The following is a 57,671-nucleotide window of genomic DNA, read 5'->3' as shown; positions in this document are numbered from 1 at the left end:
TAAAGAAACGAGGGAACGAATATGAAAACTTTGGTGCTAGTATCACATCCTGAATATGATAATTCAATGACCGAAGCATTCTTAAAACAATGTCAGTATGACATTGAAAATGTTGATTGGGTCGTTTTAGATAAAATCCAAACTAATTTTATTTTTGACAAAGAACGTGAACAAAATAGATTGACACAATATGATCGAATCCTATTTCAATTCCCAATGTATTGGTACAGTGCTCCAGCATTGATGAAAAAGTATGAAGATGATGTCTTTACCAAGAATTTTATTGCTTATGAACAAGAGGGAGCATTAAAGGGAAAAGAAATGGGCATAATCACTACTTTAGGTGATCCAATTAAGGACTACCAAGTTGGTGGCAGGGAAGGTTTTAGTATCTCAGAACTATTAAAACCTTTTCAAGCAATTGCTCAACGTGGTCAAATGAAGTTTTTGAAACCTTTTGTGATTTCACAATTCGCATATATGACTGATGTGCAAAAACAAAAACTCCTAATTGATTATCGTAGTTATTTAACTAATGATAACTTTGATAGTTTTAGTAGTTTGCAAAAATGGTACATTGACCAATTAATTGGTTTAAAGAAATCGCTAACTAATGATAAACAGGATAGAATGGATATTTTAATTGATTATCTTCAATCTAATTATGATCAACTAGATGAATTGAAATGGGAAATTAATTTGATTAAGAAGGAGGATGATGAATAATGGCTAGTCAAAACGAATGGTTGAACCAGCAAATCGATGATTTGAAAAAGGATGAAACTAGTTTTAAATTATTATCCTTTCTAGATGGTATTAAAAGAATTAATAAAGAACAGCAAAAAAGACTCCAACAAGCCCAAGACGAATTGGACGGTAGAATGTGGAGCCCGGATAAGTGGTAATAAAAAAGACCCGCCTATGCGAGTCTTTTTTTATTATTTTGCCCAGTGGTTAATTGGACCAAATTTGTGAGCAACTGAAATTTCATTCTTAATTGCTTTGTCGACATAGTCGTCAGCAATTCTGATAGCATCGGCGATGGAAGTGCCTTTAGCAATTTCAGATGTAATGGCTGCTGATAGAGAATCACCAGTACCATTCTTATGTTCTGTATGATAGTAAGGTCCTTCAATCCAGAAGTCCTCTCCGGATTCTAATAGGACGTAATCCTTAACGACGTCTGTTTCACCAGCGACGTGTTTACCTTTAATAATAACGTTTTTAGCGCCTAAGTCACGAAGCTTTTTGGCGGCAACCTTGGTGTCTTCATCTGAGTTAATTTCCATATCAGCTAACTTTTGAGCTTCGTAGAAATTAGGTGTTAAGACTGTAGCTAAAGGAATTAATTCTTCCTTCAAAGTGTCGTATGCGGCTTGTTCAAGTAACATAGCACCGTGTTTAGTCATGATAACAGGATCTACGACTAATGGTCCAAAATCGTATTTTTTGTAGTTTTCAACTACGGTACGAATAAGTTCGGCATCGGCTAACATTCCTGTTTTTGATGCTAAAATCTTAAAATCATCAGCTAAGTCTTTGAATTCTTGGTTGATGAATGAAACTGGCATAGAGACACTGTCATGAATACCAAATGAGTTACCTGCAACGCACGCTGTAATTACGGAAGCTCCGTAAGTATGGTGCATAAAGAAAGTATGTAAATCGGCTTGCATTCCTGCACTTCCATCACTATCTGAACCTGCAATGGTTAAAACTTGGGGAAAATCATTTGTCATAAAATTGCCACCTCTTATTATTAAATTGAGGTTATTTTAACACAAACTTGTAAATTGTAAACAATATCGATATAATAATGAGTGAATAATTCTAATTTGCGTTAGGTACCGTCTTTATATTATAATGGTACTAATTAATTTATAGTTAACAGGAAGGGGTGTCTCTAGTGAGAATTTGTCATCCAAATGGTGTTCAAGGACGTCGTCCAATCAACAACAACAAGCGTAACAAGAAACAAAAAGAAGTTGCTGACTTACAAAAATTCTTGAAGTCAAAGCCTGCTAAATAATCTTTTGGACTCAGATTTTCTGAGTCTTTTTTTGTACAAAAAAGGAGAAAAAAGATGGCTAGTAAATTTTATGCAGTAAGAAAAGGAAAAAAGCCCGGTATCTATAACACTTGGGACGAATGTAAGAATCAAGTGAACGGTTTTCCCGGAGCTGAATATAAAAGCTTTAAGACCCAATCAGAAGCAAAGGCCTACATGGGATTAAAAAAGACAGTTAAGAAGGCTGCACCCAAGATGAGTAGAAATGGTTCAATTAAACTTTATAGTGACGGTGGTTCCCGTAACCATGGAAACAAGCTTGGTCAACACGTTAAGGATGACGACAAGGCTGCTTGGGCATATCTAATTATCCGCAATGGAAAGAAATACTATGATTCTGATGGTGAATTCGGTGCTACAAACAATAAAATGGAAGTATTAGGGCTAGTTAACGCATTGAGATACATCATTAAGCAGGGATGGCAAAACGAGTCTATTGACGCTATATTGGACTCCAAATACGTTTTAGATTCAATCACTAAGGGATGGATAAACTCATGGCGTCGTCGTGGTTGGAAGAAAAGCGATGGATCTGTAATTAAAAACAAAAATGAATTCATACAATTATCATCATTACTAGGCCAATTTAAGCACTTAAACTTTAAATGGACTAAGGGACATGCTGATAACGAAGGAAACAATTTTGTTGATAAACTTTTGAACGATACAATGGATGGTATGAAATTAAATCAACCAAAGAATACAATTGTTCACTCTACATTTGAAGACGTAAAAAACAAAACAGAAGAACCGCAGGAAGTAGTTAAATTATTTGCACATGGTAAGCATATTAATGCCTCTGGGTTGAATCAATATGTTGCTTCCAATGGACCATCGGTTTGGGCTTACTGTGTCGATTTTGATAATGAGCTAACATCAGATAGTGGTGGCATACTTGGCGTTAGTAATTCCAAGATGCAATTATTGTCAGTCATTAATGGCTTAAAGAAGCTAGTTGAAATGGATTTAAATCAACAACAAGTAGAAGTGATTACACCTTCCTTATACATTTCACAAACTATCAATGATGGTAAGTTAGCATATGCCAAAAATCATGAATGGCAGAGCTTTAATGGTGAAATCATCACTAACGTTGAAGAAATTAAGCAGTTGGCTGCTGTTTTGGATGAATTTAAAACCATCAAATTTGTTAATACTAGTCTCGATAATGAAGACAGGATAATTACTATAGTTCAAAAGTTGTTAGAAGATGAGGTTAGAAAGATTGATCCAAATTTAGCTAAGCAGATTGATTCTCCGCAAATGATTGAACAATCAAAGCCTAAAAGAAAAGAATCTGAAAAAACAACGGAATATATTGATAAGGATAAATCAGTATCAGATATTGAAAAGAGTCTTCGCGACTTAGGGTTCTTTGATAAATAATTTCATATGATACAATAATGATTGAATAAGTTATGAAAGCTGGCAAAATATGAAAACAGAACGTGAAAAAATGACGGCAGGAGAACCTTATCAACAATACGACGAAGAGTTACAACAAAGACGTAGTGTTGTTAGAAAAGAGTTAAACGCCATTAATTCACTATCAAATAATAAAGAACAAAACCAACGACTAGCCAAATTACTTGGCAATAGTGGTAAGAATCTATGGATTGAAACTGGTGTTCAATTCGACTATGGATATAACATTCATGTTGGAGATGACTTTTACGCTAACTACCACTTAACATTGTTGGACACATGTCCAATCACAATTGGAAATCATTGTTACTTTGGACCGGATGTTGGATTGTACACACCGGTACATCCACTTGATCCAGACCAAAGAAAGGCCGATGTGGAAATGGGAAAACCAATTACAATCGGCGATAATTGCTGGTTCGGAGGACATGTGACTGTATTACCAGGTGTTACATTGGGAGAAAATGTTGTTGTTGGTGCTGGATCAGTTGTTACTAAATCGTTTGGTGACAATGTGGTCATTGTTGGTAATCCAGCTCGTGTTATTAAAACAGTCAAATAAGAATTAAAAAGTGCTTTTCAAACGCCCATGTGGACACATTTTACATAAATTGTTATTTGTGTATAATATAATTGAAATGCAAAAATAATTCGAATTTAATTTGTATAACCTTAGAAAAGCTGTGCAGATGGTCATTCGTTATATACGAATCACTTATTTGTGCAGCTTTTTGTGTTTAATCTCAGAGGAGGATTATTATTTTTAAAAGTAAAAATATCGACAAGCTCGTCTTTATTCCTACTGTCGTATTATTTTTAGGGGTTTCAGTATTTTTGATAATTGGTGGTTCTTCACTTCAAGGACTTCTGAACAACATATTGAACTGGGTAACCAGCAATATGGGTTGGGGTTACATGTGGATTTATATCATCAATTTCTTGTTTTTTGTATATTTGATGTTATCAAAGTATGGCAATATTCGTTTAGGTGAACCTACGGATAAGCCGGCGTACAAAAACTTTCAATGGGGTTCAATGGTCTTTGCGACCGCCATCGATGCAAGTATTTTAATGCTTAGCATGGTGGATCCATTGAGATATGTTCAACATCCAGAAGGATCTGTTAAACCATATTCAGTGACGGCTTACAATTTAGCTCACATGTATGGTCAATATGATTGGGGTCCAATGGCTTGGTTGATGTTTGCGGCGCCCACGATTGCTATTGGTTATATGATGTATAACAAGAAACGCAAAATTCAGTCTCTAAGTGATGCGATTACCATCTTAGATGGTGAAAAACTCTGGCAAAACATTGCCAGAAAAATCGTCAACCTATTAGTAGTATTTGGAATCATGGGAGGGGTAGGAGCCTCCGTAGGTTTGGAAATCCCAATCATTTCTAAAGTACTAAGTTCCTTAACCGGAATTCCTGACAACCTAAATATGAAACTAGGATTATTCTTGGTATTATTTATTATCTTTGCACTCACCGTCTTTAAGGGACTAAACGGTGGAATTGATAAATTAAGTAATGCCCACATCTGGACCGCCATTATTTTTCTAGCAATTGTCTTACTAGTCGGTCCAACTGTATACATTCTAAATTCAGAAACAAATAGTGTCGGATTATTGATTCAAAAATTCATTCCAATGAGTATGAATACCGTGCCAAATGGTCGTCCAGGAATTGCTCAACAAGAAACCATTTTCTATTGGGGCTGGTGGCTTTCATACATGCCATTTATGGGACTATTCATTGCTAAGATTTCCAGGGGACGCACAATCAGACAAATCGTCATGGGGATGCTTACCTATGGTGCATTGGGTTGTATGAGTTTTTATGCTGTCTTTGGTGGTTACTCACTATGGCTACAAAAGACAGGTGCATTGAATTTAACACATATTTTAAATACGCAAGGTCAAGCCGCTGTGATTTCAGCTGTTCTTGGAACTTTACCAATGAAGTATGTCATGTTTGCATTTTACTTTATTTCCTGTTTCATCTTCTTAGCAACGACAATTTCGTCGTCGGCGTTCGTGCTTTCTTCATTTACTAGTCTGCCACTTGGCCCTGGTAAAGAACCTAGCCGTGTCAATAGAATGACCTGGGTAGTTGTATTTATTCTATTTTCATTCAGTTTGGTTGTCGTTGGAGGATTCGAGACAGTTCAAACGTTCTGTACTCTAGCAGGTTTCCCATTGATGTTCGTTTGCATCTTGATCATTATGTCAGTCTTTAAGATGATTAAAAATGACCCTACGGTAATTAGAAACCCAAGATGGACACCACGTCGTGGGAAGAAACCAGTTACTGTTGAACGAAAAAGTGCTATTAAAGGTAAATTAATCTTATGGCCAAAAAATACAATTAATAAACATTAGAGTAATTAAAAGCCACTATATGGATATAAAAATCCATGTAGTGGCTTTTTTTGTGATAGTATTTATATGTTATAAAAAATTAGGAGTTGAAGAGAAAATGGATAAAAAAGTAATCATTCCTAAAGAATTCGCTCATTATTTAGGTGAACCACTTAGGGATTATGGTTTTGAAGTAGTGGAATTAGAAGATCAATATGCAGAAACACTACTTCAACATAAAGATGCAGATGGCATGGTGCTTAATGCAACTCCATTGAGCAATGATACTATCGACCAAATGCCCAATCTAAAGGTGATTGCGCGTTTTGGTGTGGGATACGATAATGTTGATTTAAACCACTGTAAAGAACGCGGAATTTATGTTACCAATACACCAGGTGGAAATGAAGTAGCAGTTGCTGAATGTGCCGTTACTGATATCTTAATTTTATCTAAGAATCTATACACAGTTTCTCAAAAAATGCATGAAGGTGATGATTCATACGCATTCCATCATCCATCACATGATATTAAGGGTAAGACAATTGGAATTGTTGGTTATGGAAATATTGGTCAACAAGCTGCCAAGATGCTTTCAGGTTTCGGAGTTAATACACTAATCTGGAACAGAAGTCCTAAGACTTCAGAATATGGTGAATTTGTTGAATGGGATGAATTATTCAAACGTTCCGATTTTGTTTCACTACATCTACCAGCAGTGAAGGGAACTATAGGTTCTGTTAATAAGGAAACATTCAAGATGATGAAGAATTCAGCATTTATCGTTAACTTCGCCAGAGGTGCAGTGATTAACGAACAAGATATGATTGAAGCTTTGAAGTCTGGTGAAATTGCCGGGGCTGGTCTAGATGTGTTTGAACAAGAACCACTTCCAATGGATAGTGAACTAAGAAAATTACCAAACGTCTTCATGACACCACATAACTCAGGATTCTCAGTAGAATCATTTACTAAGATTTCTAACATGGCAAGTAGTGAAGTAAATCTTGTGTTGAAGGGTAAAGAACCTGAACACTGTGTAAATGGTTTGGTATAAATCAAATAAAAAAAGACTCGTAAGATAATTCTTACGAGTCTTTTTTATTTCTTATAGTTTGTACTTTTCATCGATTTCGTCACCTTGAGAGGTTAAAATCTTTGGACCATCTTTGGTGATGGCAATTGTGTGTTCGTATTGAGCTGAGTTAGTACCATCTGATGATACGTAGTAAGTCCAGTCGTCCTTAGCGTCGTATCTGTCAGTGATTTCCCAAGTCCCTAGGTTAACCATTGGTTCAATGGTAATAGTCATACCTTCTTTTAGACGAAGGCCTTTACCAGGTTCGCCGTAAGCAGGAACGTTTGGTTGTTCATGCATGGTAGGCTGAATTCCGTGTCCGATTAATTCACGAACGTCTCCCATGTGGTTTTGGTTTTCGATGAAGTCTTGGCAAGCAAAACCAATATCACCTAAGCGGTTGCCGACAACGGCTTGGTCGATACCACGGTATAAAGCTTCCTTACATACGTCCATTAGCTTTTGATTTTCTTCTGAAATGTTTCCAACTGCATAAGTCCAGCAAGAATCGCTTTCAAAACCATCTTTGTTAACAGTCATATCGACCTTAACAATGTCACCATCTTTGAGTTTTAGACCTTTACGAGGGATTCCATGAGCCACTTCGTCATTAACAGATACACAAGTAGCAAATTTGTATCCTTCAAATCCTTTTTCTGATGCTTTGGCACCATGTTCTTTAATGTATTTGTCTGCAAATTCTTCGATTTCCCAAGTATCTAAACCTGGTTTGATCATGTCACGTAAGCCAAGGTGAACGCCAGCTAAGACTTCTCCAGATTTGGCCATCATTTCGATTTCGCGTGGTGATTTAAGTGTAATCAAAATAAATTCTCCTTTATTCGTTCATATTTAGTTTATAGTTATAATCTACTACAAATTACTAGATTTGGCTAATTAATACACGCAATTAAGGATGTAAATTTTATGATTTTCTAGTATGATAGAGGTTAGAAGAAAAGAGAGGAGAATCATCTTGAGTAAAACAGCTAAGACCAATATTATTTTGATTATCGTGACTTTAATTGTTGCGTTTTTCGCAGTCTTCTTTGCGATTAGAAGTGACAACCTATTAATGTCTCGATCATCTGGAGGTGGTCAAAACACACCAACATTGTATGTCCACGGGTTGGGTGGATCTAGAAGATCTACTAACCACTTGGCAACGATTGCATCACGTGATGGAGGTAATCGTTCATTAGTAATTTTAGTGGATAAGGACGGTAATATTGATTATAAAGGAAAACTTCAATTAGATACCAGAAAGCCAATTATTCAAGTTATTTTCCAAAAGAAGTTTACACCAGTGGACAAACAAGTAAGCTGGCTACATGAAATTCTATTGAGACTAAGAGATCACTATGGATTTAAGTACTACAACGCTGTTGGGCACTCTACTGGAGCCGTTACTATCTTAGATACAGCTGCTAAGTACGATAAAGATGAAGATATGCCAAAACTACAGAAGTTTATTTCAATTGCCGGACCATATGATGGTGTTATCAAACTAAGCAGTATGGGGACAGATAACTATGTTGATTCACAAGGTAAACCAATGATTTACTCAGAATCAAATAAGTGGTTCCCATCATATCAAACACTATTAAACGACTGTAAGGACTTTCCTAAGGATGTTTCCGTATTGAATATTTATGGAAATGATAATTCAAAACAAGATTCAGATGGAGTTGTTTCAGTTGCTTCAGCTAAATCATTGAAGTATTTGATTGGAAAACGTGTTAAGAACTACGAAGAAATTCCGGTCAATGGGGTAAATGGTCAACATAGTCGTTTGCATCATAACATTTTTGTTGATCACATCATTGCTAGGTTCTTGTTCGATGAAAATTAAGTAAAGCAAAATAGTTTACTTATTAAACCTAAATCGATAAAATAGAAAAAGTATTAATTTATAATCATTCTAAATTAGGAGATGAAGGTTTTGAAGAATTACGATTTAAGTGGAAAACCCTACAATCGTTTTTTGTTCGTCATTGTATTACTATTAGGTAGTTTTACAATGTCAATGAGCCAATCATCAATTTCAACCGCTTATCCTACGTTAATGAGCTCATTTGGAATTGATGCCTCAACTGTTCAATGGTTAACTACTGGATTCATGCTAATCATGTGTGTCATGATGCCAGTTAGTCCATGGTTACTTAACAATGTTAAGTTTAAGCAATTATTCTTATTGATTTTAGCAATTTTTGATATTGGAACTTTAATTGTTGTAGTTGCACCTAACTTTCCAGTAATGATGTTAGGTCGTGCAATGGAAGCAATTGCTGTTGGTATTTTGTTTCCATCATATCAATCAGTATTGTTATACATTACGCCTGAAGAAAAAAGGGGGACTACCATGGGATTTGCTGGTCTAATCATGGGGTCAGCACTTGCTTGTGGTCCAATTCTTTCAGCAATTGTCCTACACTTCTCAGCTTGGCGTGGATTATTCATTGTCTTTGCTGTCATCATTTCAGCTCTATTTGTAATTTCACTATTCGCCATTAAGAACGTGATGCCACAAAAGGAAAGTCACCTAGATTTCCCATCAGTCATCCTATCAGTAGGTTTGATTGGTATCCTATATGTGGTTAATATGATTGGTAAAACCAACATTGATTTGACTGAAGCTATTATTATTTTAGTCGTAAGTATCTTAATGGTTGCTATGTTTGCAATTCGTCAATTCAAGATGGATCAACCACTACTACAATTAAGAGTTTTGAAAGACTTTAACTACGACTTATCAGTCGGTTTAACTGGTGCTTCATACATTGCGTTGATTGTTGTTACAATCATTTTTCCACTTTACTACCAAGATGTATTAGGAGTAAGTAAGACAGTTTCTGGTCTAGCACTGGCTCCTGGTGCTATCGTTTTGAGTTTATTAAATCCATTAACTGGTAAATTAGCAGATAAGATTGGTTTTAAGTCAACTATGCTAACAGGAATGTTCATGATTCTAGCTGGATGGTTAGTATTGAGCATCACCGGTGCTACACTTGGTTTAGTTCCAATGATGATAATTGCAGCTATTATTGAAGGTGGAAATGCCTTTGTGATGATGCCTGCAGTCACAATGGGTGCTAACTCTTTACCAAATGATTTAATCTCAGATGGTACAGCGGTTATTTCAACATTTAGACAAATTCTGGGATCAACTGGTGTATTAGTTGCTACCTTGATTTTATCTAACGTGATGAATAACAATATTGCTAAAGGAATGAGCCATGCAATTGCCCAAATGGGTGGTTTCCATGTTGTATTTATTACTTTCTTTGTAATCGAACTATTCGGTTTAGCAATGGCATTAATGCTTAAGAACACTAAGAAATAAAACAAAAATAAAAAGGCCTGACGTTTGTCAGGTCTTTTTTATTACCAAATATTTACTCGTTTATCTTCATCCAAGTACATTCCATCACCGGGTTGAACGTCGAAGGTCTTGTAGAAGTCTTCTAGATTCTTAACTTGGATTTGTGCTCTAAGTTCGCTTGGAGCGTGCACGTCGATTGATAGTAGTAATTGTTTGTATTGTTCAGTTGATTTGGTACGCCAGATAGTGGCCCAGTTGATGAAAAAGTCACGTAAACTTACGTCTGGTTCACCTTTAGCAGCTTCTAGTGCACAACTTAAACCACCAGCATCAGCAATGTTTTCTGAAACAGTCAACTTACCATTGACCTTTTGACCGGCAAATTCCAAACCATCAAATTCCTTGATCATATTTTCGGCTAATGAATCGAAATGTTCATGATCTTCTTTAGTCCACCAGTTATTTAGGTTACCATATTGGTCAAATTGACAACCGTTATTATCAAAAGCGTGAGAAATCTCATGTGCAATTACGGCACCGATACCACCAAAGTTTTGACTTGATGATTGATCTAGACTATAGAAAGGTGCCTGCAAGATGGCAGCTGGAAAGACAATGACATTTTCTAATGGTGAGTAGTAAGCATTAACTGTATTAGCGCTCATGTCCCAAATGCTTTTATCAACAGGTTGATTCCATTTACTGAACTTATCCTTAGTAATAATTTTATCGATATTTTCAACGTTAGTGTATAAGTCGCCGCCTTCTTCTTTACCTTTTACTTTGAATTGGTGGTAAAGTGGGTTAATTGCATCAGGATAACCAACATGGATAGCTAATGCTTTTAGTTTAGTAATGGCCATTTTCTTTGTATCTTCACTTAACCAATCATTTTCTGATAAGCGTTTTTCATAAACATTAATCATCTTAACGACCATGTCGTGGACGTCTTGTTTGGCTTTCTCACCAAAATATTTATGGCCATAGTAGTCTCCAACCACTTGATCAAATAGACCAGATGCTAGATAAAAAGCAGCTTTTTTGGGTTTAGTAGCTTCTTTTTTTCCAGATAGAGTTCGGGAGAATGTACCACCGATTTGACGGAATTCTTCTGATAATAGACCAGCAGAACCCTTAACAACCTTAACAATCATCCAATTCTTCATCTTGGTGAAGGTATCGTCATTGACGATTTCATTGAATGCCTTGAAGTAGTCTGGTTCAGTCACGATAACTTGATCAGGGACTTGGCCAATTAGACCAGTTACGTAGTTATCCATATCGAACTTGTCAATTTGACTTGCTAAGTCAATGTAGTTCATTGGGTTGTACATCTTGGTGAAGTCAGCATTTTCTTCGGCTGATTTAACGTGTGGTGCGATGGTTCTATCGAACTCTTCGGCAGCATCAACAATGTTTTTGGATTGTTGTTCATCATAGCCAACCATCGTTAATAGTTTTTTCATCATGTCACGGAAAACTGGCATTAGTTTGGCACCAGCCGGGTTTTGTTTGTCATAGTAAGTCTTATCCGGTAGGAAGGTTGAAGCACCACTTGCATATAATGCGTTGTACTTGGCGTTCTTCATGTCTGCTTCAATGCCGAAACCAAAAGGTAGGGGTAAACCGGATAGAGTCCAATCAGCTAGTTGCTGGTTTAAATCTTCGAATGATTTAACGTCTTCAATTCTTTGAAGGGTGGCTTTAAGTGGTTTGGCACCATCTTGTTCACGCTTATCAAAGTCCATTGCTAAATCGTATAACTTCTTGAATTCTTGCATATCGTCATTTGATGGTTGCATTGATCCATCAAGTAGGGCGTCAAAGTCATTCATTAAAGTTTTATCGATATTATCGACTAGGTCCATGAAACCACCGGTTGAAGAGTGGTCCGATGGAATGGTTGCATTCTTAACCCATTCACCGTTAACGGCTTGATAGAAGTCGTCTTTGATTAGTGATTCGTTAATCTTGTCATTACTCATTTTGACACCTCATTTACGTTTATTTTTTTGCTATATCCCTAGTATATAAAAAAGCTATTCTAAAGTTAATAGAATAGCTTTTCTTTATTATTATTATTTGTTGATTAAATCTTCGATTGAATTGATGTTCTTCATGTACTTAGGAACAGCTAAACCAACTTTAGCACCATTCAAGTTTGGACCAACATCGTCGATTTTATCCTTGTATTGTTTCAAGTATAAACCGGCAGTGTTAGGTAACCAAGCTGATAGTGAAGCATCGGCAGCGTTAGTTGCGATTGATGCCCACATTGGTTGCATTTCAAGTGCTTGGATAGTTGCCTTGTAACCCATCTTGTTTAGAACTTCAGCCATCACATTAGTTGATGCGATTTCTGAATCCCAAGCAACGTAAGTTAACTTAACTGCTTTACCATTACCTTTAGCAGCACCCTTAGTCCATTCTTGGTATAACTTAGGGTTCTTCTTGATAAAGTTGTCAGCAGCGACCTTAGGGTCAACACCAGCATTAGTTTGTAGCATTACGTCTGACATTTGAGATGGAGTCCAGTGGAATTGCTTTAGAATCTTGTAAGCACCAGGATTATCCTTGGCGAGACCCTTTCTAGCAATTGTGTGGATTTGTTCTGAAGAACCATAAACATTCTTAGGATCCTTTAGGAACTTAAGAGGGAACTTCTTGAACATCCAATGTGGTTGCCATCCGGTAACTACGATTGGTTGTTTGTACTTAATTGCTTTAGCTAATGTAGAAGTCATTGCAGCAGTTGAACTAGTTTGTAGTTGCCACTTGTTTTGTGCTAAAGGATATTCCTTTAACGCATTTTGTGTAGAAGCCATAATACCAGCCCCGGCATCAATACCAGTGATGGTGTAATTGATTTGAGGACCTAACTTCTTATGAGGATTGTATGGAGAAGTTAAACTACTACAAGCAGTTAGAACTGTTGCCATAAGAAACATGGTTAATGTTGCTAAAACATATCTAGTTTTCTTTCTCATTTAAATCCTCCTAATTAGTGTTTTTTGTTCTTATTAAAGGCTTGTGTAACACGGTCTAGGATAATTGCTAGAATTACGATTGCAAAACCAGCAGTGAAACCTGAACCAGCGTTATTTCTACCAACGGCGAAGTAAACTTCTGAACCAAGACCAACGGCACCAATCATTGAAGCGATAACTACCATTGATAAAGCAAGCATCATACCTTGATTAACACCAGACATTAATGTGTTCTTAGCAATTGGTAATTCAACCTTGATTAGCTTTTGCCAACCAGTTGAACCGAATGAATCAGCAGCTTCAATTAGATCAGTAGGAACTTGTTCAATTCCTAAGTTAGTCATTCTAACTACTGGAGGTAGTGAGAAAATAACAGAAGCAATAACTCCGGGTACCATTCCAATACCGAATAAAGCAACGGCAGGAATTAGGTAAACGAAAGCAGGCATTGTTTGCATAAAGTCTAGAATTGGTTTAACGATTACCTTAACGGTGTGGCTCTTTGCCATCCAGATTCCCAGAGGAATACCGATAACAACGATAATTAAACTAGAAGTAAGAACTAGTGTTAATGTTTGAGTCATATCTCTCCAGTAACCTTGGTTGTAAATTAATACAAGACCGATAAGTTCAAAAATCATTAGTCCCCAGTGCTTGCTGTCATGCAATGCCCAGTAAGTAATACCTAAGACTAATACGATGAATAACCAAACAGGTAGTAAATCAAATACCCATTGGAATGAGTTAACGATGGCACCAATAAAATCAGTGATACCGTTGAAGAAACCAACAAATTGAGTTAACCAGTTAACAAACTTGTTAATCCAATCTGCGAATGGAATTGGTTGCATAGTTAAAGAAAATAAATTAGCCATTATTTTGCACCTCGTTTCCAGAAATTGCGCCTAATACGGAACTTCTAATGATAATTCCTAGTAGTCGATCATTGTCATCCAATACCGCAAAAGGTACTGAAGTCTTGGAAATGTCGTTTAATAGTGACTTAATAGGTGTATCAGGTGTGGTTGTTGGAACATCTGTTTTAAGAATTGATTGAAGGTCACGTTTGTCATCTTCGATTTGCTTGATAACATCCTTAGCATCAATTAGTCCCTTGAAGTGATGTTCTGAATCAACAACGTAAACACTTGAGTTGTGGTTGTCCTTCATTAATCTTAGAGCGGTTCTTGGACCGTCTTTTTCGATGTTAATAACATCTGGTCTAATCATAACGCGGCTAGCAGTAAGAATCTTGGTTCTGTCCACGCCTTCAATGAATTTTTCAACATAATCATTCTTAGGGTGTTGTAAGATATCTTCTGGTGAACCGATTTGAACAATTTCACCATCACGCATAATCATAATACGATCACCAATACGTAGGGATTCGTTTAAGTCATGTGAGATGAAGATGATAGTCTTCTTTAAGTGTGATTGTAAATCTAGCAATTCGTCTTGCATTTCTTTTCTATTAAGTGGATCTAATGCTGAGAATGCTTCATCCATCAATAGAATTTCTGGATCATTAGCTAAACCACGAGCTAATCCAACACGTTGTTGTTGTCCACCAGATAATTCGTTAGGGTATCTATCATCGTATCCGTGTAAGCCAACTAGTTCTAGACATTCATGTGCTTTTTGATGTCTAGTTTCTTTATCGACTCCTTGGATTTCCAAACCGTAAGCGGTGTTTTCGATAATGGTTCTGTTAGGGAATAGAGCAAAGTTTTGGAATACCATACTCATTTTCTTACGTCTAAAATCACGTAATTCTTTCTTATCGAATTTAGTAATGCTTTCTCCGTCTAATAGAATTTCACCATCAGTTGGTTCATATAAACGGTTTAACATTCTAATTAAAGTAGACTTACCACTTCCGGAAAGTCCCATGATAACAAAGATTTCATTTTCGTTAACATCGAAGTTGGCATCGTGAACACCAACAACGCTGTTAGTTTTAGCTAAAATTTCATCTTTGGATTTTCCTTCGTTGATCATTTCTTTAGCACGACCAACATGACGACCGAAAATCTTGGTTAGATGTTTAACTTCAACTTTTTTGGTCATGATCTTCCTCCTTGAAATTGTAGTTTATTTAAAGCATAGATACTATTATTACAAAGAAAAATGTTATGTGTCAAATAAGTTACATGCGCAAAATGCCGATTTGCCGGTTTTAAACGGCATAAGCTTGCATGATGGAGCCATTTAAGATTTATTTAATTAAAGTGTGTTAAAATGACTAAAAATGGAAATTTTAGGTTCAAAATTTGATAATTAAGAAGGAATTATTTTGGGTAATTTATTGAAAAAATTCCCCATCAAAATGGTGGGGATTTTTGCATTAATTGGAGTGGCTTTAATGTTTTTTGTTAGTCATGATGACTTTTTATATACTCAACCAATTATGCAGATTCAAAAAGTAGAAGAACTTAGTAAGAATAAGGAGATTGATACTTTTCAAAATGTTGATCACAGTTATGTACAAAAACTTAGTGGAGTAATCACCAATGGAAAGCATAAGGGTGAACACATTACTTTAAACAATACATATACAGACTCTAAGGCGATGGATAAGAAGTATAAAGTCGGCCAAAAAGCCTTTGTGGTCTTACACGGACAAGGTGAAAGCACGATTAGAGATGCCAAGCGAGATACACCCGTGGTCTTTTTAATCTATTTAGCAATTGCCTTGATGTTTATCTTCCTTAAAATGGCGGGAATCACGGCCATCGGAAGTATTATTATTAATACCATCTTGTTCATGGTGGCACTATACTTTGACGGATTTAATAACGGATCTAACGTTTTATGGATTTTTTCGATTCTGGCAGTACTTTTTTCCGCGATTACGCTTTGGTTAGTAATTGGTTGGAATCGTCAAATGTTTGTGACACTTGCTTCGACTGTGGCATGTACTTTTCTTTCGATTATTATCAGCTTAATCGTTTTTAAATTTACACATGAAAAGGGAATTTTCTATGAATCGATGCAATATGTTACTCAGCCTCCACGACCATTGTTTTTAGCTGAGACCATCATCGGATCATTAGGTGCAGTTATGGATGAATCAACCGATATCATTTCTTCATTATTCGCGTTGAAAATGGAACGACCTGACGTTTCAAGAAAACAACTTTTCTTGTCAGGTCGAAACATTGGTAAATCAATCATGGGACCATTAATTAACGTTTTATTCTTCATTTTTATGGGAGAAACTTTGTCGATGACACTTCTATTCTTAAAAAACGGAAACAGTTGGGGATACTCATTTTCAATGAACATGTCATTGGGGATGGTGCAAAGTCTAATCAGTGGTATTGGAATTGTGTTAGCAGTTCCCGTTGCCAGTGGATTAACCAGTTTTTTTGCAGAAAAGAGGCGTAAATAATGAGTGCAATTATTGTTTTAGGTCTTGTGCTACTAGTGCTAATGGTATTAGTAGGGGGAAAACAAGGATTTCAATCATTCCTAAGTTTATTGCTTAACTTTGGCTTCTTATTCTTTGCAATTGTCTTGATGGCATTTCACTTTCCACCAATTGTTGTTACATTGATTGCTGGAGTAATTCTTCTTGCCTTGACAATCTTCTTGAGCGGAACCAATGATGAGACCAGTCGGTTAGCTTTTATCGCTTCTGTATTGGTACTTTTAGCACTTGTTTTATTGATTGTGCCAGTAGAACACTGGGCACAGGTTCAAGGATTTGGCTTAGAAGATAGCGATGACCTAGAAGGTTTATCTTTACCTATCGGAATTAGTTTCATTGATATCGCCATTTCGACAGCCATTCTAAGCACGCTGGGTGCGATTGCCGAAGCAACCATGGCGATTGCGTCTGGGTTAGATGAAATCAAGGAACAACATCCGGACATTAAACCAAACCGTTTGTTCTTTGATGGTGTCTATGTTGGGAAACAAATTATCGGAACAACATTGAATACTTTGTTCTTTGGATTATTCGGTGGATCATTATCATTATTTGTCTGGTTCCACGGATTGTCATATTCATTGGGTGATATTTTAAATGATAAGGTATTTGATGCTGAGTTCATCATTATCTTATTCTCACTAATTGGTGTCATCATCACAATTCCAATTACGTCATTTGTCATCACAGAGCAATTTAAAAATCAAAAACGAACTAAGTCCTAACATTGTTAGGGCTTTTTTATTGCATTTATGACGATAAAACTTAATACTAGACTTAAATTGAAAAGAGGCGTTGTTAATGAATAAAAAAATAGAATCAAATGACTTATTTGAATTGAAATCCATTACACAATTAACTGCTATTAATGGAAATATTTTTGCGGTTTTAAATCGTGTCGATAAGCAAGAAAATACCTATTTTGCTGACATTGTCAGCATTAACAACAAGAACGAAGTAAAGAAATGGACCAATGGTGGAAAAAATACTAATCCGATACAAGTGGGCGATTACCTAGTCTATCTACATAATAAGGACTTAATGAGGATGCCACTATTTGGGGGTAGTGCAGAACAACTCACCAAGGATGCTAATATATCTAAATTGGTTAGTGGAAAAGATGGTCAAACCATTTTCTATCAATCATCGGATAGTAAGATTCCTGCAAAATTTGAAACTGCCAAATTCCCAGAAACTAGAAGAATTCATCGTTTTGAAAATCGTCATGACGGTATCGGTTGGGTGGATGATCAAGCTACCAACATCATCTATCGATATAATATTAAAATGAATCAAAAAAACGCTGTTTATAGCTCCAAGTATGATTTAAGCTTGCAAGATGCGAATGCTAAGCAAAATCGATTGTTGGTAATTAAACCAACTAAGCCAACACTGGAAACTGAATCAGATGAAACTAGGGCAGTCTATGATGTGGATTTAACTAAGGATTCTGAAAAACAGGTTACAGAAAGTATCGAAAAGGGTGAATTTAGTTACGCTAGTTATTCACCAGACGGGCAAAAGATTGCGGTCGTTGGAAACGATGCCAAGTATCCAAATGCGACCGTCAATAATCTATATATTTTTGATAAGGAAAAAGATAAGTTAAACATCGTTACAGGTGACTTCGATGGAGAAGTATTTGGTTCAATTACTGCTGACTTCGTTCAAAATGAGGGCAGCCATCTAGTTTGGATGTCGGACACTAACTTTGTCTTTAGTGGTGTGACTCACGGCCATAGTGTTGTCTTTGAATACAACGGTCACGACATCACAAAACTATTTGAAGGCCACTGTCATGTTGTTGATTTAACAGCCATTGATGGTGAGGTCTACTTCAGTCTTTCAACACCCACTACACCAAGTCAATTAGTCCAATTAGTTGACCAACAGCTAGATGTGAAGTTTGACCCTAATGCTAATTTCTCAGCACAACATGACTATGCTGACGTGACACCTTTTAAAACACCATCCAAGGATGGTAAGACTACCATAGAGGGATGGGTATTGAAGTACACTGGTAGTTCTAACCATCTTCCAGTGATTCTGTACGTCCATGGTGGGCCACAAGCTAACTACGGTGAAAGTTTCTTCCATGAATTCCAAGTGCTTGCTAGTCGCGGTTATGCCGTCGTCTACGTTAACCCACGTGGTTCTACCAGTTATGGTCAGCAATTTGAAACTGGCGTCATTGGAAGATATGGTCAGGAAGATTTTGCTGATGTTCAATCAGGACTGGATGCTGCGTTAAGTCAATTTGCTGATTTAGATGAGCAAAACACATTTATCGCAGGTGGATCATATGGCGGTTTCATGTCTAGCTGGGCAATTGGTCATACTGTCCGTTTCAACGCTGCAATCGTACAACGTCCTGTATCTGATTGGCATTCATTATATGGGACGTCTGACATTGGCGTTCGTTTCATTAGAAAAGAACTTGGCAAGGATTTATACGATGAGGGCGGATTGGAATACTACTGGGACTGCTCGCCATTGAAGTACGCCCACAACGTGAAGACGCCCACTAGAATTCAACACGGGGAATTCGATATGCGCTGTCCAGTTAACCAAAGTGAAGCATTATTCACGGCAATTAAGCAAACCGGAACGCCAGTGGACTACATTCGTTATCCACAATCCTTTCATGGATTTTCTAGAAACGGATTACCAAACCTAAGAATCAAACGACTATCCGACATCTATGAATGGTTTGACAAATATTTAAGATAGTATTAAGAAAGGCTGATATAGAAACATTCAGCTTTTTTTATTGAATAAAAAATGACATAATAAAGTCATTACATAAAGAAAGCAGGACTGATAATGGATACTGTTATTTATTTAATTTTATTTTTTGTTGTGATCGCACTATTACTATTCGGTGCCTACGAAACGCTACCAAAAATTCACATGTTGAATAAGAGCATCAACAAAAAGACACTTGATTCATTTGCCGGAGATAAGAGACAAATCGAAGCATTTAAGTCAGGTGAAAAGAAGTTAAACGTAGTTACCGGTCAATATGTAATCTTAGCAATTGTTGCTACTGCGTTTGTTCTAAGCATTATTTTTCCAGAAATGGCTAATAACTATCTAATTATTGTGTTATTTATACTAGAAGCCATTTACATCTACCTAGGATTAAAACTACCTAGTTTAGAAAAGAAACATGGTGAATTTACCGGAGATGTTTTAAAGAAGCGTTTACAAGCAATTCGCCTTACATTTTTTGCTTTCATCGGTTTCTTTGTAGCAGTTGATGTATTGATTTTAATCATTGAATTACTATTTTCTCAGAATGTTAGATTACTATAAAACGCTAAAAGAGCCTTGATTGGGCTCTTTTTTTATTTATTAAGAAAATATTAAATTAAAAAATAATGATAAAAACATGTTGCAATATTAAAAAATGAGTGTAATATATAAAACAACTTAACCGATACGAATAAAACAAGATGATCAGGAGAGTAGTTATCCAATGATTGCGCAGAGAGTTCACGTTTGCTGAAAGTGAATGAATCAGAAGATAATGAATATGGCCTGTAATTTGGCATCGCTGATAATTAAGCGATGATGGGGTGGCAACCATTATTAATTGCACGCGTTTATATAGACGTTATTGAGGGTGGGAGTGTAAGCTTTCACTAAATTAGAATGGTACCACGGGACTCCGTTTCTAGATTTAATCTAGAAGCGGAGTTTTTTTGTTGGCTAAGTTAAATATTCCGTTACATACATTTATTTTTTTAGGAGGTTATTCTTATGAAGAAGAATTACAAGAAATTATTATTAGCTTTTACATTTTTATTGGTATTACCACTAACCCTTTTAGCAAGTTGTGGTAAGGATTCAGGACACACAGTTAAGATTGGTATCATGGGTGGAGATACACGTGTTTGGAAAGCTGTTCAACAACGTGTTAAAAAAGAAGGTGTTGATCTACAACTAGTTCAATTCACAGATTACTCACAACCAAACAATGCTTTAACTAATAAAGAAGTAGACATTAACGCATTCCAAAACTATGCATTCCAAGACAACTGGAACACTGCTCACCATACTAAGATTGTTTCTATTGGTAAGACAATCTTCACTCCATTAACTCTTTACTCCAAGAAGGTTTCAAGCCTAAAGGATCTTAAAGATGGTGCGTCAGTTGCGATTGCTAACGACGTTACTAATGAAGCTCGTGGATTAAAGCTACTTGCTAGTGCCGGTCTAATCAAGCTAAAAAACACCTCATTACCAACTCCAAGTGACATTACTGAAAACAAGAAACACTTAAAGATTGTTCCTCTAGATGCTGCGCAAACTCCAAGAGCTCTATCTGATGAAGACGCTGCAGTTGTTAACGGTAACTTTGCTTTAGATTCAAACTTAAGCTCAAAAGATGCATTATTCAAGGAACCAACTAACAAATCAGCAATCCCATATATCAACATCATTTCAGCAAACAAGAGTGAAGCAAACAACAAGTACTACAAGAAGGTTGTAAAGGCTTACCAAACTCAAGCTACTAAGGATCTTTTAAAGAAACTTTACAAGGGCGAAGACATTCCAGCATGGGACATCAATTTCAATAAATAAGATTTAGAAATAAAACAGAGGTAGAGGTGAAACTATGGCACAAATTAGTCTAGAGCACATCGATGTCACCTTTAAGCAAAAACACCAAGTTTCAAAAGCAGTACAAGATGTAACGCTACAAATTGAAAAAGGTGATGCATACGGTATCGTTGGTTATTCAGGTGCTGGTAAGAGTACTTTAGTACGAGTAATTAACCACCTGCAAAAACCAAGTGCCGGTAGGGTGATTATTAATAATAAAGATATTGATAAATTTAGCTATGCTCAAATTCGTCAATTAAGAAAAAATATTGGATTTATTTTCCAACACTTTAACTTAATGAATGCGAGAACAATCGAAGATAATATTTTATACCCAATGGTTGGAACTCAGACTTCAAATGAAGAAAGAAAGAAACGTGTTCAACGTTTAATCAATCTAGTTGGTTTAAACGGGAAGGAAAAGTTCTATCCATCTCAATTATCTGGTGGTCAAAAACAAAGAGTTGCCATCGCCAGAGCTTTGGCAAATAATCCACAAATCTTAATTAGTGATGAAGCGACAAGTGCGTTGGACCCAAAGACCACGCAAGCCATTTTGCAATTACTAAAGAAGATTAACAAAGAACTAGGTGTTACGATCGTCTTAATTACCCATGAAATGGACGTAGTTAAGTCACTATGCAACAAGGTAGCTGTTATGGACACTGGTAAAGTGGTAGAAAAAGGAAGTATCTTAGAGGTTTTCAGTAACCCTAAGACACAATTAACCAAAGACTTTATCGATACCACCAACAACGTGAAAGAAGCAGTAGACACACTAAGTGCTCAAGAACATTTTGTTGAATTATCACGTAATCAACAACTATTCAGATTGCATTACATTGGTGCCTCTGCAGAAACACCAATCATAGTTGATTTGTACCAAAAATTCGGTGCAATCTCTAACATCGTTTATGGAAATATCGAATTCATTTCAAATGTTCCATTAGGTAACTTGATTATCGAAATTGATGCTGAAGAATCAATCATCAAAGAAATCCAAGAGTATCTTGCTTCAAAGGATGTTAAATTAACCAACATCAATTTGGATCAAGAAAAAATCAGAAATAGTAAGGGGGAATAGCAGATGAGTTCATTTTTAGCACATTACTTACCAAATGTGATGACAATGATTCCTGACTTTGAACAAGCCACAATCGAAACATTGTATATGACATTTGTGACAGCAATTATTGGTGGAATAATCGGTTTGTTTATCGGTGTTTTACTAGTCTTAACTGGACCTGAAGGAATTAGTGAAAACATTCCTTTCTACACAGTTCTAGATAAGATTGTGAACTTCTTCCGTGCCATTCCCTTCATTATTCTATTAGCTGTAATTGCGCCATTTACCAGAATTATTGTTGGAACTGCCATTGGGACTACTGCTTGTATTGTTCCACTGGTAATCGCTGTAATTCCTTTCTACGCTAGACAAGTGCAAAACGCACTACTAGACGTTGATAGCGGAATCGTCGAATCAGCTCAAGCTATGGGTTCATCAACATGGGGAATCGTCTTTAGAGTATATCTAAAGGAAGGCTTACCTAAGATTATACGTTCATCCGTGGTAACATTGATTAGTCTAATCAGTTTAACTGCAATGGCTGGAACCGTTGCCGGTGGTGGACTTGGTAACTTAGCTGTCATGGTTGGTTATCAAAGATATGAAAACGACGTTACCTTTGTGTCATTAATTCTAATTTTGATTTTGGTATTTGTTATTCAAATTATCGGTGATATCTTAGCAAGATTAACTGATCACGAAAATACAAAATAAGAGGGTAGATAATAATGGAAAAAGAAGAACAATTACATGTGTTAAAGGATCTAGTTGCCTTTAATACTGTAGATGCCAACGAAAGAGATATCGCAGATTATTTAAGCCAGCTATTTAAGAAGCATGGCATAGAAAGTGAAATTGTGGATCAATTTGATAATAGAAGTAATCTTGTTGCTCATATTGGTAGTTCTTCGAAAAAAGTTTTGGCCTTTGCCGGTCATGAGGATACCGTTCACGAAAATAATTTGGCAGATTGGACCCATGATCCATTTATTCCATTCGTTGAAGATGGCAAGATTTATGGTCGTGGTGTGACTGACATGAAGTCTGGTTTAGCAGCCCAAGTGATTGCTTTAATTGAGCTAAAAGAAGAACACGTTGACCTATCAGGACAACTAAGATTCTTAGCAACTATCTCTGAAGAATTAACTCAAAGTGGTGCCAACTTTCTTTCAAAGCGAGGGGATGTTGATGACGTCGATGCAATCGTGATTGGTGAACCAACCGGTCAAATACAAAATAATCAGAACCATCATTCCATTGTTTATGCTCACAAGGGAGCGCTTATTTACACCGTAAGGAGTATTGGAAAGGCAGCGCACAGTTCTACTCCAGAATTGGGAATCGATGCTATTGATAACCTAATCAATTATCGCCAGGCAGAGAAACAATACTTTGCTAAACAAACAGGTGAAGACGATATTTTAGGTAAGACAATCTATACTCCTGACATTTTTGCAGGTGGTAAGCAGGTTAACTCAATTCCTGATTTTGCTTATCAAAAGGTTATGGTTAGAACCATTCCACAATTAAATAACAATCAAATCATTGCTGATTTGCAAGAATTGATTGACTCATTTAACCAAAAAGATGGATATAATCTAGAACTAGAGATAAACTTTAGTGGGTATCCGGTCAAAAGCGATGCTGATTCATCACTTGTGAAAGCAACTCAGGATGCCAGTGACGCAATTCTGGGAACCAGGTTGGATTTGAAGGCCTTATCAATGGGGACGGATGCGTCTCAGTTTAAGGCCAGAAATGAAGATGCAGATGTTATCATTCTAGGTCCTGGTAATGACACTGCACACCAAACGGATGAATACGTTGATTTGGAATCATTTTATTCATTCATACGTCTATATAAACAAATTGCAATTAACTATTTAAAATAAATAAAAAGCCTAAGCATAAATGCTTAGGCTTTTTTGTTTTAGAATTCATTCATTAATTTACCCATGGTGTAGTGAATAATCATGGTTAGAATTCCAATGATAATGTTTCTGATAACGGCTACTTTGACCTTGCCATCACCCAATTTGGCACTCAGAAAACCGGTTAAACCAACCGAGGCGATAACAGCTAGAATTGTGGCTGGCCAACGGTAGATGCCACTAGTTAGACTCATTGCAAGAAGTGGGAATAATCCACCTAGTGCAGCTGAGAATAAGGATGATAAGGCTGCGGACCACGGATTCATGTAATGGTTTAATTCGATGTTGTATTTAATGCTGACCATTGTTTCCAATGGCTTTTTTGCTATTAATTCATCAGCGATTTGTTTGGCAGTATCTTCGGTAATCCCACGACTCATGTAGAATTCTTGGACGATTTTCTTTTCACCCTCTAGGTCGTTTTTTAATAGGTAACGTTCTTTTTCTACCGATGAACTTTCGGCGTCACGTTGAGAACTAACTGATGCGTATTCACCGGATGCCATTGAGAAAGCACAAGCTAATAAATCAGATAGTCCGGCGATGAAAATTGTGAAGATATTAGGTGTAGCCACGGCGACTGAGAATAATACTCCCACGACTGTAAGAATTCCATCGTTAGAACCTAATACACCGGCTCTTAGAGTGTTTAGTTTTTCGTCCATAGTGGCAGTTTGCTTTTTCTTTTCCATTGTTATTCCTCCCTAAGCCAAGCTTCCGACTAGTAGTCCAATTAAATATGTTACTAGCATGGTTAACATTCCGGATGCAACGTTTCTTAAAGTTGATTTCAAACGGTTTGCATTGCTCAACATGGCGGCAGCATATCCCGTAAGTGATAGGGCAATTAGGACCGCAATAAATGTCGCAACAACTTTGATGTTAGCAGGGAAGAGGGAGATAGCGACTAACGGTAAAATTGATCCAGTGGGAAATGAAATCATTGATGAAATTGCAGCCGCGTATGGACTGGTAAATTGATTAACGTTAAAACCGTATTTTTCACGAACAGTCGTTACCAATGCATCTTTGTTCATCATTTCGGTAGTTGCTTTTGTAGCAAGTTCTTCAGAGATACCGCTATTCATGTACTTTCCTTTGACAATATTGAATTCATTATCATAGTTATCTTTTAGTGCTACTTTTTGCTTTTCTACGGCATTTTTTTGGGAGTCACTTTCAGAGTTAACCGATACATATTCACCCATAGCCATTGAAACAGTTCCGGCAATCATACCGGCAATTCCAGAAATGAAAATTGAAAATGTATTGCTAGTGGCTCCAGCAACACCGATAACGATGCCGGCAACCGATAAAATTCCATCGTTAGAACCCATTACACCGGCACGAATAATATTAATACGTTGAGCTAAAGTTTGTTTTTTCATATCGAAGGCCCTTTCTAGTTTATAATAGTTATTAACTAGTAATGATTATAATTCACTTCTTTTATAAAGTAAACCCTTCATTTTTAAGGTACTACCGAACATTTAATTTTTCAATGACTAAGAAAATTTTTATTCAAAATCCTGATATATCAATATCTTATACGATCTATAAAATTAGAAAATGATTAAAAATCATATTGTAATTTTAATGAAGATATATTATAGTATTTAACAATATGATGCTCATTGAAAATTGGACTGATTGATTAAAATAATCGATTGGTCCTTTTTTGCATATTTAGGAGGAATTGTAATGCCCAACTTATCATCATCACTTGTTGGTAAACATAACCAACGATTGAATGCATTAGCTCCATCAGGAATTAGAAGTTTTGATAAAAAAATTTCTTCTATTGATGGTTTGATTAAATTGACAATTGGAGAACCAGATTTGGATACTCCTGAACACGTTAAACAAGCAGGAATCGATAGCATTAAGAATAATGATTCCCACTATGCTGATCAAACAGGTAAAAAAGAATTACGAGATGCTATCTCTAATCATTTATCAAATAAATACGATTTGAAATACGATGCTGACAGTGAAGTGATTGTGACAGTTGGTGCCACAGAAGCCCTATACTCAACATTCCAAACAATTATTAACAAGGGAGATAAGGTAATTGTTCCAACACCTACATTTGCTTTATACTTCCCAATCATCGAAATCTTAGGTGGAGAAGTGATTAAAGTCGATGTATCTGAAGACGACTTCATCTTAAAACCAGAAAAATTAAAGGCTGTACTGGATGAATATGGTGACTCAGTCAAAGCCTTATTATTAAACTATCCAAGTAATCCGACCGGAGTTGAATATTCAAAAGAAGACTTAGCCGGACTTGCAGAAATAATTAAACAACATGCAATGTATGTTTTATCAGATGAAATTTATAGCGATTTAACATATGGAGTGAAACATTACTCAATCGCTAACATGTTGCCTGAACAAACAATTTATTTAAGCGGTTTATCGAAATCACATGCAATGACAGGTTATCGAGTTGGATACATCTGTGGACCCGCCGAATTCATTAAAAAGGTTGGAATGGTTCATGCCTTCGTAGTTACATCAGTTACAAATTCTGCCCAAATGGCAGCGGCTGAAGCTTTGAATAATGGTGAAAACGATCCGGTTGAAATGGCCAAGATTTACCAAGAAAGACGAGATATCTTATACAAGGGTTTGACTGAATTAGGTTTCTCGATGCCAGAACCAAAAGGGGCATTCTATATGTTCGCAAAGATTCCAGCACAATACGGTAAAGACGACGAAAACTTTGCACTAGAATTAGCCAAGAAGGCTAAGGTTGGTGTTATTCCTGGGAGTGCATTTGGACCAGGCGGTGAAGGTTACATTAGATTGTCATATGCTTCATCTAAAGAAGTTATTTTAGAAGCGCTAAAACGATTACAAATTTTTATGAAATAAAGGGGTAATTAACATGGACAGAAGAATTCCAAATATTATGGGGACTCAACATCCGGACAACGCTAATGTTCCGTTTTTTAAGAACGATAACGACAAGTTTGTGTCCGCATTCAATGAAATTAACGAAGCGTATCAAAACTATTCCACATTAGACGCAGATGAATATATGTGGGATTGGGAAGGAAAACATGCTGATTCTTCCGTTATTGATCGTTTGTATTCTGAACATTACGATTACTTCAGTAAACATCCACTTGGCAACGACAAGTTTTTGACCTTCCGCTTACCAAATATCTGGGAAGAAACTGGTTACAGCTTAATGCAAGCTATGACTACTATCTTATTAGCTGAAGATTTTGCTCAAGATTTAGGTTTCAAAGACCGTCCATTATTCGAGGCGATTTTGCCAATGGCCAGAACTGCTGAACAATTGGTTAACATGGAAGAAAAATTCTCAAGCCTAGCTCACTTCAAATCAAAGGAATTTGAAAATGGTCACGAAAACAACGACAGATTAAGAATGATTCCATTATTTGAAAGCTTTGAAGCACAATTCAATGCTCCGGAGATTTTGAAGAAGTATGTCGAAATCTATAAAGACAAATTTGGCGAAGACTTAACATACCTACGTGTCTTTTTGGCTGGATCAGATTCAGCTCTATCAAATGGTTTCTTAAACAGTATCATTGGTAACAAGTTAGCCCTAACTAAGTTAGGCGAATTTGAAAACGAAACAGGTATCGATGTTTACCCAATTGCCGGTACTGGTAGTGCTATCTTTAGAGGAGGATTATCTCCATTAATGGTTGATAGATATTTAGAAGAATTCCCTGGTTTAAAGACCGCTACTATTCAATCAGCGTTTAGATATGATTTTGATTTAGAAACTGTTGTTAAACCAGCCGTAGCAAAATTACGTGATGGACTACAACATAATGCCTTTAGAATCATTAATGATGATGACCAAAAGACATTACTATCAGTTGCTGATAAGGCTGCTAAACAATACCATGAAACGCTAGATCCGCTAATCAATGACTTGCAATCTGTTTTTGATTCATTCCCTAAGCGTCGTGATAGACACCAACATGTGGGTATCATTGGATACTCTAGAGATGTTGATGGATACAAGATGCCAAGAGCCATCACATTCACAGGCTCACTATATTCAGTTGGGGTTCCACCTGAAGTATTGGGAACTGGTCGTGTGTTAAACCAATTAACTGATGACGAAATCAGAGCGTTGAAGCAATATTATCCAAACATGAAGCATGACTTTGCACATGTCTTGAAGTATTACAGTGCTGATGCCCTTGATTCATTAATTGAAAAGAATGCTGCATGGAAGGGCGTTAAAGAAGATATCCAAGCAATCGAAGACGCATTCGACATCAAGGCTGGACCAACCAATGAAGAAGAAAAAGAACACGCTAAGTTAGCAAACGATTTAGTTCGTATTGATGACCAAGAAGTTCGTGAAATCTTAATTGAAAAGATGGGACGTTTAAGACATTTCTTAGGTTAATTCCCAATAAAAAAGCTAGTGAGAACTTACTCACTAGCTTTTTTATTATGCGTATTTATTTTGATTATGTTTTAATAGCCAGATTAACATGATTGTGACGATTAGCATGATAATTGCTGCTACCCAGTAAGTGAAGTGCATTCCGTATACGAATAAGGAATCGTTACCAAATGGGTAGGTAGTAATACTTTTGCCATTCTTAAAGCTCATCGCACCATATAGAATAGATGTCGAGATTGATAAACCAAGAGTAAAACCAATGTTTCTACTTAGTGCTAATATTGAACCAGCAATTCCTTGCTGATCTTTGGATGCATTTTCCATCACCATTGGATTGTTTTGGAATAGACCATTGGCAGTCGAAAATACTACAAATCCAAGTAACATAATCATTAATGACCAGCTGGGTTGCATGATTGCAAAGATAACTTCAGCTGCTACGAAAACAAGTGAAGCACGTAGTGACATGATAACGGCACCGTATTTGTCACATAAGACACCACCTAAATAAGCTGTAAAGACGTTTACTATCGGTAGGACACTCATTAATAGACCGGTGTGTGATGGTGAAAACTTCAATGTGTCTTGAATGTAGAAAGGTAATAAAACGTTGTTGAAGTAAATAATGATATACATGAACATTAAAGCAATAATACTGATTGAAAAACCAGGATTCTTAAACAAGCTCAATGCCAAGATTGGGTCGTCGACGCGATGTTCAACCATTATAAATGCAATCAGTAGAACTAGACTAGCAATGAAAGCAAAAATAACGCTGATATTAGCGAAACCAACTTGTTGGCCAGTAAATACACCAATAAAGAATAAACCAATTAAGGCGGCCAAAATTATGAAACCTGGCCAATCAATATGAATATTTTGTATTCTATTATGTGATTGCTTTTGATAAACGAATTCCCCAAAGACATAGGCAAAGATTCCAATTGGGACGTTAAATAGAAAAATCCAGTTCCAATTAGCGATGGATAAAATGATTCCAGCAACAGCTGGTCCGGCAATGTAGCCCAGTTGACCGATGGTAGTGTTTATTCCTAACGCACGACCACGAAGGTTAAATGGGACGGATTCCGTGATGATTCCTAGGTTAGTTGCCATGGTCATAGAAGCACCTAGCCCTTGAAGACAGCGGGCAATTAATAATACGATTAAGTTTTGTGATATTCCACAGATTAGCGAACTAATCGTAAAGATTAATGTCCCAAGTTGAAATATTTTCGCCTTGCTGATTTGATCTCCCAGTTTACCGAATAAAATCAGGGACATACAGATTAGAATTAAGTAAGCCGAAGATATCCATTCTGCTTGGTTCATTGGGATATGTAAGTCTTTAGATATCTGCGGTAAAGCGGTATTTACGATACTCATATCAACGGTTCCTAGAAATGAAACTAATGCCACCGACATGATAATGAAAAACTGTTTGCGATTCATTTGGACACTTCCTTTAATTGATAATATTAATTGTATCAGATGAGCGACAAAAGAAAAATTATGGAGTATAGTATCTTAAATGATAAAAAGAAGGTGTCGCCATGGACATAGTCACAAACGATGAATATATCGGGGATAGCCGATTAGCTGAATGGTATTTTAAATCTAGGGATGGATACGAGTTAGATAGCTTTTCATTAGGTTATTTTTTAAAGGACTTAGGTAATTTTGTTGTTGTGAAGACCATCGATTTAAACGGCGCGCTGGATACAGTGACCGCATTTTTGAAAAGTGATATTTTAGAAGTAAGGTATGAAACTGCTTATACTGACATGCTGAATTCCTATATTGAACAGAATATGGAAAGTAATTTATACGATCCCTATCATTTAATGAATCAGTGGGATACATTTAATGCGAACACTATTCAGCATGTATTATTGAAATGTTTTGAAGCGGAAAAAGTGATTAGTGTTTGCATTTTAGAAGGTGAATACGTTGAGCATGGCAAGATTGTCTTGTTAACTGACAACGTCATGACACTCAATGAATCTGAATATCTTGCTGATTTAACCGAACACGAGAATTGTAATACGACAATTAGGATTAATAAAACAACCGAAATTAACTTCTTAAGTAAGAATAATCATTTATATGAACAATACTTGTTAAAGAAGTCAAAAACAAATAACAAGAAATCGAGATGATTCGATGATTTATGGAATTCAATTAGATAGTGATAGTCGTTGTATTCATTACCATCAAGCAAATGATATAGCGGCTATGGAATGTGGTCAGTGCCATCAATATTTTGCTTGTTATCAGTGTCATAATTTAGTGGTTGATCATGATTTTGTACCAATTAGTATTGATGACACTAAACCAGTCATGTGCGGCCGTTGTAAGCACAGACTAAGCTTTGAACAATATCTAAAAAAAGTCTGTCCATATTGTTTCGCTCAATTTAATCCAAAATGCGAGCTACATGAACATTTATATTTTAAAAAATAAAAAAGACTAGCGTTAGCTAGTCTTTTTTTATTGCTTAATAGTGTCGATGAAAGCAAGGTAATCAGCTTCTTCACCGGATTCTACTAAATTGTTTTGAATTTGTTTTGAAAATAAATCGACTTCGTCGGCTTCAATAAATCCAACGAATGTGGCATTGCCCATTAATTGAATCCAACGATTATCGGGATTGGTGTGAACCTTAGTTTGAACCTTACCACCAGGGTTAAAGACATCAATTGGTTCATTAACATCCACTAATTCAGGGTAGTTCATGGCAAATGCCATTGAAGTGGCAGACATTCCAGTTCCACAGGCGTTAGTAAAACCAACACCACGTTCGAAAGTTCGAACGAAAATCATATTCTTGCCTAAAATTTTGGCAAAATTTACGTTAACTCCATCAGGATAATATTCGTTTGGTTGATTAAGCTGGTTTCCTAAATTAAATAAGGGTTCTTCTAAATCGTCATCATCTTCAACGAAACTAATTAGGTGTGGATTAGGAACTGCCATTGAAGTGAACTTTAGGTGGTCACTAAATGGTGGAATTTTTTCGTCAATAATTTGGTTAAAATCCAAATTGGTATAGGGTAAATCTTCGGGTGAAAATTTAACTGGAGCAATTTGCACTCCAACCCATGAAACACCTTTTGCAATGTTATCAAAAATATGAACGTTTAAATCTGCCTGCATAGTTTGCACCTTGAAATCAGTTTGATTGAACTTTTCTGCCAAATAACGGCCAACACAACGAAGACCATTACCACACATTGAAGCCACACTGCCGTCTGAGTTAAAGACCTTCATTTGACCGATACATTGAGCATGATCTGAATGATCTACAACTAATAATCCGTCTGAATAGGGTAAAACATCACTTTGAGATAATTTTTGAGCTAGATAACTTAGTTGAACGTCGTCCAATGAATCTTTTAGTTCATCGACATCTAGTAAGAAGAAATGGTTTTCTGATCCATGAACATAATGTAACTTTGTCATAATATTAATCCTCCTTGAAGAATTGGTTGTAGATGCTTACAACAGCCTCATCCGTGTATTCTTGGTCGATTCCAATCATAATTGCAATCTTTGAAGCGCCTTGGTTAATCATGTTAATTGGAATTTTCTTTTCGGCTAATGGTTTGATGATTTGGCTGATTGAACCAACTGACACGGCCATGTTTTCACCAACGACCATGATTAATGCGTAGTTATGAATCCATTCTAGTTTGTCAGGATGAATTGTTTCTGAAATTTCCTTGCATAAGGCATGAATAGTGTCATCTGAAGCTTGTTGACGATCAAAGATGATGGTTAAATCATCGATACCTGATGGCATATGTTCATAAGAAATTCCAAATTTTTTGAAAATTGAAAGAATGGTCAAAGTAGCACCAATTTGTTTATTCAATAGGTATGAGTGAAGGTATAAAGCTGAGAAACGATCATCGGCTGAAATACCAGTGATTACGTGCGAGTGTTTTACTTCATCTTCTGGAACAATTAGTGTTCCTGCGTCCTCTGGTCGGTTAGTGTTTTTAACGTTGATTGTCACATGGCCTTTGATTGCAGGGATGATTGCTTCATCGTTAAAGACTGAGAATCCGGCGTAGGCAAGTTCACGCATTTCACGATAACTCATTTTTGTGATTGGATATGGGTTATCGACTAAGTGTGGGTTAATCGCAAAAATTGAACTAACATCGGTGAAGTTTTCGTATACATCAATATGTAAACCGGTAGCAACAATTGAACCAGTGATGTCGGAACCACCACGAGCAAATGTGGCGATGTTTCCCTCCTTGTTGTATCCAAAGAAACCAGGGAAAACTAATTTTTCATCATCAGAATATTTAAAATTTTCCAAATTGGTATAGGTCTCATCAAGCAGGTTGGCTGCGTTCGGATTAAAGTCGTCTAAAACGATTCCAGCTTCTTTAGGATCTACGAAACGAGCCTTAATTCCGCGACTGTTTAATACGGCTGCCATTAGCTTGGCATTCATTCTTTCACCATTAGCTTTGAATGCAGCCATTAAATAGTCGTCGTTCTTGAAATTGCTCTTTGCTAGATTGATAAATGTGTCTTTAATTTCGGCAAATTCATTTTCACTAACTTTATAGGCATTTGCGATTTCAGCATAACGACTAATAATCTCATCAAGTGTATCTTGATAATTACTTTGGTTGATGACTTGAGTTGCGTATTGAATTAATAAATCTGTGATTTTGACATCATCACTAAATCGTTTTCCAGGAGCGGAAACCACCACGACTTTACGTTGAGGATCTTCAGAAATAATGTTTACAACCTTGGCATATTGTTCACTATTAGCTAATGAACTTCCGCCAAATTTTACTAACTTGGACATATAAATCAACTCGCAATCTTAAATTATTGATTTGTATTTTAACATTAAAAAATAATTAGACAAGTTATCATTTTACAAAAATAAGTGAAATTTTAGTCACTCATATAGTAATAAAAAACTTTAGAAAAATTTATTTAAAAAATACCTTGACGTAATTCAAGTATTAGAATATAGTTAACGTAATCGAAGAGGTCGCAAACAAGATTAGTAGATAAAGTCAGTCACTGCAATGACTATGAGCTTTATTGAAAGGTGAGTTTGCCGAAGATAATGATTTTTTGCAGAGATCATTTTCTGGGACGTGCATTAATAATTCACGGACTGTCACAAGAAAATATGTCTTGTGGAGCGCTTTCGACAATTGAATCCTAAAATTAGAAATTGATTAATAAAAATTTTAAAGGTTCTTTTGGATAGTGTGCCCACACATCCAAAAGAACCTTTTTTGTTTTCAATCTGTCGAGATTCAAACGACCTAAAAATCATTCGATTAGAAAGGCTGTTTATTATGACAAATCAAATTACAGATAACGAAATAAATGCAGATGGTCATTTACAAATAGATGGTTGTGATGCAATTGAACTTGCTCATCAATATGGTACACCGTTGATGGTTTATAACGTCTCATCTATCCGTGATCAATTCCATCAGTTCAATAAGATTTTTGAACAGAATAATATTGACTACGAAATTTCTTATGCCAGCAAGGCCTTCGCCAATACAGCAATGTACCAATTGGTTAACCAGGAGGGTGGACATATCGATGTTGTTTCAGGAGGCGAAATTGCAGTTGCTTTGCATGCGGGTTTTCCAGCAGCAAAGATGAGCTTCCACGGTAACAACAAGTCTTTAGAAGAATTAAGATTAGCTATTCAAAATCACGTTGGTGTAATTATGGTTGATAACTTCCATGAAATCGAACTAATAAACCAAGTGGTTGAAGAGTTGGATACAACCGTCAATGTCATTATGAGAATTACACCTGGAATTACAGCTCATACACATGAATTCATTCAAACCGGTCAAGTTGATAGCAAGTTTGGTTTTGATTTGGAATCTGGTCAGGTTGAAACGGGGTTTGAACTTTTACATAAGAACCCGCGAGTTCACATATTAGGTTTTCATGCACACATTGGATCACAAATTTCATCACCTGACGGCTTTAATGCTTTAGCAGTTAAGATGATGAAACTAGCCAACAAGTTCAACACAGAATATGACTTTACAACTGAAGTCTTGGACTTAGGTGGTGGATTTGGAATTCAATATGTTTCAACCGATGGGTACTTAGCTCCTGAAAAGTTTGTGGAAAGTATCATCAACACCATTAAAGGACAAGCAAACCAATACAACCTACCAATTCCAGCTATCTGGATTGAACCGGGACGAAGTATTGTTGGGTCAGCCGGATTAACTCTTTACACCGTGGGATCACAAAAAAGAGTCAATGGGATTAAGCCATATGTTGCAGTCGATGGGGGTATGGGCGATAACATCAGACCGATGTTATATGACGCGAAGTACGAAGTCGTTTCAGCAAATAATCCAAGGGCAGAAAATGTTGAAGAAGTTCGCTTAGTTGGTAAGTACTGCGAATCAGGAGACGTCTTAATCAAGAACGCATCAGTTCCAAGTCTACAGGCTGGTGATATTGTGGCTGTTCTAGACACCGGTGCATATGGGTACTCAATGGCTTCTAACTATAACTTAAATTTAAAGCCAGCCATTGTCTTTGTAGAAAATGGTAAGGCGCAGCTAGTCACAAAGCGTCAATCATTTGAAAATTTATACGAACTAGATAACAACTTAGAATTAGGAGATTAATTATTATGGCAGAATTAAACGCACAAGAAATCATTAGCTACATTCAAAACGCAGAAAAGAAGACGCCGGTTAAGGCATATATTAATGGAAGAATTGAACAAATTGATTTTCCACAATCAGTAAAGAAATTTGGAAATGATCAAAGCGCTACAATCTTTGGTGACTTCAAAGACATCGCACCAATATTGAAGTCAGATTTAGTGACTGAATACGAATTAGAAAACGATGCTAGAAATTCAGCCGTCCCATTATTAGACATCAAAAACATCAACGCTAGGATTGAACCAGGTGCCATTATTAGGGACCAAGTAAAGATTGGTGACCGTGCTGTTATCATGATGGGCGCAGTTATTAATATCGGTTGTGAAATCGGCGAAGACACAATGATTGATATGGGCGTTGTGATGGGTGGACGTGCCATCGTTGGTAACCACAGTCACATCGGTGCTGGAGCAGTTCTAGCGGGAGTAATCGAACCTGCTTCAGCTACCCCAGTTCGCATTGACGACAACGTATTAATTGGTGCTAACGCCGTTGTAATCGAAGGAGTTCACGTTGGTGAGGGTGCAGTTGTTGCTGCTGGATCAATTGTTTTACACGACGTAGAACCAAATACATTAGTTGCCGGAAATCCAGCAAGGAAAATTAAAGATATTGACGATAAAACCAAGGGAAAAACTCAATTAGAAGATGCACTAAGAAAGTTGTGATGATATGACCTTAGATTTAATTTCAGTGAGACGTCATTTGCATCAGATTCCAGAATTAGCGATGCATGAAAGTCAAACTCATAAATACCTATTAAAATTAATCAACGAATTTTCTACAAATAATATGGAAGTTTTTATTCCGGAACAGCTACCAACAGCAATTTTGGTGAAGGTTCACGGAAGTAACTCAAAAAAGACGATTGGATATCGTTGCGATATGGATGCTTTACCGGTTAGTGAAAAGACAGGATTAGATTTTTCATCAAGACACGATAATGTCATGCATGCATGTGGCCATGATATTCACATGACTGTTGCAGTCGGACTATTGGAACATTTTGCCTCACATCAACCAATTGATGATTTAATTTTCTTTTTTCAACCTGCAGAAGAAAGTGAAAGTGGTGCAAAAGTAGCTGTTGATAGTAACCTCTTTTCCGGCAATTGGCATGTTGATGAATTTTATGGATTGCATGATACTCCAGAATTGCCAGCCGGTACGATTGGTTGTTGTTATCCAACCTTGTTTGCTGGAACTAGTGAGGTTGATATCACTCTAATTGGTAAAAGCGGACATGCTGCATACCCACACCAGGCAAACGACATGGTGGTTGCTTCTGCAATGTTAATTACTCAATTACAAACGATTGTTTCAAGAAACGTTGATCCAATTCAAGGAGCAGTGTTAACTTTTGGCCAAATCAATGGTGGGACTATTAGAAACGTTATCGCCGGTAGGGTTGATATTAAAGGGACCATTCGAGGATTGAATCAAGAAATGATTCAAACAGTTAAGACTAGAATTATTGAAATATGTAAAGGAATTGAGGTCGGGTTTAAATGCCAAGTAAAAGTTGATATTAATCAGGGTGGGTACTACCCAGTTAACAATAATCAAAAATTGACCGACCGTTTTATGAACTTTATGCAAGCAAATCCAGATGTGGATTTCACCGTTACAATGCCAGCAATGACCGGAGAAGATTTTGGATATATTCTTCATCATTTTGACGGAACAATGTTTTGGCTAGGCGTTGGTAACACAACGGCACTTCATACCGATACCTTTAATCCAGACGAAGACTGTATCGAGAAAGGAATTAAAGCAATTAGTTCATTTTTAGAATTCGAAATGAGAGAAGACGATTAAGATGACACAAAATATTGATATTATGACAGCTATCATCACACCGTTTGATGACAATGGAAACATTGATTATGCAGCATTGGAAAGAGTAACTCAACACTGCCTACAAAATGGCAGTCGAGGATTTGTGATTGGTGGTACTACAGGTGAAACACCAACATTAAGTACTGCAGAAAAAATTGAGCTCTATACCCGTTTTGGTGAAATGGTTGGAAATAGTGCATATGTGATTGCCGGAACTGGGAGTAACAACACTGAAGCAACAATGGAGTTCAATCGACAAGTACAAAATATTGCCGGAATTGATGCCTTGTTAGTAGTTGTTCCTTACTATAACAAGCCGGATCAGCGCTCAATGATTGCCCATTTTACAAAGATTGCTAATGACGCAGAATTACCTATTTACATCTATAACATTCCCGGCAGAACTGGTGTAACTATGTCCAATTCAACGGTTGTGGAATTGTCTCATCACCAAAATATTATTGGTGTAAAGCAATGTACATCGATGGAAGACTTGGAATACTTAGTTGATCATACAGATGATGATTTTCATGTATACAGTGGAGAAGATGCTCAAGCATTATTTGCCAAGGCAATCGGCGCTGACGGAATTATCTCAGTAGCCTCTCACATCTATGGAGTGCAAATGAGAGAAATGTATGAAGCTTTAGACAATGGTGATTATCGTCATGCTGGTGAACTACAAAGATGGTTAACCCCTAGAATGAATGCATTATTCATGTATCCATCACCATCCCCAGTTAAGGCTGTATTAAACGCACAAGGTTTTGCTGTAGGGGGATGTCGTCTACCAATCTTGCCATTGGATGATGATGAAAGAAGAAATTTAGCACGTCACCTGGAATTACCAGAGGATGCGTTACTACATGATTTAGGTTTGGAGATGAGAAACTAATGAATATTTTTCTAGCAGGAGCTACTGGTTCAATGGGCCAAAAGGTGGTCCACTTATTATCAGATAAAGATGGTTATGACATCACAGGGATTCTTACAAATAAAGAAAACATTAACCCAACTGAATACGGATTGTCATCTGATGTCCAAGCTTTTACAAGTTTAGATTCAATTGAAGGCGACTATGATGTCTGGATTGATTTTACACAACCAAACATTGTATTTGAGAATGTGAAATATGCGATTGAACACCATATTTCACCAATTGTTGGTACTAGTGGACTATCCGAAGATGAAAAAAAGGAACTAATTAGGCTAGCAGACAGTGAAAAAGTTAATGGATTATTTGCTGCTAACTTTGGTTTATCAGCAGTTCTACTAATGCAATTTGCTAAACAGGCTGCTAAGTACTTCTCTGACGTTGAAGTAATTGAAATGCACCATGAGGACAAAACTGATTCACCATCAGGAACTGCCATTCATACAGTTGATATGATGAGTGAAAACAAACGAGGTGCAAATATTAATCAAGAAGACGAACCTGCAAGAGGAATGTACTATAAGGGAGTTCCTGTTCATGCTGTTCGCTTACCAGGTTACGTGGCCCACGAACAAGTATTATTTGGTGGACCTGGTGAAGCATTGACCATTCGACAAGATTCATTCGATCGTGAATCTTTCATGCAAGGAGTATGGGTAGCATTAGAAAAGCTGCCTGAACTTCACGGCTTGGTTGATGGTTTAGAAAATATTTTGTAGGAAGTGATTGCATGCCAAGAACCAATCCGAATCTTTTAAGGAATTATAATCATCGATTAAATGGCATCGAACCATCTGGAATACGTCACTTCGATGATACGATTTCGCAAAATGACGATTTAATCAAATTAACTTTAGGAGAACCTGATTTAAATACGCCTGAACATATCAAGCAGGCAGCAATTAAAGGTATTAACGAAAATGATTCACATTACTCTGCGCAAGCAGGTAAAATCGAATTAAGACAAGCAATTACCGATTACTTATCTAATCGTTGGAATTTAGAATATGATGCTGATGAAGTGGTTGTTACCAACGGAGCAACTCAGTCAATTTATTCAGCATTGCAAGCGATTGTTAATCCTGGTGATGAGGTTATCATTCCGACACCAATTTTTTCATTATACGAGCCAATTGTTGAATTTTTGGGCGGTAATGTCATTAACGTCGACACAAGTAAAACTGAGTTTAAGCTAACTCCAGAGTTATTGACAGATACTTTAAAACAACATCCAGGTGTAGTTGCCTTAGTAATTAATGATCCTAATAATCCAACCGGTGTATCCTACACTGAAAAGGAAATTAAACAGTTAGGACAAGTTATTGTAAAATTCCCAATTTGGGTACTGTCAGATGAAATCTATAGTGAAATTACGTTTGATCACAATCACTATTCATTAGCAAGAGAGATTTCTGATCAAGTACTTTATATTAATGGATTATCAAAATCACATGCGATGACTGGATGGCGTTTTGGATACATATGTGGTCCAAGTGAAATAATTCGTCGAATTAAAATGATTAACGCTTATATGGTGACTTGTGTAGCAGATAATGTTCAAGATGCCGCAATAGAAGCAATAAGAAACGGACAGGAAGATGCTTTTGAAGCTAAGAAAATATACCAAAAGCGTCGAGACTTAGTTACTACTAAGTTAAACGAAATGGGTGTTGAATATGTGATGCCAACATCAACATTCTATTGTTTTATCAAAATTGATGATAGTTATGGAAAAGATGACTATCAATTTGGTTTAGATCTAGCCGATAATGTAGGACTAGGTGTTATCCCGGGACGCATGTTTGGTGATAGTGGACAAGGATACATTAGAATTTCTTTTGCTGCTAGTGATGAAAAATTGGAAAATGGGTTGAATCGATTGAATAAATTTATTCAATTATTAGAAAAATGAATTGACAAATCTGAAAAATAAAGTATATTAATAATAAAGTGTATGCATATAAAAGACAGATGTCTATTCAAAATAGATAAAAAGTGAGGTTTGTAAAAATGAGAGAATATAACGTAGCAATTTTAGGTGCAACAGGTGCTGTAGGTAGAAGAATGGTAAGACAATTAGAAGATTCAACGGTTCCGGTCAAGAATTTAAAGTTATTAGCATCCAGTCGTTCCGCTGGTACTAAGATTGAATTTAATGGCGGAGAAATTGAAGTTGAAGAAACTACTCCTGATTCATTTGAAGGAGTGGATATTGTTCTAGCTTCTGCTGGTGGTGCTACTTCAAAGAAGTTCTTGCCAGAGGCTGTAAAGCGTGGTGCTGTATGTATTGATAATACCAGTGCTTATCGTATGGACCCAGAAGTACCATTAGTTGTTCCTGAGGTTAATGTTGATCAATTATCCAATCATCGTGGTATTATTGCCAACCCTAATTGCTCAACTATTCAAATGGTGGTTGCCTTACAACCTGTCTTTGAAAAGTTTGGTTTAAGCCAAATTATTGTATCCACTTATCAAGCTGCTTCTGGAGCAGGACAATCAGCACTAAATGAATTTTATGGACAAGCTCAAGACTATTTAGATGGTAAGCAAATGAACGCAGATATTTTACCTACTAAGGGAGATAAGGTTCACTATCCTTTAGCGTTTAACCTATTACCCCAAATTGACGTCTTTGAAGAAGATGGTTCAACCCATGAAGAATGGAAGATGGTTCATGAGACTAAGAAGATTATGTTAAACGACATGGATGCAGATGATATCAAGGTAAATGCTACCTGTGTTCGAGTTCCGGTTGCTATTTCTCATGGTGAATCTGTATATTTCGAAGTAGAAGATAAGTCAGCTACTAAAGAAGATATTCAAAGAGTTATCGATCAATTCGATGGGGCAGTTCTACAAGATGACCCAGATCATCAAGTATATCCACAACCAATTACCGCTGAAGGCAAGCGTTCAACTTTCGTTGGTCGCATTCGTGCAGATCAAGAAAATCCTGGATGCTTTAACATGTGGGTGGTAGCGGATAACTTGTTAAAGGGTGCTGCTTGGAACACTGTTCAAAATGCTGAAGAATTAGTAAAGCGTGATTTAGTGCACGTCCCTGAAAACTACTACCGTGGATAAAGGGAAAATAAAAAGAGCTACATTCAATTGAATGTAGCTCTTTTTATTGTTATTAATCATTTTTATTAGCTAGTTTTTCTCGGCAATTCTTACAAAGACCGAATACCTCGATATGAATTTTACTAGTTTGAAAACCTGTTTGATTCATTGCCTCTTTTGCTAATTCTTGTTTTAATTTTTTATAATTGGGAAATTCGATATCTTCGATTTCACCACAATTATCACAAATAGCATGGAAGTGAGGAGAACCAAAAAAGTCATATCTAATTCCACCATCTTCAGCAGGTAGTGCAATAATAATATCTAACTTTTCAAATAATTGTAATGTGTTGTAAATAGTTGCGATACTTAGGTTAGAAAATTCTTGCTTCAAAGCTTCGTAGATAGTATCTACAGAAGGGTGATTATCATGGTTAATTAAATACTTTAAGATAATCTGTCTTTGAGGTGTAATTCTTACATTGTTATTGCGTAAAGTTTCTAAGGCCTTTTCGTACATTTCGTTAGACAAACACTCTACCTCCTTTGATTCTTACTTTATAATTGTTCTATCCTAATAATAAGATTAAAAAGTTAATAAAGCAAATAAAATCAACTATAAAGCGTTAATGACGTCTTTAATTTCATTATTTAAAGGCGAAATGTTGAATTGAAATGATTTATCAGGCCAATATTGATTCTTGAATTGAACGATTCGTCTAATTAATTCTAATTCGGCCTCAGTAGAAGTATTTAAAACGTTAACATATATGATTGGTGAATTGCTTTGTAAGTTTGAGATGCCAGCTACACCGACAAATTGTTTATTTTCCTTATTCATGACACCCCATAGTAAGCCCTTTTGACTCATGATGTCATTCATGATGGCATTAATAAAGTTGGAAGTACTCATGATATCGGCTTTGTCATCTTGTTTTTTTTGAAAATCGATTACTGATTGAAGTTTAAATTCTGTTAACCAATCCATGTACAAATGTTCTGTGATGATTGGCCTTAACCCTTCAAAACTACGCATAATAATTCTCCTTAAATTTACTAGACCTTATTATAGTAGAGAAAAAATAATTTTGAAAGAAATCAGTTTTTATTTACTTAAAAAACTTGTCGTAGATGTGTTGTTCTTGTTGTTCTGTCATGCAACAACAACCACCGACAAATTTAAGATCTAAATTGAACCACTCCGCAATTAATTCGTCAAATTCTTCAAAAGATAAATCATCATGGTTCCATTCTTTAATTTCGGGATTGTACGTAGCTCCTGAATTTGGGAAAGCGATAAAAGGTTTGTGAGCAGGGTGGCTTTGTTTTAATACATTTAGAGCAGGAGTGACTAATTGGGGCTTAGTACAATTTAAACCGTAAGCAATTACGTGTTCTTGTGATTCCAAAAATGATGCAACTTGAATTAGGGAGCTGCCATCTGCTAAGTGTGATTCATCTCTCAATGATGCCGAGACAATCACTGGTATATTAAATTGCTTGGTGTATTCAGTAATGGCTTTTAATTCGTTGATGTTGGGGAATGTTTCTAGTATTAAAACATCAATTCCGGCCTCAATCATTGCTTTGATACGGCCCTGATGAAAGTTAACGTATTCCTCATCGGTTAATGAATAATCACCGGTGTATTCGGAACCATTGGCTAGAAAAGCACCGAAGGGGCCGACACCACCTAACAACCATTTAGGATTAGGGTTTGATGATTCATTGCGACCACGGTTAGCTAATTCAACCGCTTTTTTAATTAGACTAATTGCTTCATCCTCGCTGTATCCAGATTTGATCAGCCCAGGTACACTAGCTTGGTAAGTGTTGGTGGTAGTCATTGATGATCCAGCGTCGAAGTATTTTTTGTGTACATCGACGATTAGGTCTTGGTGTGATTCTAAAGCTGCCGCAGTCCATAAGTTTGAGTTTAGTTTTAAGCCACGTTCTTCTAAACCTGTCGACATTGAGCTATCAATTAAAATATGTTTTTGCTGATTAATCCAATTAGTTATCTTATTCATGATGATCCTTCTTTCTATATACTAGTGCGTGCCAGATGTAGCAGATGATGGCAAAAGGCACACCAATGATGATAGCGATACGTTGGTTAGGGTCAAACGCAATTCCGACCAATGAAAGTAAACAGATAACAATTACTAAAATTGGTAACAGTGGGAATAATGGCGCCTTGTATTTTAATTCATTAGTGGAGTGTCCATTTTTGATAAATTGACGTCTAAAGTTAAAGTGAGCCCAACCAATTACTAACCAAACGAACACTACGGCAAAAGCTGAAATAGCGGTTAATGCAAGATAAACAGTGTTTGGGGCATAGATGCTTGAAAATAAGGCTAATAATCCACCGGCGATGGTTAGAATTAGTCCATAAACGGGAATTCCGTTCTTGGATAACTTTGCCAATCCCTTTGGTAGGGTATTCTTATCTGCAAGTGACCAAAGCATCCTAGAAGCCGCGTAGACACCCGAGTTAGCACCAGAGAAAATAGTTATAAATAGAATTAAATTCATTATGTCTGATGCGTATTGAATGTTGATATTGGATAAGATGGTAACGAATGGGCTTTGAGATAGTGATGAATCACTTTGTGGCAAGATTGATCCCAATGCCACGATGGTCCCGATGAATAAGATTACCAAGATTATCAGAGTGTGTTTGATAGATTGCGGTACGGTCTTCTCTGGATTTCGGCTTTCTCCAGCACCGACGGCTATCATTTCTGCACCTGAAAAAGCAAAGTTGGCAGATAACACAATTGAGATGACTGGAATTAAACCATTTGGAAAGATACCGTTGGCGGTTAATTGACCAAAAAATGGTCTGAAATGAGTGTGATGAATTGGAATGATTTTAAATATGATTAGAACCCCTAGACCAAGAAAAACTGCAAGGGCTAGTACCTTAATCAATGACATCCAGAATTCACTGGAAGAAAATAGATTCATGTTGATAATATTTAACAACAAAATAATCACGGTGAAGATAAGGCTGAATCCCCAAACAGGAATACTTGGGAAATATTGTTGACCAATGGTCGAAAGAGCGATAAATTCCGAACCAAGTGCAATTGTCCACGTCAACCAATACATCCAGGCAGTGATAAAACCGACACCGGGATTTATGTATTTACTTGCGTATGTATGAAATGCTCCCGTGTTAGGATCATGAACTGATAATTCACCCAGACACGCCATGACCATACATACTAAAACGGAACCAATCACATAGGCTAGAATTGTCCCAATTGGACCAGCCGTTTGGATTGAGTATCCGGTACTCATGAATATACCAGTCCCAATCACACCACCAAGTGACATGGTGATAAGGTTCCTGGCTTTTAAATTTTTTGAAAACTGATGAGAACTCATAAATAAACCTCCTTAGAAATAAAAAAAGCATCCGTCCCTATAAAAAGGGCGAATGCTTCGCGGTACCACCTTAGTTTATAGCTAAAATGATACATTAATATCATTAACTATCTTATCCGGAACCTGTTGATTCCTTCGTGTTGTAACATACACAAATGTCGGGAGCTAAATCATTCACACCCGAAGGTTCAAAGACCATTTTCGATAACTTTGAAACGTTCATTTCCACCAACCATGAACTCTCTTTGCAATCATCCGTTATGTACTTATCTCATCAAAACCTAATATATTATAATTTATTTTTAATTATATATACATTATAAAATTTTTCAAGGATAAATTTTTTGAATTAACTATTTAGCATTAGTGTCAAAATATGCAATAATAGAAGGGAGATATTAAATTTTAAGCGAAAGTGAGATTTAATTATGACTGAAAAATTCTTAATCGGTACTTACACTAGAGATACAAGTGAAGGTATTTATGAAATCGAATTAGATGAAAACAAAAAGCAATTACAAAATTTACAATTGGTTGCCAAAGCTGGTAACCCAACATATGTAGCTGTTTCAAAAGCCAACCGTTTATATGCCATCGATAAGGGTGACAATGGTAAAGGTGGTGCATTAGCACTAGATAATTCAACTCGTCCCGCTAATGAAATCAATGTTTGTTTAAACGAAGATACCAACCCAGCATACATTACTGTTGATGAAGGTCGTCAATTTGTTTACACTGCTAACTACCACACCGGTGAAGTAATGGTATATAAAATTGAAGAAGACGGTTCACTATCATACTTAAACAAGGTTGTTCACGAAGGTAATGTTGGTCCACGTCCAGAACAACAAAGTGGTGCACATCCTCACTATGCTGACTTAACTCCAGATGGTCGTCTAGTCGTTGTTGACTTAGGCCAAGACATGGTTTACGTATACGATATCGCAGACAATGGTGAATTAACCGAAGTTTCTACATTAAAGATGGAAGCTGGATTTGGTCCACGTCATGTTGTCTTCGATGAACAAAAACACGTTGCATTCATCGTCGGTGAATTAAGCAGTAAGTTAGCCGTCGTTAATTACGATAAGACTGATGGTAGCTTCCACCTAGATCACATCGTTGCTACTATTCCAGATGACTGGACAGAACACAACGGTGCCGCTGCTATTCGTTTATCCAGTGATGGTAAGTTTGTCTATGTTTCAAACCGAGGTAACAACAGTATTGCTGTTTTTGAAGTAAATGACAACGGTAAGGTTGAACTAATTCAATTAGCAAGCACTGAAGGTGACTTCCCACGTGACTTTAACTTCAGTAGCGATGAAAAGTTCATGGTTGTTGTTAATCAAAACACTAACGATGCTACTTTATACGAACGTGATACTAACAGCGGTAAACTAACTGTTGTGCAAAAAGATGTTCATGTTCCTGAAGGTGTCTGTGTCGCACGAGAAAAATAATTAATAAAAAAAGACTTGCGAATTTTCCGTAAGTCTTTTTTTAGTGTTGTTGCCAAAAATGTTTCAGTTTTTGTTTAGTTTGATTGATGTTAAAAGATGTCGATAATTGACCATCATGCCAGTTTCTTGGGAATGATTTTTGGTAACGATTTTGTTTAAATCGTTGATCCATTAAAACGACGTTTCCGACATCATGGTTAGTTCGAATCAGTCGACCAGCAGCCTGAAAGACATTGTTTAATCCCGGTAGTTGATATGCAAAGTCAAATCCATGACCATTTTCAGCATCAAAGAAGTACTTGATGAGGTCGTTTTCTGGATTTAATCCTGGCAAACCAACTGAGACAATACCGACACCAATTAGATGACTGCCCTTAAGATCAATTCCTTCACAGAAGATTCCACCCAGCAGAGCAAAACCAACCAATGTACTATCATCATTTTGTTTAAAGGTATCAATGAATGATTGTCTTTCCTCGGGACTCATTTCACTTTCCTGGACTAGGACGTCGACGGTTTGATTTTGCTTTTCAAATGCTTCGACGACATCGTTTAGATACTTACCAGATGGCAAGAAGATTAGATAATGACCAATCTTACTACTAATCATCGCATTGATGGTATCAATAATTGGTCTAATACTATTCTTTCGCTGGGCATAAGTAGTTTGAATATAATTGGTAATAATTACCTGTTGGTTTTTCGGATCAAACGGAGAATCAATTTCATAGACTAGGCTGTCTTCCTCATCCCCTAAGACTCTTTGATAGTAGTCCATTGGTGATAGGGTAGCTGAGAATAAGATAGCACTACCACCAAGGTTGAGTGATTCACCGATAAATGGACTAGGGTCCATACAGAATAGCTTTATAATGACATTTTGCTCTCGGTCATAAAATATTCTGGTCTTAAACGTTTCATCGTATAGTTCGTAGATACGTTGAAAACTAAGTAGGTTGAAGTAGTAATCGACGATGGCGTCATTTAATTCCTCGTCTTTCTCTTCTTTACCCAGCCAATCGGAGATGACATCACAAAGCTTATTAAGCTGTTTAACAAAAGCGCTTGGTGGATTATCCAAGTGGACGTACTCCTCGTCACTTTCGGTTAATGGTTTGATGTTTAATGTGTATGAACGACGAAAAGATTTTAATGCTTTATGCAATCTTTCGTTGTCATCTTGATCCTTAGTGGCTTTAATTAAATCAGGTAGAACCTTGTTGGAAATAGCCGTTGAATACATGTCGCGAGAACGGCTGACCAGGTTATGTGCTTCATCTATTAAGAAGATATTATTGGGATCTTCGACTGTGAAGAAACGTTGGAGGTGCACTTGTGGATCGAATAGGTAGTTGTAGTCGCAAATGATGACATCGCAGAATTGACTCAGGTCTAGTGAGAACTCAAAAGGGTCAATCTTGTATTGTTCGGCGTATTGTTGGATGATGTCGAAGTCGATTTGGTCCACATGTTCTAACACATCCTTGATTGCCGGTTTTAACCGATCATAGTATCCGATCATGTATGGATTATCTTCCGGCTTCAAATCCTTTTCAGTCTCAAAGGTAATCTTTTCTTTAGCGGTTAGGGTGATTGTCTTAGCCTTTAGTCCCTTATTCATCATCAAGTCCATTGCTTCTTTAGCGACAATGCGAGTGCTTTGTTTAGCGGTCAAGTAGAAGATGCGATTGGATAATTGCTGTCCCATTGATTTAACAGCGGGAAAAAGAGTTGAAATTGTCTTACCAGTTCCGGTTGGGGCTTGTGCAAACAGGTGCTTATGGTTAGCAATTGTTTTATAGACCACTGCGGAGAAGTTACGTTGTCCATGACGGAACTCCTTAAATGGGAAACTCATTTGATTGGCGGTCTTGTTTCGTTCTTTAATGATATCGGTTCTTAACTTCAACCACTCTTCGTACTCTGTGATTAGGTCATCAAAAAACTTTTTGGCTTCATTACGATTGATGGTGATTTTTTTATCGCTAATAGTTTCATCAGGTGTTTGAACGTAGGTTAGGGTCAATTTCACTGAGTCTAACTTATCGAATTTTTGCATCAAAAGATAGGCGTAGACTTTCACTTGTCCCCAGTAAAGTGCCATGATGCTTTCAGGTAAGTCTTGGAATTCAACATCAGAAGTCTTAATTTCAATAATTTCAGCATTTTCACCGTCTATTAAGACACCATCCGCACGACCTTCAATATGAAAATCGATATTGTTAATTTTTAATTTTGTATCCAAATAGTACTCGCTCTCAAAATGTGTATATTTACTTTTTTGAAGTTTTCGGTGAATTTGAGCACCTTTCCTAGCAGTATTGGAGCTGTTTAATCGGGCATTTAGATCACCACTGCGGAGTGTGAATTCAACTAGATCTCTGATTCCAATTCGATTCAAGATGGTTCCTCCTTTTGGTTAGAATTGATATGTAATTTGTAATCAAATTGTAACTTATGAAAAAAATTTTGATGTGCTAGGCTAAATAATAGAGATAAAAGAAAGGGGTATATTTATGCCTAGAGGATTTAAAGAAGAATTGATGTTTACAGGTATGATGGCCGGTCTTATGGTTATCATTATGGAAGCATATAATATCGCGATGGCTAGCGGAATCCACGCTGGTTTTATCGTCGAAGTGTTAGTGGGATACCCACTGGCATTAGTAGTTGCCGCCATCTTAGATTTAGTGTTAGTTGGTCCAGTCGTTAAAGCTATCTTTTTCAATTATATATTTAAACCAGAATGGGAACAAACACCAATTAAGATTGCACTATGTATTTCTACTATGATGGTACTTGGTATGGTAACTTTCATGTCGCTATTCGGTATCATTGTTACTTTTGGTTTTGAAAACATCACATGGTCAATGTACGGACGCGCATGGATTTTAAACCTATGCCTCGCATTACCACTACAATTAGTGATTGTTGGGCCAATTTGTCGCATGCTATTAGGTAAGATTCAATCCGCAATCGATGAAAATTAATCATGAAAAGCTACCGGACATAGGTGGCTTTTTTTATTTTTACGAAAAAACTCTAATTTAGATAAATAATTACTGAAAAATATTATAAATACCGTTATCATATAGTTAGAATAAGAATTCGAGGAGATATAACATGATTAAAATTGTGACGGATTCAACAGCTTTAATTCCACAAGAAACTGTTAATAAATACGACATTAAAGTAATTCCATTAAATGTTAATATTGGTACGCAAGCTTATCAAGACGGTATTGATATGGATGGAGAAAAATTAATTCAATACATTAAAGAAAATCCAAAGGGTGACTTTCCTACTACCAGTCAACCTTCAATCGGTCAATTCGTTGAAGTATACAATGAATTAACCAAGGATGGTGACATCGTCTTATCATTACACATGACTGACTTGTTGAGCGGTACTGTCCATGCAGCTAGTCAAGCAAGTGAAATTGCTGATGGTGATGTTAAAGTGATTAACACTCACTACATTGATCAAAGTTTAGGTTTTCTAGTAATTGAAGCTGCTAAGATGGCTCAATCAGGTGATTACACGCGTGAACAAATCATTGAACACGTTAATCATGATATTGAAAATTCTGAACTGTATATCGGTGTAAGTACACTGGAAAATCTTGTAAAGGGTGGCCGTATCAGTAAGGCTACTGGTATCATCTCTAAAATGATGAATCTTCACGTTGTCTTCCAGTTATTACCAGATGACCTAAAATTACAACTAAAGGGTCGCGGTAAGAAGACTATTTCTAAGTGGTTAGATCAATTCTTTGAAACTAATGCCAATACTCATTATAAATTCATAGGTATCAGTTACACTGGTAATGACGAATTTGCGATGGCATTAAAAAAACGTCTGGAAGAACAATTCCCAAACGTTAACGTATTAGTCCAATATACTTCATCAATTGTTTCAGTTCATACCGGTGAAAATGCATTTGCTATCATGACTTGTAAACAAGATGACTAAAGATAACAGAAAAAATAATTCCTAAAATGGCACCAATGATAGGTCCTAAGAAAGGGACCACCGCATATCTCCATTGTGATAGACGTTTATCGTATGTTCTGGAAAAGAAGAAACGAGGAACTAAATCACGGGTTGGATTGAATGCGGCCCCAGTGATTGGAGCAACGATACTTATAATAATCATCATTAGTAATGATGAGAATAAGGTCTTGATCCACCATTGGGCATTGATGTCATTTTGCATTTCTGTATTAACGATAATCAAAAAAGTACCAATGATTTCCCACTTGAAGTTACGCTTCCAATTGTTGACGTCACGAGGGACAGTTGCATAGAAGTTCAAGTTCAACGGAAGGCTAGCTAGCCATTTAGACCAAACTGCCTTAACGGTTAATGATGCTAGCCAAGCACCTAAAATTTGGGTAAGTACTTCACCAATCATTAGTAACCAGTGTATTTGATGATTAACGGCTAGGGTTAGTGAAACAACCGGATTGTATTCTGCGGTGCCGAAAAAGAAAGTCGTTAAAAGGGATGGGATAAGGATACTAATTCCCCAGTAAAAGCCGGTAATAAAGCGGTTTTGTCCTTTTGGAAATAAGAAGTAGTTAATGATAACACTAGTTACTAATCCTAAAGATAACATTATGTAGGTTCCAATAAATTCACCTAATAATAGTTTCATTTCCATCCCTCCTTTATTTGTCTACAATTGTTAGATTATCACTTATTGAATTAAAATTAAAATCATATCAGATAAAAAGTGAAATCATTTTTTGGTTTCACTTTTTTGTGTGTTTAGTTGATTAATGATACTTATAACATCTTGTTTGTTCACAAGACGGTGTTCTGTGGTGTTATAAAACATGGGCTGATATTGTTCGATGATTTTTCGATCGGATTCGTTTCCTGATAGGTATGCGACGTCACAAGCATCCTCAATATTTTCGATTTTAGGAAAACCAGCCGCACTCATGACACTACCCAAGACAGTGTCAGCAGCCTCATAGTTTAAATCATCTAAATATTTATCGTAATTCATCAATCCACCACCTATTCTTTAATAGAAGATTATTATACAAATAGGTGGGTTAACTTGCTAGTAAATAGCTTTTACTAGTCGAAAATATAATATTAATGTAATATATTATATTAGTGAAAAAGGTATAGTTTCCTCGGTGGGAACAATCGATAGTCATATCGATAGGTGGGCTCGCGTTAGATAGGCGCGAAGGAAATATTATACGAAGGAGACTTGTTATGCAAAGTCGAAATAAATGGTTTGCACTGGTCGCAGTCTGTCTAGGATTTTTCATGGGTCTTTTGGATGTGACCGTTGTAAACGTTGCTTTACCAACCATTCAGACTAGCTTTAACAGTAGTTTTAGCCAGTTGCAATGGGTCATTAATGCTTATACATTAATGTTTGCGGCCGTGTTATTCTTAATCTCTAAGTTAGGGGATTTAATAGGGAGAAAACGAATTTTTATCATTAGTTTGGTACTATTCTCTGCTTTCTCACTAGCATGTAGTGTCGCGCCAAGTATTACTTGGTTAATCATCTTCCGTGGAATTCAAGGAATTGGTGGTGCCGGAATGCTTAGCCTTTCCATGAGTATCATTGCAGACATCTTTGAAGGACCATCAAGGGGATTAGCTCTTGGCATTTGGGGAAGTGTAGCTGGATTATCAACAGCACTTGGCCCATTGTTCGGGGGAATTCTACTTAGTTTCTTTAGTTGGGAATCTATCTTTTGGATGAATATTCCGATCGGAGTCATTGCGCTATTCATGAGTGCAAGATACATTCCAACTTCCAAGACATTTAATAGTGGCAAAATCGATTTTATCGGGATGATATTATCATTTGCATTTATGTTCTGTATTATTTTAGGTTTAATCCAAAAAGAGACTCACTATGGATATTCTTGGTTTAATATGCACGTATTTGCCTTAATGGCATCTGGGGTGATTCTAATTGCCATTTTTGCTGTTTGGGAACATCACTTCGAAAGTCCTATGTTAGATCTTAGTTTGCTTAAAAACAGACAAGTTGTCGGAAGTGCTATCTCCAACTTAACATTAGGAATTGCCATCTATGCGGCATTTAGCTACATCATTGTATTATCACAAAACTACATGGGATATTCTGCATTACAAAGTGGAGCGCAACTAATGTTGATTAGTGCCTTCTCACTTGTGATTGGACCAATTTCTAGCAAGATTGCTACTAAGATTAATCCTGGATTAATTATTAGTTTCGTTTTAATACTAGCTGGTGTGGGAATGTTCGTCCTACCAGTTTTCTTAGGAAATCAAAACCACTGGTATGGTTTAATTCCTACATTTATAACTTTAGGTTTGGCAAACGCCTTTGTTAATCCACTGTCATCTAACATCGCTGTTAGTTCGGTTGAACCAAAGGAAATCGGAATGACATCTGGATTACTAAATGTGGGTAAACAATTCGGTACCAGTTTAGGGCTTGTTGTATTAGGATTGGCATTAACTGACACTTACAACAATCACTTAGTTACCTCAAAAATGGGTGATTCATTGATGCACATGTTCCAAAATGCTGGACCATTTGCGGGTAGTGAAATCGCACAAAAGATGTATAACCCATCATTGTTATCCATCGTTCACAATGCCTTTTATCGAGGAATTGATAGTGTTGCGATTACTGATGGTTTCATCTTTATAGTTGCCGGAATTCTTTGTTATATCTTGTTATGTATGAGAAGAAAAAACAGTAAATAAAAAAGTCGCTTGTAAAAGCGGCTTTTTTTAGTGGCGGCTTGATTGATGACCACCGTTATTTGAAAGTTTAATGTTGTTTCGTTTGAATTTTTGTTGAGCTGAATCAGGCTGGAAATCAAAGTGGTGCATACGACCATTATAAGGTTTTCCGGCCATCTTGATTTGTACCCAGTCAGCCATGATACGTTGCATGTTTTGGGCTGCTTTAACACGACTTTCAATTCCTTCGGTTTTAGCAGCGGGTTCAATATTGTCTCTCAATTGATTAATCAACTTTTGGTGGTAAACCAATAGTGATTGAGTCAAGGGAGAGTCCTTGTATGAGTTGAATAAACGTTCGATAAAACGCATTGCATCTTTTGAGTTTTTGGGTTCGTAAAATCTTTCGTTATTATCCATAATTTCCTCCAAAAAAATAACCATCATGCATATTATACATGATGGTTATCATTTTACATTGATTAATCTTCCAATTCAATTTGACCAGTTAAGCTAAATAAGAAACTTAATAGGACAGCTAGGAAACCACCAACAACGATACCATTGTCTAAGATGATTTGAGCAGCTTGTGGAAGTGATCTGAAGATTTGTGGGTAAACTGTTACACCAATACCAGTACCAACTGATAGGGCAACGATTAAAAGGTTAGCATTTTTGTTGAAGTCAACGTTTTGTAAAATACGGATACCTTGAACACCAACCATACCAAACATTACAACCATGGCACCACCAAGCACTGAACTTGGAATTACAGTTGCTATTGCACCGGCTTTAGGAAGTAGTCCTAAAATTAATAGGAATAATCCAGCATAGTAGATTGGACGTTTTGTCTTAATACCTGATAGTTGAACCACACCAACGTTTTCTGAGAAAGTTGAGTATGGGAAGGTGTTGAAGATACCACCAAGCATAGCGGCGATACCTTCTGCACGGTAACCATTAGCTAGGTCTTTTTCGCTTAATTTACGACCAGTTAAATCACCAAGTGCCAAGAAGACACCGGTTGATTCCACCATAGTGGTTAGTGATACTAAAATCATTGTTAGAATAGCAGACCAACTGAAGTGTGGTGTACCGAAGTAGAATGGTTGTGGGAAGTGGAACCAACTAGCTTGTGCAACAGAAGCAAATGAAATCATGCCAAGTGCATAGGCAATCACAGTTCCAACTACCATTCCGACCAATACCGAGATTGATCTAAAGAAACCTTTTCCAAAGATGTTAATTAAAATAATAACGGCCATGGTAATTAGACCAACGATTAAATCGTGTGGATCGGCGAAGTTCTTAGCTGAAGCATTTCCACCACCTAAGTTTTGAACGGCAACTGGTACTAATGAGAAACCAATGATGGTAATTAGTGAACCAGTAACAACTGGTGGGAAGAACTTACGAAGTTTTGCGAAAAGTCCTGAGATTAGAAATACGAATAAACCTGAACAAATAATAGCTCCATAAATATATGCGACACCTAAAGTACCACCAATAGTTTCAAGTGGTGTGATAACTTGTACCGCACATCCCAATACAACAGGAAGACCAATCCCAGTAAGTGGGGTCTTCTTAAGTTGTAATAGTGTGGCAATCCCACACATAAAAATATCTGCAGAAACCAGGTAAGTCATTTGAGCTGCATTGAAGTGTAAGAAAGCACCAATTAGCAATGGGACGATAACGTCACCTGAATACATTGCTAACAAGTGTTGGAAACCTAATATTGCGGCTTTAACTTGAGATACCTGTTGCAAATTGCTTTCATGATTATCCAAACAAAATTCCTCCTAATATTTAATTATTACCCTGAAAAATAAAAAAAGCCTCGTTGCTTGAAAAAGCAAAGAGACCTTCATCTTTTTGCTTATAGTCCGAACTTTACGGTTTCGGGTAGAAACTTACCAACCTTATTATGGTAAATATATAGGCAATAACTGATTTAATTTTGTAATTCAATATTAGACGAATTTCTAAAAAAAAGCAATCCTTATAATGAATATAATTGTTCACTTTCACAAATATAATGTACAATGGAAAGTACTATTTGATAGAAACGAGGGGGGATAATCTTGAAGCATATTTTAGCAATTCACACTGGTGGAACTATTTCAATGTCTCAAGACGAAAGCGGGGAAGTTGTCCAAAATGAACAAAATCCAATCGCTAATCAACAAGATAATTTATTAAATCAAGGAATCGATATTACCAATGAGGAGATTTTTAACTTACCATCTCCACATATGACCCCTGATAGAATGCTTGAAATTGCTAATCGTATCAAAGAAGCCAAGAAACAAGGATATGATGGAGTTGTGGTTACTCATGGTACCGATACGCTGGAAGAAACGGCATACTTCTTAGACTTAACTTTAGCTAATGATTTTCCAGTTGTCGTAACTGGAGCAATGCGTTCATCAAACGAAATTGGATCAGACGGTCTTTACAATCTATTGAATGCTGCAGCGACAGCAGCCAGTCCACAAGCAAAAAATAAGGGTGTATTAGTCGCAATGAATGATGAAATTCATACCGCAAGATACGTTACTAAGACCCATACTACAAACGTGGCTACTTTTAGAACACCAACATTTGGTCCAATCGGAATAATTTCTAAACACGAACCAACATTTTATCAAGAACTAATTCAAAGTGAAGTTGTGAATGTTGATTCTCTAGTTGATCATGTTTACTTAATCAAGGCTTTTGCTGGAATGGACGGTACTTTATTCGATGCACTGGACAATGACCAAACTAATGGGCTAGTCATCGAAGGACTTGGAGCTGGTAATTTACCTCCAGAAACATTAGATTCAGTTAAACGTCTAGTAGACAGAAACATTCCGGTCATTCTGGTTTCTAGATGTCTAAGTGGGGTTGCCCAAGATATTTATGCCTATGAAGGTGGAGGAATCCAACTAGAAGAAATGGGATTGAAGTTTTGTCATGGCTTAAACGGTCAAAAAGCACGAATTAAATTAATTATTGCGTTAAGTGCGCACAAGTCTGGCGAAGAGTTAGCTAGATTTATGAGTAACGCAATATCATAGAGTGAGGGATGTTTATGAACTCTATCATTGCAGATTTAAATGCAGCAATGAGTAAGAAACAACTGGTAAATATTTACCTAAACACTGGTGATATATTCTATACCGGATATATTGAATCTTATAACAACGATGAGGTAATAATTGCCACATATGAATCAAGTGGTTTAGCCGACGGATACGTCGCAATGAAAACTGCTATTATTGAAAGTGTGGAACGTCAAAGTGAAGATTTAGACAGCATCAATGAAAAGATGCTAATTGCAAAGGATGAAGGATTAATGGAATCCAAACCAAGCGAACTACACTTTGATTCCAATAATAACTTGTTTCCACAAATTCTAATTCAAGCATACTTAAACCAAGAGGTCATCCTAATTCACGACAATGAAGCAGAACGTTTTTACACGGGGATGGTTAAGAAAATTAGCAATGATTCATTCAAATTCTTGCGTATAAATAAGTTTGATTTCATGCAAAATGAATTGGTAACCATGGGTTTTAATCAAAGCATGATTATTGAATTTCAGGGTCGTGAACTTAGCGTCATGAGTAAGGTGATGGATAAAGTTAAAGAAAATAACATTGCTAAGACAGCTGAATCAATCAACAACATTATTGATTTGTTGAACGACTCATTTCATCATCACAAGCTAGTAGAAGTCCGCTGTAGATACAATGATCATTTCTTCTACGTTGGTGAGGTTATCATGTTAAACGACAGTGGAGCCATCCTAAAAGTTGTTGACATGTCAGGACAATTTGGTGGATATGTCTTTATTCGAATGAATGGCATTGAACGTGTAACTATTGGTAATGATTATCTTGAATTGGTTCAACTAATGAAGGACCAAAGCATCGCTGACAATAATGCTTCACAACCGGTATTAAACGATTCACGAGAATTCGACAGTACTGAGGATAATTTAAATGCTATCTTGACTCAATCGATGAATAAGCACCAATTGATTAGATTACAATTGAAGTCCGGCAGTAACTTCTTGGGGTATCCAGAAAAGATTGGACCTGAATCAATGAAGTTCAGTCTATTGGACGAAACTGTTAACTTTTTCATCTATGGTCAAAAGATTCCTTTAAATGACATCGTTGAAGTTGGTTTTGAATACATCTATGCTTATTTAGATGAACAACGCCTAAGAAGAAAAGGTGATATGTAATAAAAAAGGAACCCGATTTTTCGGGTTCCTTTTTGCTTAGCCTAATTTTTGTTTGATTATATTTACTTCATCCTGATTTGGAGATCTACGCATGCTCTTAATTTCATGCAACTCTTCTACACTAAAATGTAGGTTATAAGCCAATAATGTATCTGGAATATCATTATTTTTTTGATAAGTAACAATTTCTTCAGCAATCTTATTCAATTTACGATTCATAAGAACCCTCCTAACAAAATCCATCCGACAATTACATTATAACTTATTTTAGTATAAGTAGAAAAATAAAGTCTAAAAAATTAGGATAATTTGGATAACAATAAGCACGACTATCAAAATTAGGTAGTCAGTAATTTTAATTGTTATTTTTTTGAAATGGGTTCTGCTACTTCCTTCAACAAATAAATGCGAATTCATTCCTTGGGCTAGTAGGGTGGACCAGTTCATCGCAGCTAAGATTGACTTGAAGTAAAGGGTAGGTGAAATATACGATAAGTGTACGTTTCTCATTTTAGCAGCTAACTTGATATCAATTATTTCTTGTTTGATAGTTTCAATCAGGTTAAAGGCTCCCATGACTCCGTAGGCAAATTTGCTGGGGACGCGAAAGTTTTGTTCCAGACTGCCAGCCAAATCCTCGATG

Annotated in this window: 56 protein-coding genes, 2 riboswitches and 2 other annotated features (1 of these 60 only partly in view); of the genes, 34 read left to right on the top strand and 22 right to left on the bottom strand. The window is 36.5% G+C overall.

The window, feature by feature from the left end; translation table 11 throughout:
• The first annotated feature begins 21 nt into the window (after positions 1-21).
• Positions 22-726, top strand: a complete 705-nt coding sequence (locus tag FD688_RS04975) for an NAD(P)H-dependent oxidoreductase (protein ID WP_138742045.1) — start codon at positions 22-24, stop codon at positions 724-726.
• Entirely contained in the window at positions 726-905 is a 180-nt protein-coding gene (locus FD688_RS04970; protein WP_138742044.1) for a hypothetical protein, read from the top strand. Before FD688_RS04975 ends, FD688_RS04970 begins: the two co-directional genes overlap by 1 nt.
• Positions 906-938: 33 nt before the next feature.
• Here the strand turns inward: FD688_RS04970 and thiD are convergent, their stop codons facing one another.
• Positions 939-1,739 (bottom strand): bifunctional hydroxymethylpyrimidine kinase/phosphomethylpyrimidine kinase, encoded by an 801-nt coding sequence (gene thiD / locus FD688_RS04965; RefSeq protein ID WP_138742043.1) that lies wholly within the window; start codon positions 1,737-1,739, stop codon positions 939-941.
• A 167-nt stretch (positions 1,740-1,906) separates the two neighbouring features.
• Here thiD and FD688_RS07445 point away from each other — a divergent pair, with 167 nt between their 5' ends.
• From FD688_RS07445 to FD688_RS04945, 5 genes are all read left to right on the top strand, one after another.
• Positions 1,907-2,029 (top strand): hypothetical protein, encoded by a 123-nt coding sequence (locus FD688_RS07445; protein ID WP_257719910.1) that lies wholly within the window; start codon positions 1,907-1,909, stop codon positions 2,027-2,029.
• Positions 2,030-2,083: 54 nt separating this feature from the next.
• Complete coding sequence (locus FD688_RS07455; protein ID WP_138742042.1) at positions 2,084-3,454, top strand: viroplasmin family protein; 1,371 nt, start codon at positions 2,084-2,086, stop codon at positions 3,452-3,454.
• A 49-nt stretch (positions 3,455-3,503) separates the two neighbouring features.
• The gene (locus FD688_RS04955) at positions 3,504-4,055 is read left to right on the top strand and encodes a sugar O-acetyltransferase (RefSeq protein WP_138742041.1); all 552 of its coding nucleotides are present in this window, start codon (positions 3,504-3,506) and stop codon (positions 4,053-4,055) included.
• A 233-nt stretch (positions 4,056-4,288) separates the two neighbouring features.
• A complete protein-coding gene (locus tag FD688_RS04950; RefSeq protein ID WP_138742040.1) occupies positions 4,289-5,878 on the top strand; it encodes a BCCT family transporter in 1,590 nt (529 codons plus the stop codon).
• A gap of 97 nt (positions 5,879-5,975) precedes the next feature.
• A complete protein-coding gene (locus tag FD688_RS04945; protein ID WP_190242913.1) occupies positions 5,976-6,914 on the top strand; it encodes a phosphoglycerate dehydrogenase in 939 nt (312 codons plus the stop codon).
• A 51-nt stretch (positions 6,915-6,965) separates the two neighbouring features.
• On the opposite strand, the gene map is transcribed toward FD688_RS04945, so the two are convergent.
• Positions 6,966-7,760 (bottom strand): type I methionyl aminopeptidase, encoded by a 795-nt coding sequence (gene map, locus FD688_RS04940; RefSeq protein WP_138742038.1) that lies wholly within the window; start codon positions 7,758-7,760, stop codon positions 6,966-6,968.
• A 151-nt stretch (positions 7,761-7,911) separates the two neighbouring features.
• Between map and FD688_RS04935 the strand changes: the two genes are divergently transcribed.
• The gene (locus FD688_RS04935; RefSeq protein ID WP_190242912.1) at positions 7,912-8,787 is read left to right on the top strand and encodes an alpha/beta hydrolase; all 876 of its coding nucleotides are present in this window, start codon (positions 7,912-7,914) and stop codon (positions 8,785-8,787) included.
• 90 nt (positions 8,788-8,877) lie between these two features.
• Positions 8,878-10,278 (top strand): MFS transporter, encoded by a 1,401-nt coding sequence (locus FD688_RS04930; protein ID WP_412174678.1) that lies wholly within the window; start codon positions 8,878-8,880, stop codon positions 10,276-10,278.
• A 41-nt stretch (positions 10,279-10,319) separates the two neighbouring features.
• Here FD688_RS04930 and FD688_RS04925 read toward each other — a convergent pair whose 3' ends face one another.
• The 4 genes from FD688_RS04925 to FD688_RS04910 form a co-directional block, all read right to left on the bottom strand.
• Positions 10,320-12,242, bottom strand: coding sequence for a M13 family metallopeptidase (locus FD688_RS04925; protein WP_138742035.1), 1,923 nt, complete (start codon positions 12,240-12,242; stop codon positions 10,320-10,322).
• Positions 12,243-12,335: 93 nt separating this feature from the next.
• Entirely contained in the window at positions 12,336-13,244 is a 909-nt protein-coding gene (locus tag FD688_RS04920; RefSeq protein ID WP_138742034.1) for a glycine betaine ABC transporter substrate-binding protein, read from the bottom strand.
• A gap of 14 nt (positions 13,245-13,258) precedes the next feature.
• Positions 13,259-14,119 (bottom strand): ABC transporter permease, encoded by an 861-nt coding sequence (locus FD688_RS04915; RefSeq protein ID WP_138742033.1) that lies wholly within the window; start codon positions 14,117-14,119, stop codon positions 13,259-13,261.
• The gene (locus FD688_RS04910) at positions 14,112-15,311 is read right to left on the bottom strand and encodes a quaternary amine ABC transporter ATP-binding protein (RefSeq protein WP_138742032.1); all 1,200 of its coding nucleotides are present in this window, start codon (positions 15,309-15,311) and stop codon (positions 14,112-14,114) included. Before FD688_RS04910 ends, FD688_RS04915 begins: the two co-directional genes overlap by 8 nt.
• A gap of 295 nt (positions 15,312-15,606) precedes the next feature.
• Here FD688_RS04910 and FD688_RS04905 point away from each other — a divergent pair, with 295 nt between their 5' ends.
• From FD688_RS04905 to FD688_RS04870, 8 genes are all read left to right on the top strand, one after another.
• On the top strand, positions 15,607-16,635 hold the full coding sequence (locus tag FD688_RS04905; RefSeq protein ID WP_225426108.1) for a YibE/F family protein: 1,029 nt from the start codon (positions 15,607-15,609) through the stop codon (positions 16,633-16,635).
• A complete protein-coding gene (locus FD688_RS04900; protein WP_138742031.1) occupies positions 16,635-17,399 on the top strand; it encodes a YibE/F family protein in 765 nt (254 codons plus the stop codon). The genes FD688_RS04905 and FD688_RS04900 overlap by 1 nt, the downstream gene beginning before the upstream one ends.
• Positions 17,400-17,475: 76 nt before the next feature.
• Positions 17,476-19,404 carry an alpha/beta hydrolase family protein gene (locus tag FD688_RS04895; RefSeq protein WP_138742030.1) on the top strand — a complete coding sequence of 643 codons (1,929 nt, stop codon included), beginning with the start codon at positions 17,476-17,478 and terminating at the stop codon, positions 19,402-19,404.
• Positions 19,405-19,533: 129 nt separating this feature from the next.
• Positions 19,534-19,989, top strand: a complete 456-nt coding sequence (locus FD688_RS04890) for a hypothetical protein (protein WP_190242911.1) — start codon at positions 19,534-19,536, stop codon at positions 19,987-19,989.
• 131 nt (positions 19,990-20,120) lie between these two features.
• Positions 20,121-20,355, top strand: a binding site (T-box leader).
• An 81-nt stretch (positions 20,356-20,436) separates the two neighbouring features.
• On the top strand, positions 20,437-21,261 hold the full coding sequence (locus tag FD688_RS04885; protein WP_138742028.1) for a MetQ/NlpA family ABC transporter substrate-binding protein: 825 nt from the start codon (positions 20,437-20,439) through the stop codon (positions 21,259-21,261).
• Positions 21,262-21,295: 34 nt separating this feature from the next.
• Positions 21,296-22,366, top strand: a complete 1,071-nt coding sequence (locus tag FD688_RS04880; RefSeq protein WP_138742027.1) for a methionine ABC transporter ATP-binding protein — start codon at positions 21,296-21,298, stop codon at positions 22,364-22,366.
• Positions 22,367-22,369: 3 nt separating this feature from the next.
• Complete coding sequence (locus FD688_RS04875; protein ID WP_138742026.1) at positions 22,370-23,062, top strand: methionine ABC transporter permease; 693 nt, start codon at positions 22,370-22,372, stop codon at positions 23,060-23,062.
• 14 nt (positions 23,063-23,076) lie between these two features.
• Entirely contained in the window at positions 23,077-24,240 is a 1,164-nt protein-coding gene (locus FD688_RS04870) for an ArgE/DapE family deacylase (protein ID WP_138742025.1), read from the top strand.
• A 38-nt stretch (positions 24,241-24,278) separates the two neighbouring features.
• On the opposite strand, the gene FD688_RS04865 is transcribed toward FD688_RS04870, so the two are convergent.
• Both FD688_RS04865 and FD688_RS04860 read right to left on the bottom strand, forming a co-directional pair.
• Positions 24,279-24,971, bottom strand: a complete 693-nt coding sequence (locus FD688_RS04865; RefSeq protein WP_138742024.1) for a VIT family protein — start codon at positions 24,969-24,971, stop codon at positions 24,279-24,281.
• Positions 24,972-24,983: 12 nt separating this feature from the next.
• The gene (locus FD688_RS04860) at positions 24,984-25,667 is read right to left on the bottom strand and encodes a VIT family protein (protein WP_138742023.1); all 684 of its coding nucleotides are present in this window, start codon (positions 25,665-25,667) and stop codon (positions 24,984-24,986) included.
• Between the two features lie 313 nt (positions 25,668-25,980).
• Between FD688_RS04860 and FD688_RS04855 the strand changes: the two genes are divergently transcribed.
• Complete coding sequence (locus tag FD688_RS04855) at positions 25,981-27,156, top strand: aminotransferase class I/II-fold pyridoxal phosphate-dependent enzyme (protein WP_138742022.1); 1,176 nt, start codon at positions 25,981-25,983, stop codon at positions 27,154-27,156.
• Positions 27,157-27,169: 13 nt separating this feature from the next.
• Positions 27,170-28,681: a phosphoenolpyruvate carboxylase gene (gene ppcA / locus FD688_RS04850; protein WP_138742021.1), complete on the top strand. Its 1,512-nt coding sequence runs from the start codon at positions 27,170-27,172 to the stop codon at positions 28,679-28,681.
• 45 nt (positions 28,682-28,726) lie between these two features.
• On the opposite strand, the gene FD688_RS04845 is transcribed toward ppcA, so the two are convergent.
• Positions 28,727-30,133 carry an MFS transporter gene (locus FD688_RS04845; RefSeq protein ID WP_138742020.1) on the bottom strand — a complete coding sequence of 469 codons (1,407 nt, stop codon included), beginning with the start codon at positions 30,131-30,133 and terminating at the stop codon, positions 28,727-28,729.
• Between the two features lie 101 nt (positions 30,134-30,234).
• Here FD688_RS04845 and FD688_RS04840 point away from each other — a divergent pair, with 101 nt between their 5' ends.
• Both FD688_RS04840 and FD688_RS04835 read left to right on the top strand, forming a co-directional pair.
• The gene (locus tag FD688_RS04840) at positions 30,235-30,840 is read left to right on the top strand and encodes a hypothetical protein (protein WP_138742019.1); all 606 of its coding nucleotides are present in this window, start codon (positions 30,235-30,237) and stop codon (positions 30,838-30,840) included.
• A 4-nt stretch (positions 30,841-30,844) separates the two neighbouring features.
• Positions 30,845-31,144: a CHY zinc finger protein gene (locus tag FD688_RS04835; protein WP_138742018.1), complete on the top strand. Its 300-nt coding sequence runs from the start codon at positions 30,845-30,847 to the stop codon at positions 31,142-31,144.
• Between the two features lie 27 nt (positions 31,145-31,171).
• Here the strand turns inward: FD688_RS04835 and dapF are convergent, their stop codons facing one another.
• Both dapF and FD688_RS04825 read right to left on the bottom strand, forming a co-directional pair.
• Positions 31,172-32,143: a diaminopimelate epimerase gene (gene dapF, locus FD688_RS04830; protein ID WP_138742017.1), complete on the bottom strand. Its 972-nt coding sequence runs from the start codon at positions 32,141-32,143 to the stop codon at positions 31,172-31,174.
• A 4-nt stretch (positions 32,144-32,147) separates the two neighbouring features.
• The gene (locus FD688_RS04825) at positions 32,148-33,515 is read right to left on the bottom strand and encodes an aspartate kinase (protein WP_138742016.1); all 1,368 of its coding nucleotides are present in this window, start codon (positions 33,513-33,515) and stop codon (positions 32,148-32,150) included.
• A gap of 178 nt (positions 33,516-33,693) precedes the next feature.
• Positions 33,694-33,878: riboswitch (Lysine riboswitch) on the top strand.
• A gap of 145 nt (positions 33,879-34,023) precedes the next feature.
• Between FD688_RS04825 and lysA the strand changes: the two genes are divergently transcribed.
• From lysA to FD688_RS04790, 7 genes are all read left to right on the top strand, one after another.
• The gene (gene lysA, locus FD688_RS04820) at positions 34,024-35,340 is read left to right on the top strand and encodes a diaminopimelate decarboxylase (RefSeq protein ID WP_138742015.1); all 1,317 of its coding nucleotides are present in this window, start codon (positions 34,024-34,026) and stop codon (positions 35,338-35,340) included.
• Positions 35,341-35,345: 5 nt separating this feature from the next.
• Positions 35,346-36,050 (top strand): 2,3,4,5-tetrahydropyridine-2,6-dicarboxylate N-acetyltransferase, encoded by a 705-nt coding sequence (gene dapD / locus FD688_RS04815; protein ID WP_138742014.1) that lies wholly within the window; start codon positions 35,346-35,348, stop codon positions 36,048-36,050.
• 4 nt (positions 36,051-36,054) lie between these two features.
• On the top strand, positions 36,055-37,200 hold the full coding sequence (locus FD688_RS04810; protein ID WP_138742013.1) for an N-acetyldiaminopimelate deacetylase: 1,146 nt from the start codon (positions 36,055-36,057) through the stop codon (positions 37,198-37,200).
• Positions 37,196-38,116: a 4-hydroxy-tetrahydrodipicolinate synthase gene (gene dapA / locus FD688_RS04805; protein WP_412174680.1), complete on the top strand. Its 921-nt coding sequence runs from the start codon at positions 37,196-37,198 to the stop codon at positions 38,114-38,116. The genes FD688_RS04810 and dapA overlap by 5 nt, the downstream gene beginning before the upstream one ends.
• Complete coding sequence (dapB, locus tag FD688_RS04800) at positions 38,116-38,874, top strand: 4-hydroxy-tetrahydrodipicolinate reductase (protein ID WP_138742011.1); 759 nt, start codon at positions 38,116-38,118, stop codon at positions 38,872-38,874. The genes dapA and dapB overlap by 1 nt, the downstream gene beginning before the upstream one ends.
• A gap of 11 nt (positions 38,875-38,885) precedes the next feature.
• The gene (locus FD688_RS04795; protein ID WP_138742010.1) at positions 38,886-40,067 is read left to right on the top strand and encodes an aminotransferase class I/II-fold pyridoxal phosphate-dependent enzyme; all 1,182 of its coding nucleotides are present in this window, start codon (positions 38,886-38,888) and stop codon (positions 40,065-40,067) included.
• Between the two features lie 98 nt (positions 40,068-40,165).
• Positions 40,166-41,242, top strand: coding sequence for an aspartate-semialdehyde dehydrogenase (locus FD688_RS04790; protein ID WP_138742009.1), 1,077 nt, complete (start codon positions 40,166-40,168; stop codon positions 41,240-41,242).
• Positions 41,243-41,294: 52 nt separating this feature from the next.
• On the opposite strand, the gene FD688_RS04785 is transcribed toward FD688_RS04790, so the two are convergent.
• From FD688_RS04785 to FD688_RS04770, 4 genes are all read right to left on the bottom strand, one after another.
• Positions 41,295-41,753 carry a Fur family transcriptional regulator gene (locus tag FD688_RS04785; protein WP_225426107.1) on the bottom strand — a complete coding sequence of 153 codons (459 nt, stop codon included), beginning with the start codon at positions 41,751-41,753 and terminating at the stop codon, positions 41,295-41,297.
• 84 nt (positions 41,754-41,837) lie between these two features.
• Complete coding sequence (locus FD688_RS04780) at positions 41,838-42,257, bottom strand: hypothetical protein (RefSeq protein WP_138742008.1); 420 nt, start codon at positions 42,255-42,257, stop codon at positions 41,838-41,840.
• Between the two features lie 73 nt (positions 42,258-42,330).
• Positions 42,331-43,251: a homocysteine S-methyltransferase gene (mmuM, locus tag FD688_RS04775; protein WP_138742007.1), complete on the bottom strand. Its 921-nt coding sequence runs from the start codon at positions 43,249-43,251 to the stop codon at positions 42,331-42,333.
• Positions 43,244-44,617 carry an amino acid permease gene (locus FD688_RS04770; protein ID WP_138742006.1) on the bottom strand — a complete coding sequence of 458 codons (1,374 nt, stop codon included), beginning with the start codon at positions 44,615-44,617 and terminating at the stop codon, positions 43,244-43,246. Before FD688_RS04770 ends, mmuM begins: the two co-directional genes overlap by 8 nt.
• A 41-nt stretch (positions 44,618-44,658) precedes the next feature.
• Positions 44,659-44,904: a binding site (T-box leader), on the bottom strand.
• Between the two features lie 141 nt (positions 44,905-45,045).
• On the opposite strand from FD688_RS04770, the gene FD688_RS04765 reads away from it, so the two are divergent.
• Positions 45,046-46,080: a lactonase family protein gene (locus tag FD688_RS04765; RefSeq protein WP_138742005.1), complete on the top strand. Its 1,035-nt coding sequence runs from the start codon at positions 45,046-45,048 to the stop codon at positions 46,078-46,080.
• A gap of 40 nt (positions 46,081-46,120) precedes the next feature.
• On the opposite strand, the gene FD688_RS04760 is transcribed toward FD688_RS04765, so the two are convergent.
• Positions 46,121-48,484 carry an ATP-dependent DNA helicase gene (locus FD688_RS04760; protein ID WP_138742004.1) on the bottom strand — a complete coding sequence of 788 codons (2,364 nt, stop codon included), beginning with the start codon at positions 48,482-48,484 and terminating at the stop codon, positions 46,121-46,123.
• A gap of 112 nt (positions 48,485-48,596) precedes the next feature.
• On the opposite strand from FD688_RS04760, the gene FD688_RS04755 reads away from it, so the two are divergent.
• A complete protein-coding gene (locus FD688_RS04755; RefSeq protein WP_138742003.1) occupies positions 48,597-49,070 on the top strand; it encodes a DUF2798 domain-containing protein in 474 nt (157 codons plus the stop codon).
• A gap of 133 nt (positions 49,071-49,203) precedes the next feature.
• Entirely contained in the window at positions 49,204-50,052 is an 849-nt protein-coding gene (locus FD688_RS04750; RefSeq protein WP_138742002.1) for a DegV family protein, read from the top strand.
• Here the strand turns inward: FD688_RS04750 and FD688_RS04745 are convergent.
• Together FD688_RS04745 and FD688_RS04740 are read right to left on the bottom strand one after the other, a co-directional pair.
• Positions 50,027-50,737: an MIP/aquaporin family protein gene (locus FD688_RS04745; RefSeq protein ID WP_190242910.1), complete on the bottom strand. Its 711-nt coding sequence runs from the start codon at positions 50,735-50,737 to the stop codon at positions 50,027-50,029. The two genes, FD688_RS04750 and FD688_RS04745, sit on opposite strands and share 26 nt — an antisense overlap.
• 84 nt (positions 50,738-50,821) lie before the next feature.
• Positions 50,822-51,094 carry a hypothetical protein gene (locus FD688_RS04740; protein WP_138742000.1) on the bottom strand — a complete coding sequence of 91 codons (273 nt, stop codon included), beginning with the start codon at positions 51,092-51,094 and terminating at the stop codon, positions 50,822-50,824.
• Positions 51,095-51,312: 218 nt separating this feature from the next.
• On the opposite strand from FD688_RS04740, the gene FD688_RS04735 reads away from it, so the two are divergent.
• A complete protein-coding gene (locus FD688_RS04735; RefSeq protein WP_138741999.1) occupies positions 51,313-52,812 on the top strand; it encodes an MFS transporter in 1,500 nt (499 codons plus the stop codon).
• A gap of 27 nt (positions 52,813-52,839) precedes the next feature.
• On the opposite strand, the gene FD688_RS04730 is transcribed toward FD688_RS04735, so the two are convergent.
• Together FD688_RS04730 and FD688_RS04725 are read right to left on the bottom strand one after the other, a co-directional pair.
• On the bottom strand, positions 52,840-53,211 hold the full coding sequence (locus FD688_RS04730) for a hypothetical protein (RefSeq protein WP_053791993.1): 372 nt from the start codon (positions 53,209-53,211) through the stop codon (positions 52,840-52,842).
• Between the two features lie 62 nt (positions 53,212-53,273).
• Positions 53,274-54,581, bottom strand: coding sequence for a nucleobase:cation symporter-2 family protein (locus tag FD688_RS04725; RefSeq protein ID WP_225426106.1), 1,308 nt, complete (start codon positions 54,579-54,581; stop codon positions 53,274-53,276).
• A 72-nt stretch (positions 54,582-54,653) separates the two neighbouring features.
• A riboswitch (purine riboswitch) is annotated at positions 54,654-54,753 on the bottom strand.
• 119 nt (positions 54,754-54,872) lie between these two features.
• Between FD688_RS04725 and FD688_RS04720 the strand changes: the two genes are divergently transcribed.
• Positions 54,873-55,853: an asparaginase gene (locus FD688_RS04720; protein ID WP_318530881.1), complete on the top strand. Its 981-nt coding sequence runs from the start codon at positions 54,873-54,875 to the stop codon at positions 55,851-55,853.
• A 14-nt stretch (positions 55,854-55,867) separates the two neighbouring features.
• Positions 55,868-57,028: a hypothetical protein gene (locus FD688_RS04715; protein WP_138741997.1), complete on the top strand. Its 1,161-nt coding sequence runs from the start codon at positions 55,868-55,870 to the stop codon at positions 57,026-57,028.
• A gap of 36 nt (positions 57,029-57,064) precedes the next feature.
• Here the strand turns inward: FD688_RS04715 and FD688_RS04710 are convergent, their stop codons facing one another.
• Entirely contained in the window at positions 57,065-57,247 is a 183-nt protein-coding gene (locus tag FD688_RS04710) for an LBP_cg2779 family protein (RefSeq protein WP_138741996.1), read from the bottom strand.
• Between the two features lie 72 nt (positions 57,248-57,319).
• A protein-coding gene (locus tag FD688_RS04705; protein ID WP_138741995.1) for an energy-coupling factor transporter transmembrane component T family protein crosses the window boundary here: on the bottom strand, positions 57,320-57,671 show its 3' portion. It continues 284 nt past the right edge of the window; the window shows 352 of its 636 coding nt (coding positions 285-636); its start codon lies off the right edge, out of view — the gene reads right to left on this strand; its stop codon occupies positions 57,320-57,322.

Origin of the sequence: Apilactobacillus kunkeei (assembly GCF_005930975.1) — a bacterium.
Taxonomy (GTDB): domain Bacteria; phylum Bacillota; class Bacilli; order Lactobacillales; family Lactobacillaceae; genus Apilactobacillus; species Apilactobacillus kunkeei_E.
Note: the sequence above shows the minus strand (reverse complement) of the source record. Positions and strands in the feature narration are given on the sequence as shown.

Coding starts and splice junctions, on each gene's coding strand:
- FD688_RS04975 (WP_138742045.1), top strand. CDS start 22: ATGAAAACTTTGGTGCTAGTATCACATCCTGAATATGATAATTCAATG.
- FD688_RS04970 (WP_138742044.1), top strand. CDS start 726: ATGGCTAGTCAAAACGAATGGTTGAACCAGCAAATCGATGATTTGAAA.
- thiD (WP_138742043.1), bottom strand. CDS start 1,739: ATGACAAATGATTTTCCCCAAGTTTTAACCATTGCAGGTTCAGATAGT.
- FD688_RS07455 (WP_138742042.1), top strand. CDS start 2,084: ATGGCTAGTAAATTTTATGCAGTAAGAAAAGGAAAAAAGCCCGGTATC.
- FD688_RS04955 (WP_138742041.1), top strand. CDS start 3,504: ATGAAAACAGAACGTGAAAAAATGACGGCAGGAGAACCTTATCAACAA.
- FD688_RS04945 (WP_190242913.1), top strand. CDS start 5,976: ATGGATAAAAAAGTAATCATTCCTAAAGAATTCGCTCATTATTTAGGT.
- FD688_RS04925 (WP_138742035.1), bottom strand. CDS start 12,242: ATGAGTAATGACAAGATTAACGAATCACTAATCAAAGACGACTTCTAT.
- FD688_RS04920 (WP_138742034.1), bottom strand. CDS start 13,244: ATGAGAAAGAAAACTAGATATGTTTTAGCAACATTAACCATGTTTCTT.
- FD688_RS04915 (WP_138742033.1), bottom strand. CDS start 14,119: ATGGCTAATTTATTTTCTTTAACTATGCAACCAATTCCATTCGCAGAT.
- FD688_RS04910 (WP_138742032.1), bottom strand. CDS start 15,311: ATGACCAAAAAAGTTGAAGTTAAACATCTAACCAAGATTTTCGGTCGT.
- FD688_RS04905 (WP_225426108.1), top strand. CDS start 15,607: ATGTTTTTTGTTAGTCATGATGACTTTTTATATACTCAACCAATTATG.
- FD688_RS04900 (WP_138742031.1), top strand. CDS start 16,635: ATGAGTGCAATTATTGTTTTAGGTCTTGTGCTACTAGTGCTAATGGTA.
- FD688_RS04895 (WP_138742030.1), top strand. CDS start 17,476: ATGAATAAAAAAATAGAATCAAATGACTTATTTGAATTGAAATCCATT.
- FD688_RS04885 (WP_138742028.1), top strand. CDS start 20,437: ATGAAGAAGAATTACAAGAAATTATTATTAGCTTTTACATTTTTATTG.
- FD688_RS04880 (WP_138742027.1), top strand. CDS start 21,296: ATGGCACAAATTAGTCTAGAGCACATCGATGTCACCTTTAAGCAAAAA.
- FD688_RS04875 (WP_138742026.1), top strand. CDS start 22,370: ATGAGTTCATTTTTAGCACATTACTTACCAAATGTGATGACAATGATT.
- FD688_RS04870 (WP_138742025.1), top strand. CDS start 23,077: ATGGAAAAAGAAGAACAATTACATGTGTTAAAGGATCTAGTTGCCTTT.
- FD688_RS04865 (WP_138742024.1), bottom strand. CDS start 24,971: ATGGAAAAGAAAAAGCAAACTGCCACTATGGACGAAAAACTAAACACT.
- FD688_RS04860 (WP_138742023.1), bottom strand. CDS start 25,667: ATGAAAAAACAAACTTTAGCTCAACGTATTAATATTATTCGTGCCGGT.
- FD688_RS04855 (WP_138742022.1), top strand. CDS start 25,981: ATGCCCAACTTATCATCATCACTTGTTGGTAAACATAACCAACGATTG.
- ppcA (WP_138742021.1), top strand. CDS start 27,170: ATGGACAGAAGAATTCCAAATATTATGGGGACTCAACATCCGGACAAC.
- FD688_RS04845 (WP_138742020.1), bottom strand. CDS start 30,133: ATGAATCGCAAACAGTTTTTCATTATCATGTCGGTGGCATTAGTTTCA.
- FD688_RS04840 (WP_138742019.1), top strand. CDS start 30,235: ATGGACATAGTCACAAACGATGAATATATCGGGGATAGCCGATTAGCT.
- FD688_RS04835 (WP_138742018.1), top strand. CDS start 30,845: ATGATTTATGGAATTCAATTAGATAGTGATAGTCGTTGTATTCATTAC.
- dapF (WP_138742017.1), bottom strand. CDS start 32,143: ATGACAAAGTTACATTATGTTCATGGATCAGAAAACCATTTCTTCTTA.
- FD688_RS04825 (WP_138742016.1), bottom strand. CDS start 33,515: ATGTCCAAGTTAGTAAAATTTGGCGGAAGTTCATTAGCTAATAGTGAA.
- lysA (WP_138742015.1), top strand. CDS start 34,024: ATGACAAATCAAATTACAGATAACGAAATAAATGCAGATGGTCATTTA.
- dapD (WP_138742014.1), top strand. CDS start 35,346: ATGGCAGAATTAAACGCACAAGAAATCATTAGCTACATTCAAAACGCA.
- FD688_RS04810 (WP_138742013.1), top strand. CDS start 36,055: ATGACCTTAGATTTAATTTCAGTGAGACGTCATTTGCATCAGATTCCA.
- dapB (WP_138742011.1), top strand. CDS start 38,116: ATGAATATTTTTCTAGCAGGAGCTACTGGTTCAATGGGCCAAAAGGTG.
- FD688_RS04795 (WP_138742010.1), top strand. CDS start 38,886: ATGCCAAGAACCAATCCGAATCTTTTAAGGAATTATAATCATCGATTA.
- FD688_RS04790 (WP_138742009.1), top strand. CDS start 40,166: ATGAGAGAATATAACGTAGCAATTTTAGGTGCAACAGGTGCTGTAGGT.
- FD688_RS04780 (WP_138742008.1), bottom strand. CDS start 42,257: ATGCGTAGTTTTGAAGGGTTAAGGCCAATCATCACAGAACATTTGTAC.
- mmuM (WP_138742007.1), bottom strand. CDS start 43,251: ATGAATAAGATAACTAATTGGATTAATCAGCAAAAACATATTTTAATT.
- FD688_RS04770 (WP_138742006.1), bottom strand. CDS start 44,617: ATGAGTTCTCATCAGTTTTCAAAAAATTTAAAAGCCAGGAACCTTATC.
- FD688_RS04765 (WP_138742005.1), top strand. CDS start 45,046: ATGACTGAAAAATTCTTAATCGGTACTTACACTAGAGATACAAGTGAA.
- FD688_RS04755 (WP_138742003.1), top strand. CDS start 48,597: ATGCCTAGAGGATTTAAAGAAGAATTGATGTTTACAGGTATGATGGCC.
- FD688_RS04750 (WP_138742002.1), top strand. CDS start 49,204: ATGATTAAAATTGTGACGGATTCAACAGCTTTAATTCCACAAGAAACT.
- FD688_RS04745 (WP_190242910.1), bottom strand. CDS start 50,737: ATGAAACTATTATTAGGTGAATTTATTGGAACCTACATAATGTTATCT.
- FD688_RS04740 (WP_138742000.1), bottom strand. CDS start 51,094: ATGAATTACGATAAATATTTAGATGATTTAAACTATGAGGCTGCTGAC.
- FD688_RS04735 (WP_138741999.1), top strand. CDS start 51,313: ATGCAAAGTCGAAATAAATGGTTTGCACTGGTCGCAGTCTGTCTAGGA.
- FD688_RS04730 (WP_053791993.1), bottom strand. CDS start 53,211: ATGGATAATAACGAAAGATTTTACGAACCCAAAAACTCAAAAGATGCA.
- FD688_RS04715 (WP_138741997.1), top strand. CDS start 55,868: ATGAACTCTATCATTGCAGATTTAAATGCAGCAATGAGTAAGAAACAA.
- FD688_RS04710 (WP_138741996.1), bottom strand. CDS start 57,247: ATGAATCGTAAATTGAATAAGATTGCTGAAGAAATTGTTACTTATCAA.